We start from the raw sequence: 51,408 nt of genomic DNA on the forward strand, positions 1-51,408 counted from the left end.
AAAATTACAATCAGCACATAAAGTCTCACTACTTGCGGGTTTTCTCGTCGAACGCTTTAACGCTAACGAAGTGCTAGATCAATGGATGAAAGAAGTTCCAATTCCCCATTCTACTTTGCTATTTGGTAAAGGTGCAGTCGATGAAACTCGAGCCAGTTTTACCGGAACATACATCGGTGCGGCTAGCGAACCACAAGTGAAACGATGGATAGAAGATACCGACGTTATAATCAATGTCGGTGTGCTGTTCATTGATACCGCTACAGCGGGATTTAGCCATCAATTACCCGAAAATGGATGCATCAATATCCACCCCCATGAAGCAAGAATTGGGCAACAGGTCTTTACTCAGATCCCAATGCAAGAAGCCATTAAAGCACTCCACCAGCTGAGCTTATCTCTAATAAAACAGTGGCAATTACCCACTATTAATCGCCCAAAACAAGCAAATATTAATGGAAGTAAGCTCACTCAACGCCTTTTCTGGCATCAAATTCAGGATTTCTTACGTCCAGATGATATTGTGATTGTCGAGCAAGGAACGTCTTGTTTTGGTGCCGCGACACTCACTTTGCCGCAAGGTTGTAAATTTATCGTTCAATCCTTGTGGGCTTCAATTGGTTTTTCCTTAGCCGCTACATTTGGCGCTCAAACAGCAGAGCCTGATCGCCGAGTTATCCTTTTAGTCGGTGATGGTGCGGCACAATTTTCAGTTCAAGAATTGGGAACAATGCTACGTGACGGACTAAAACCAATCATATTTTTATTAAATAATGAGGGGTATACCGTTGAACGTGCAATTCATGGCCCCGAGCAACGTTACAATGATATTACCTTGTGGAATTGGACATTATTATTACAAGCTTTAGCGAATGAAAATCCGGCACTGACACGACAAGTAGCTAAGTCAGAACAGTTACAACAAGTGTTGAAAGAAGCCGAAAATTGCAATCAACTTGCCTTTATCGAAGTCATACTACCAAAGATGGATATGCCTGAATTACTAAACTCTATCTCAAGAGCACTTCAAAAAAGTAACGCGGCTTAATAAGCTAAAGTCCTTAAATAGATTGCGACGATTAAAAAGTCGCAATCATCAAAGTCTTTCAAATTACTATATTATTTCAAACTAACATCATTATTCAAAAGATATACCGACATCGTTTCTCGATTTATTGAGTACTTTTGATACCGCTATCGCCAGATCAAGATGTTCATGGCATATTGCAAATTCTTTAGATGCAATTTGATCACGAAAGAATGCAAACTCAAATAACATATGGTTTGTTGATGCATCTTGAGACATCGAAGTTACTTTGCCTTCGATATTCGCTTCAACTGATTGGCAAATACTTGGAGCACCCTCAATGCGAATATAACCGTTAGTGCCCTGAATAATAAAATAACCAGGACTTCCTGAATCTTTTGCGCCTGTACAAACTGCAATTGTCTTATCAAAATGTAATGTTAAAATTCCCGAGGTATCTATGCCGTTATGTCCTTTATTACAAATATAACGACTTTCATCAGGCACTCCCATAAGAGCAAGCAATACATAAATATTATAAAGATTAATATCATACAAAGCTCCACCCGCTTGCTGTGGGTCAAAAGCCGCATGAACGTTACCAAGTAAATAATCATCATACCGGCTTGAATACTGCGAGTAATTACCCTGAATTATCTTTATATCCCCTATTTTACTGATATTTTGCTTAATGAAATTAAATCCAGGAGTATGAATAGCGGTGATCGCTTCAAATAAATACAAGCCTCTTTCATGAGACAGTAAAACTAATTCTTGCAATTGTTCCCACTCAGGTGTGAAAGGCTTTTCACAAATAACATGTTTATCAGCCATTAACGCTTTATGCGTATAACTATAATGCAAGTGATTTGGCAAACCGATATACACTACATCTATTTGTGTATCTTGCAGCAATTTGTCGTAATCGGTATAGAGCTTATTAATTCCAAACTGCTGGCAAATTGATTCGCCCTTTTCAATACTCGATGCACGCACACATAACGCAACAACATCAATCCCTTGTACATGCATTAATGCATCAAGAGCTGACATGATTATTTTTCCTGAACCAATAAGCGCAATTTTCATTTATTTATCCATTTGTAAGGTTAGCGATGACTAATATAACGAATAAAACACAAAGATGTCATTCTTATCCCCAACCTCTCGAAGCACTCGAGTCAGAAGGTTCCAATCTGGTTTACTACGCTTACTAGCTGATATGATAGCGGTACAAGCTGATTTCTAGCCGTTAGACTACGAAAATTGAACTCATCACCCCGAGCAGTATATTGCAGCAATCCACACAGGGTTAAATCTTAACTATGAACCAATGAAATATTGGGTTAATGAAGCCTCGAAAGCGAACTAGATAGCCAGTTTCAAGTGCCCGAATTTCTCACGCTTAGATTTCATCTCTTCTTCAAGACGACGAGGTTCCTGCCCTGTTTCAATCGCCGTAGAGGTTATCACCGCACGAATGAGTTGAGTACGAGTGGGTTTTGTTGCTTGAGTTAATTCACTCTTGTTCATAGTAACCTCGCTTCAAAGTGACGATAGTGCATTTTTTATCATTAATTTATATGGCAAGACAGCTCACATCGTACAAGCTAAATATATTTATATCTCCAAGCTCTAAGGAAATTAAGTATTTGAATTAACCGAGCTGAATACCAATAAATGGGGGCTGGCTAAGCTGCTTGACCGTAAATTACTTCCGATCCTCTTCAAGTACGATAGATTTTATTAGCAGAAACGGATTCGATGAATAATGCCGCAGTGAGTACTGCGACATTATGAGGCTGCTAGTTCTGCCAGTCATTTAAAACAGGAGGGAGGAAAGGAGACTCATGGGATGTATACTCAAACAAGCTGCTCCTTGCATCATTCCAATCCTGAATGATTTCCTCCGAACCATGCATCTTCCTTTATGTGTTTATAATGTGATCATATACCCTTATTCATTCAAACCGCAGGTTCGTTGGCTGCGCTCAGCCTGCAGCTTGAATTACGTTGGGTATATATACCAGATTAAAATATCAATTAAGTAAGGTAACTATTGTATTTTGAATAAATAACTTTTTTAAGATTTTTAGTATTGGAAGACATATTGAGAATAACGCAACATGCAGAAATTGAAAGGGAAATGCGAAATTTTATCGGTGCCGGTTAAATAACCGGCACCAGGGAAATTAACGCCAGCGTTCTGTCGCCCAGGCGACCTGCTGTTGTGCGTCGTGGAAAGTCCAGGCCACGAAGCGACTGATTTTTTGCCCCTGCGCCATTTCAATGGTACGGACTTCGGCCGCACCCACCAGCTTCAACGCGTGATAAATAGAAGGCAAGGTAGTGTTTTTAGAAATCAACGAGGTAAACCACAGGCAGTTTTGCGCCAGGCTAACGCTCTCCTCTACCATTTTACGCACAAAGGCTTCTTCACCGCCTTCACACCATAGCTCTTTATTTTTGCCGCCAAAGTTCTGTACCGGCTTGTCGGCTACCTCGCCTTTACCCAGCTTGTGCAGTTTGCGGCGGGTGCTGGCTTGCGCTTCCTGTTCAGAGCTGTGAAACGGTGGATTACACAATGTGGCATCAAATTTCTCCGCCACGCCGATGATGCCGTTAAAAATAAATTCGGGTTGTTTTTGTAAACGCAGGCGCACGCCGTTTCTCAGTGTCGGATTCATATCCACGATCATTTTGGCCGTATTGAGCGATACCGGATCAATCTCCGAACCAGTAAAACGCCAGCCGTATTCACGCAGGCCAATAATCGGATAAATACAGTTGGCGCCAACACCCACATCAAGGATCGCCACGCCTTTACCGCGAGGGATCTCACCGCCGTTGCTGGTCGCCAGTAGGTCGGCCAGATGGTGTAAATAGTCGGCACGCCCGGGGATCGGCGGGCACAGATAATCGGCGGGAATGTCCCAGTGTTCGATGCCATAAAAATGTTGCAGCAACGCACGGTTGAGCATTTTAACCGCCGCAGGATCGGCAAAATCTACCGAGATGTCGCCCCAAGCGTTCGGCTTGACGAACGGCTCCAGTGCAGGGCAACTGGCGATCAGCGCCGGGAAATCATAGCGTGAGCGATGACGGTTACGCGGGTGCAAGCCGCTTTTCTGCTGCAGGAAGGTTTTCTTTTTTTCCACCGTGAAGGGCTCTCTTAAAGGTATTTCTGACGCGTACGATACCATATACCCTATAGCTTTCAAGTTGCAGCTAACAGCTCGGGATGAAACCGTCTTAAGCCTGCATTCAGAGTTTATGCCGGAATGCCCTGCTCTTTATACCCAACGTCATTCAAGATGCAGGAAGGCGGCAAGGGAAGATAGACAGGGAACATACATCAGTATGTGACCCGACTGGCTGAGTGCTTGAATGAATAAGGATATATACCGTCCGTTTTAAGCAATAAACTGCCTAGATGTAAGATTCAATAAGCTGATTTGACCAAATTGAATACATTAACGCCAAACATGGAACAACTAACACAAAATGTAAATCGTCCAACTAATAATATCTGCACATAATTGGATTATATTCCATTATTAAAGTGTCCTGTTTGATTAAAGCAGAAGGTCAGAACATATCGATTTAGTGATACAAAAGAATTGTTTTAATTCTTGTAGCTTAACTCTTGCTTCACTCAACGATATTTGAGGAAAATTACCGATTTTTATCTGTACAAGTTTATGTGCAACTGGGCTACTATATTGATAAATAAATGTCTTAATACCAGTCGCACCACAAAATACACGTAAACCTGTGTTTTCGCCTGTATCAGTCCTAACATCACAGTTAGGTTTCATCGCTTCAATGCCTTTCGCTGATAAGGGCTTAGATTGTGTTTTTGGGTTCATAGGTATTACCTTGTTTAGCGCTGACTATAAGATAATTAACGATTTTTAGTAAAAAGTGTAGGTTGCTAGTTTTGTTATGCTCATTATACCATGCCACCATCAACAACCTACACTTTAACCTACACTTTTATATGAGATTCTGTGATATTTCATAAGACATCATGTTATTACATGAGACAACAAAGAAACACAGAAGTAAACAAATTCAATAAGTTAAGATAGATAACCTTATGACAGACAACCGGAATTTAGAATCACACACCCCAATGATGCAGCAGTACTTAAAACTAAAAGCACAACATTCAGACATACTACTGTTTTATCGTATGGGTGATTTTTACGAATTATTTTTTGATGATGCTAAAAAAGCATCACAGCTACTTGATATTACGCTAACTAAACGAGGTCAATCAGCAGGCCAACCCATTCCGATGGCGGGGATCCCCTACCATGCAGCTGAAAATTATCTGGCCAAATTAGTCCAACAAGGTGAATCCGTCGCTATCTGTGAACAAATTGGAGATCCTGCCACCAGCAAAGGTCCCGTAGAGCGCCAAGTTGTACGGATCGTCACCCCAGGCACCATTACCGATGAAGCCTTATTAAATGAACGACAAGACAACTTATTAGCAGCGATTTGGCAAGACGCTCAAGGCTATGGATTTGCCACTTTAGACATTACCTCAGGTCGTTTCATTATTAGCGAAATTGCCGATGAAGAAGCATTGCAAGCACAGTTGCAGCGTACCCGCCCCGCTGAACTTCTCTACCCAGAAGACTTTGCGAGTATGCCATTAATAGAGCGCGGCAAAGGGTTGAGACGTCGACCATTATGGGAATATGAGCTCGATACGGCTAAACAACAGCTTGGCTTACAATTTGGCACCAAAGACTTAATTGGTTTTGGTGTAGAAAATGCAAATAGAGCCCTTAGAGCAGCGGGTTGTCTATTACAATACGTCAAAGATACCCAGCGAACTTCACTGCCCCATATTCGTAGCATTATCATGGAAAAACAAAATGATAATGTCATTCTAGATGCGACCACGCGCCGTAATTTAGAATTAACCCAAAATTTGGCGGGAGGAACAGAAAACACCCTCGCGTCAATATTAGACATGTGCGTAACCCCAATGGGTAGCCGCATGTTAAAACGCTGGATCCATACACCGCTGCGTAATACTCAAATACTCAATAACCGCCAACAAGCTATCGGTGCCTTACAAGAACAGGGTTCTGAATTACAACCTTTCTTGCGCCAGATTGGCGACCTAGAGCGCGTTCTTGCACGTCTTGCACTACGTTCCGCTCGTCCTCGTGACCTAACTCGCATGCGTCATGCTTTTCAGCAATATCACGATATTCATCAAATTTTAGGCCAATCGAACAGCACCTACTTACAAGAATTACAAAGCCGAATTGGTCAATTTGATGAACTACAAGCATTACTTGAAAACGCAATTATTGATGCGCCACCGGTATTAATTCGAGACGGCGGTGTCATTGCGCCGGGCTACAACAGTGAGTTAGATGAATGGCGAGCACTGGCTGATGGCGCTACCGATTATCTTGATAAGCTGGAAATTCGTGAAAGAGAAAATTTAGGGATAGACACTTTAAAAGTCGGCTATAACGCCATACATGGCTACTATATTCAAGTCAGCCGAGGACAAAGTCACTTAACACCAATTCACTATGTACGTCGTCAAACATTGAAAAATGCTGAACGCTATATTATTCCTGAATTAAAAGAACATGAAGATAAGGTATTAACCTCAAAAGGAAAAGCATTAGCCATTGAAAAAGCGCTTTATGATGCCCTATTTGATATGCTGCTACCACATTTAGCCGCACTACAAACCAGCGCCGAAGCACTTGCTGAACTTGATGTGCTCGCTAATCTTGCCGAAAGAGCTGAAACGCTCGGTTACGCCTGCCCACAACTCACTGATAAGCCTGGTATTCAAATCACCGAAGGCCGTCATCCGGTGGTTGAACAAGTCCTTAGTGAACCGTTTATTTCTAATCCATTATCTTTATCGCCACAACGCCGCCTTTTGATCATTACAGGACCAAATATGGGGGGTAAAAGTACTTATATGCGTCAAACTGCATTGATTGCGCTATTGGCTTACATTGGTAGTTTTGTGCCAGCAAGCAAAGCTATTATTGGCCCTATTGACCGCATATTTACCCGCGTAGGTGCTTCTGACGATCTTGCCTCTGGGCGCTCAACGTTTATGGTCGAGATGACAGAAACCGCAAATATTTTGCACAATGCCACTGAACACAGTTTGGTATTGATGGATGAAATTGGTCGAGGAACATCAACTTATGATGGCCTATCGCTTGCTTGGGCTTGTGCTGAAAATTTAGTTAATCGTATCAAAGCGATGACTTTATTTGCTACTCACTATTTTGAATTAACCACCTTACCAGAAAAATTGGAAGGCGCTGTCAATATTCACCTCGATGCGATTGAGCACGGCGATACTATTGCCTTTATGCATAATGTCCAAGAAGGCGCAGCAAGTAAAAGCTATGGTTTAGCCGTTGCTTCACTTGCAGGTGTACCAAAAGAAGTCATAAAACGCGCAAAACAAAAACTCAAAGAACTCGAAATTATTTCTAGTAGTGCAAATACAAGCCATGTTGATAGCGCACAATTAAGTTTCTTAACCACCAAAGAAGAAGAGCCGTCTCCGGTAATCACCACTTTAGATGAAATTGATCCCGATAAACTAACACCACGCCAAGCGCTTGATTGGCTCTATCGTTTAAAGGAAATGAATAAGTAATATGGATGAGTACGCTGAATTATTAGCGCCAATCAGGCACTTTTTACACTGTGAAACGCCTGATTCATGGGTGTTTAAAGCTAGCCGTCCCGAAAACTTACCCATTATTTTAAAAGATCATCTTTTATGTGAGCTTAAAGCAGCCCAGAGTGCGATGTTTTTAATTCGTAAATATGCGGTAGATAAAGATAGCGCTGCGGTATTACTTGAATGGTTTAAACCTTATGAATCATTTGCTTATGACAAAATTGGTGACGTTAATACATTAAGAAATAAAAACCAGATCTCAAAACAAATACTCGCAAGAAAGCAGTCGGCCTATAGCCAAGATCTGATTGATAAAATGGTGTTATTAATTAAAGAAGAATTACATCACTTTTACCAAGTGTTGGAGATAATGCATGAACGAAATATTCCCTATGACGGCATAACCGCTGGACGTTATGCTAAAGGGTTATTTAGTCATATTAGTCCTCATGACCCAAGTACATTGGTTGATAAACTAATTATTGGTGCCTATATAGAAGCTCGATCCTGTGAACGATTTGCAAAATTAGCCCCATTTTTAGATGAGAAGCTCGCTGATTTTTACACTTCGTTATTACGCTCAGAAGCACGCCATTACCAAGATTATTTACAATTAGCTCAATTAATTAATAAGCAGGATATTACTGAGCGAGTGCATTATTTCGGAGTTATCGAAGCAGAGTTAATTTCGACACCTGATAGTGACTTTAAATTTCACAGTGGTGTACCTATTGAAATTAATATCGGAAATTAGGCAATAAAATAAGTAAGATAAAGTAATTAAGTAAAAATAAGTCCCCGCAGTTAATATAACAACGGGGACTTTTAATTTCTAAAAAGCATCCTACAAATTGAATAATGATTCCAATGTTAATTCTTCATTATGCAATATGTCTTTCAGACGCCTTAAACCTTCAACCTGAATTTGTCGAACTCTTTCACGAGTGAGCCCAATTTCGCGCCCAACCTCTTCTAAAGTTTCAGCTTCATAACCTAAAAGCCCAAAACGACGTGCTAAAACTTCTCGTTGTTTTGGATTCAGTTCAAATAACCATTTAACAATATTATCTTTTAAATCATTGTCTTGAATTGTATTTTCTGGACCTGAGTCATTTTCATCAGATAAAATCTCAAGCAACGACTTTTCTGAATCCCCTGCAACTGGCGTATCAACCGAGGTGATACGTTCATTCAGACGCAACATACGGCTAACGTCTTCAACAGGTTTATCTAGCTGCTGTGCGATTTCCTCAGGACTCGGTTCATGATCTAACTTTTGAGCTAATTCACGAGCAGTTCGAAGGTAAATATTAAGTTCTTTTACGATATGAATTGGAAGACGAATAGTTCGGGTCTGATTCATGATCGCACGCTCGATGGTTTGACGTATCCACCAAGTTGCATAAGTCGAAAAACGAAATCCCTTTTCTGGATCGAATTTTTCGACAGCACGTATCAACCCAAGATTCCCTTCCTCAATCAAATCAAGTAAGGCAAGTCCTCGGTTATTATAACGACGAGATATTTTTACAACTAAACGAAGATTACTTTCTATCATACGCTGACGTGATGGAATATCACCGCGTAAGGCCCTTCGGGCATAGAAAACTTCTTCCTCAGCTGTCAAGAGCGGAGAGAATCCAATTTCACTGAGATAAATTTGGGTCGCATCCAAAACACGTAAAGTCGTGCTCTGGTGTAAATCCATTTCATCTTCTAGCTCAGAAATCAGATCCTCTTCTTTAAACTGACTCTCGTCAAAAGCATCATCCGCATTACTTTCATCGAGGTCATTGTATAACTCGTTAACTTTCAGTGAACTTTGGCTCATCAGTGACTCCTACCCTAGATAATGCGGACAGAATGTCAAAGCACTCTGCCCAGTTTATCGTTGCGGTAAGTAACGCAACGGGTTTACTGATTTTCCCTTGTAACGAATTTCAAAATGTAATCTGACTGAGCTTGTGCCAGTACTACCCATCGTCGCTATTTTTTGACCCTCAGTAACATCCTGTTGATCGCGCACCAGCAACGTATCGTTATGTGCGTAAGCACTTAAGTAGTCATCGTTATGCTTTATTATTATGAGATTTCCATATCCACGCAGTGCATTACCTGCATAAACGACTTTTCCTGGAGCAGAAGCAAGAACAGCTTGACCACGAGAACCTGCGATATCGACGCCCTTATTCCCGCCTTGTGCATCAGAGAAACCTTCAATCATTTTCCCATCAGCCGGCCAACGCCATTTTATTGACGAATTATTAGTGCTACTTGCTGCTGTTGAAGCAGTAGTCGTCGTGTTATTTGTTGTCGTTGAAACTTGCGTTGCAGGTTTCTTATTATTCGGCAACATTTTACCTGAAGTTTGACCACCACTATTTTCAGGATACTCATTAGTTGTTCGAAGATCAACCGCTTGCTGATGACTATTTGATGAATTTGAGGCGATTTGAGTGTTCGAGTTCACATTTGTGTTACCAATATTGATAACTTGCCCGACATTCAAACTATAAGGCTCTGCAATACCGTTTTTAGATGCTAACTCTCGGAAATCATTACCAGTTATATAAGCGATGTAAAATAAAGTATCACCGCGCTGAACGGTATAGCTATTACCGTTATAACTTCCTTTAGGAATACTGCCATAATCACGGTTATAGACAATGCGTCCATCAGTCGAGGTATTGATTTGGCTTGATGCCCTATTAACTGATTGAGTATTGCTCGACAGATTAGGTCGAGAAGAAGGCATTGCCGTACTCATACCCGTGTTCGACGTCGTATTAACGCTCGTTCTTTGAGCGGTCTGTTGGCTAGATTGCCCGTCATTCACACTCGAAATTGGCGCAGCAGTATGATATGGGGTTGAACACCCAGCTAATAAAACTCCACTAAATGAAAAGATCACTGCCCATCGAGCTCTGCTTATAGGGCTAACAATTTTCATGCATCTTCTCCCAAGAAGAAAAATCTGATGTGACATTTAAGCTCATGTCAGCAGCATAGAGATTCTTAAAATATTTTGCTTATTAAAGCAGAAATACAAAATAATGAACAAGTTAAATATATCAAAAATATAACAATTTGAGATTATGACTCAATAATTTAGCCAAATAGTTCAATTTAAGACAGCTAAAGTAGCATATTTAGACTAGTTTTGCTGCTGATGTGAGTTTGTTTAACTTTTAGGATTACTTTTTTTCGAGTTAAACCTAAAAATACGACAAACCCAAATAATGAGGATACGCTAGATTAAATCGCCAGCGATAAGAGGAACGAAACGTACTTTTTCAATCACATTACTGTGATAATCATTTCCGCGACGTGTAATCAATTTTAAAGCTTGCTCTTTATCGCCTACCGGTAAAACTAAACGACCACCGTCTTTCAGCTGATTTAGCAATAATTTAGGAATTTCATTCGGTGCAGCCGTTACAATAATGGCATCAAAAGGGCCTTTGGATTGCCATCCTTCCCACCCATCACCATGACGAGTCGAAACATTATGCAAATCAAGCTGTTTTAAACGACGCTTAGCCGTCCATTGTAAGCTTTTAACACGCTCAACAGAAAATACATGGTGGGCTAAATGCGCAAGTACGGCGGTTTGATATCCTGACCCAGTCCCAATTTCAAGCACTTGATCATTAGGCATTAATGCAAGTAATGCCGTCATTTTCGCAACAATATAAGGTTGAGAAATAGTTTGCCCATGACCAATAGGTAATGGAATATTATCATAGGCTTTATGAGATAGAGCTTCATCAACAAACCGTTCACGAGGAACTTGTGATATCGCATCTAATAGGCGCTCATCGTGAATTCCCTGTTGGCGCAGTTGTGCCAAAAGATCTTTCATGAGCCCTGTTTTCATTTTACCGTCACTCCTGATTTTCCCAGCCACTCTTCAATTAACGAATGCGCCTTATATGCCGTCAAATCGACTTGCAGTGGTGTGATTGAAACATAACCCTGTTGTACCGCTTCAAAGTCAGTACCCGGCCCTGCATCTCGAATTTCGCCAACAGGCCCCAGCCAATAGAGCATATTACCTTTTGGATCTTCAAGATTATACACTTCTGATGCTGCATGGCGACTACCACAATGCGTCACTTTTATGCCCTTAATCTCGTCATAAGGCACATCAGGTACATTAATATTGAGAATATTGCCTGCACGCAACGGATTTTTCTGCAACATGGCTAAAATATCACAAGTGACTTTAGCGGCAGTTTCATAATGAATTTCACCATCTAACGAAACCGCAATAGAAGGCAATCCTAAATGACGCCCTTCCGTTGCCGCTGCCACCGTTCCCGAGTAAATAACATCATCGCCCAAATTAGGGCCACAGTTAATACCTGAAACCACAATGTCAGGTCGAGGGCGAACCACTTTATTCACACCAATATAAACGCAATCTGTTGGTGTTCCTTCTAAAACAGAAAGATCCCCATTACTTAACGTTTGAATTTTAAGTGGTTTATCTAATGTCAATGCATTAGATGCACCGCTACGATTGCGATCAGGGGCGATCACCTGAACATGATAATGTTGACGTAGCGCCGCCGCTAATGTTTGAATTCCTGGTGCAGTAACACCGTCGTCATTACTCAATAAAATCTTTAGCATCGACATTATCCTTTGATATTTTTGAAGTTTATTTTTGAGTGCAAGGATATTGTCCTGCGTATTGTCCTGAAAACTTTTAGTGACCCATAAAATAGCGCCAAAATTTATCAGCGCCACGTTTATGATATAACACTATTATGTGATTAGGCTAGCTTGCTATGTTAAGTCACCCTACCCTCATTTTTGTGTCACAATTTCGGCACAGCTCGTCACGGTGATTTTCCCTCCGTGCTATACTCCGGCCATTCATTCACCACAGAAAACCATCATGCACAATCTCGCAGAACTATCGAAAGAAGATAAAGACAAAGTAAATGTCTGTTAAAAATAACAAAAACCGACCGAAGTGCATAAGTTAATACAAAATTTATTTTTTATGCGAATCCTCCCCTGTTTACTGCTAATATCGGCATTTGATAACATTAAATATTATATTTCTTTGCAGTGAGGTTTATCTTGAAAAAAAAACACATATTACTAGCTATAGTTCTTATGCTGCTTTCATATTCCCTAGGTTTTATTTCCTATCATTTAAAGCTACCACCATTCGAAACAGTTCTTAATGTAAAAGAACACTTCTCAAAAAATGAAGCAAAAAACCCAGGTGATAACTATATTAAAGAGAAAATGTCTTTTTTTAACAGGTTCAACCCTCAAGGTAAGGTTGCCTTCGTAGGTGATAGTCTCACTAATGGTTCTGAGTGGTATGAAATTTTCAAGAGCGATGACATCGTGAATTTAGGCGTTGGTTGGAATACAATTACAAATATAAGTAAAGATCCAACCTATATTACAAACACTCACGCGAAAACTGTATTTATCATGGGTGGGGTGAATGACTTTAATGTTATGGGCTATGATGTTGCGTCAGTTTTTAACTCATACAAAAAACTGATAACACACCTGAATAATAACAACGTAAAAATTTACATTCAATCAACATTGCTCACTAGAAGGGGTGATGAATTAAATGACAAAATAAAGAAACTAAACTTAGCATTAAGTGAATTCTGCTTTAAAACCATCCAGTGTGAGTTTATAGATATTAATAAAGGCATGGCAATTGATGGCAGTTTGATTGAAAAGTATACTCTAGATGGCATTCACCTCAACGGAGATGGATACTACGCTTGGATTTCTCAGATAAAGGATTATGTCAACAATTCCCTAGAGCATTAAATTTCTATTTTCTTGGGCGACATCATCAGATGTCGCCTTTTCAGCGTCACTCGAGAACAAATTTTTTCCTAATCCCTTTTATTGTTATATATAAATCACTCCCATTAAACTCAATAAATCCATTGAGCGGATTAGCTGTAAGCACACCTTCTCTCAATCTAAGTTGAGCTTCAGTTTCAGTGCTGCCCTGAATATCAACTCTTGCTTTAGGTGCTCTGGCTTCATTGTCAACGCCAAACCCAGTCCTGCTATTTATCCAATTTGGTGCTGTTCCAGCAACAAAAATTTGCCAATTATTTTTACCTTCCTCTGCATTGACTGCTAACTGAATTCCTCTCACACTAAGTGCTATTTGATTATATTCAGTGAAGTTAAATCCAACTATACGAGAAACGCTAGCGTTGTTTGCAGCGCCGCCAGTATTAACATCATATCCAATCAAGTCTGGAACATTGGCTTCTGGTGTGGTTTGTAGCTTTGCTGAAAACGCTTTATATGATTCAAAACAAGCTTTATTAGCTGATCCCTCTGACCGGATGCCTGTCTGCTTACCACCAACAAGCCAGTTACCTTGATACACCAATCCTTCTGTAAAATTAGGAGCCTTCTTTGGATATCCATATATAGCAACACCTGTATGTAACATGCTTGCTTTTGGGCTGTCGGATACCAAAGTGTAATTTGATTTTGCTTTATCTAGCGCATCTATCTTTATAGCGATTTGTGTATTTACTACTGACGTGCCGTCATATTCTTGAATTCTAAGCCCATTTCTTTCGTAAATTATGCCAGTGCCGCTGTAGTTTGGTGCTGAAAGTAGCCCACCATGTAATTTAACACCACCTGAACCTTGATATCTAAAGCGGTCTTGAAATGAAAAATTGTGTCCGTAGAAATTATCTCCGCGATAAATTACAGCGGCATCAAATGTTCCGTAAGTTCCATGGTCTGTAATGTTACTTAACACAGATTCATCTCTAAATCCATGTCTATCAGATTCTCCTTGGATATCCCTTGTCAACAATAGAGTATCCCTCTCGCCACCAACAGCGGGTGAAGGTGGCATTGTTCCTATTCTAAGCTGCCCATTGTCAAAAACATTCAAGTCAAGCGTCTTTACAGCAAGCAGGGAGTAGTCAGTACCCGACACCCTAACCCACGCTCCTTTTTCTATGCCGCCAGTAGATTCAGGTGTTGAGCCTGCTGTAACTTTCTTGGGGAAATTACCTGTCCAGCAATAAGTTTGCTTACCAAATTCATTTTCTAACGTTACTTGCTGATCACTGTTTGTTAATTCTTCGATGAAATTCAATCCACTCTCGAAGCTACCAACAATTCCTGAACCAAGCTCAGTCACCACTTTCTGACTAACCACTTCCGTCGTGGATAAGCCTAATTCATTCTTAACTGATGCCTTGTCGAATTTACTGTTAAGCACTTCGGTGGCGTCACCAATGCCAGTGATGCGCCAAGATTGAGCAATTTCTTCTGGTGTTGCCGTATTAAAGTTGACTAGGTTATCATCGATCAAACTCTGATATTCTGCTGACTCATCATTAGACTGGAGCGTAGCGCCTTTTGGGTAACCACCAATTGATAGAGCAAAATCAGGATCAAACTTGTATCGACCTCCTTTGCTTTGGAACACTAAATTTTCGGATATCTGGTTAAGCACGCCGTTGACATCCCTTCCATCAGGAGGCAACCCTCCTGCATAAACTGGCAGCATAGTTGCTTCTGGAAAGCCAGTTTCCCATGACGCTTTCTCATCTGACATCGAAGTAGATTTAACTTTAGGAATATCATCTTTTATGCCGCTATTGGCAAAGGGAACTGGTATTAGTTTTGGGTTTTGCATAGTCTTTTCCATAAAAAAAGCCAGCTTGTTAGGCTGGCTTGTGGTTTTTTCTTATTTGATTTGAATTTGTTATGCTGCTTTTACTATATATAAAAATGCAATGTTGCGTGGGCGAGTTTCAGTGCCTCCCACCTCTGATGTGAGCCATGTTCCCGCACCGCCATCACTTACAACGCGGGTGTTTGACCCCGTTGCTCCATCATATCCAACTTTTGCTCCATTCAAATGCTGATGCCTCTTGAATTCATCTAGCTGAGGCGATGCTACCAATCTACCTGGGTCTACACCGCGACCTGCGTCAAGCCCTCTAATAAACTCCCCCCTGAGATCGGGGAGTTTCCCTGAAGGATATGCCTTAGCAAGTAACGGGTATGCTGTTTTATTAAATTCCTGCCCATTACAAGAAAAATATCCTTCTGGGGGTGAGCTTTGAGGCCAAGGTATAGGTGACCCTACAGGCACTGAGTAGCTTACTATGGCATCCGTTACTGCCTTCTGTGTCATCACCTTACTGGTTGATTGGCCAGTCGATGAGACTAAAGTTACCGTTCCATTTATGGATGTAGTGGCCTGTTTTGGAAGAGATGATGTGACAGCATCCTGACTCATCACCCCTGTTTTAGAATTACCTGTAGTTTGAAGTACGGCTTTCTTATCTAATTTACTGCTAATATCAGTAGCCAATGACGTAGTGCTTATTAATTTCCATGAGTCATTTATTTGTGCTGATGATGCAGTATTAAAATTAACTTTGTTGCCATCAATCAGGCTTTGATAGTCTTTTGTTTCGTCGTCAGATTGAAGTATTGCCCCTTTTTGATAGCCGCCAATTTCTTCAGCATAACTTTCTGAAAACTTAATTCTCCCACCTTTAGCGAAGTGAACTAACATCTCGGATATCTGATTAAATATCCCGTTAAAGTCTAGCCCTCTTGGTGGCAATCCTCCTGCTGATTCAGGTAGCATAGTTGCAGGAGGGAAGCCTAAATCCCAAGTGGCCTTTTGAGTCGGCATTGTAGGATCTCGGGTTACGGGTATTTCGTCCTTTTGTCCATCGGCTGCGAATGGAACAACGATTAATTTAGGGTTGATCATTGGGTGTCACCTTTAAATGGAGCTTGGTTAAATGGCTGATAACCTGAGCCATAGAAACCGAAGAAATCACCTAAGTTTTGTTCCTGAATAGAAATACCTACGCCAGATGGTCTAGGCAGTATGTTTTGATGATAAATAAGATTTTTATCTATCTCAGAAAGTCTGTTTTCAAAAACATAAGTCGCTGCCATATGACCAGTAATTAGGTAATAAGCGCGTGTAGATTTGAAGGCTACTTTCAGGAATGCGTTAATGTTTGGTGCGGTTGCGTAGAGAATATTTGAATAGGCTTTAGTTAATATGGCATTTCTGAATGTTGTATCATCCATCTGAAATGTTGATTCACCTTCTCCACCTCCGTAAAAGGGGGCTTGGTTAAAAGGTAAATATTTATCTGTTTCGCTAAAACCAAAGTAATTCTCGTTAGGGTTAGGAATTGATAGCGCACGATTAACGCCAACTATTCTCGACCATATATCAAGCCCGAACCCTTGCGCTGTTTGAATATTAAATACCATTCGATAGAACTGATTGATGTCCTCTCGGGGGTCTATAGTCTCGTTACATTGGCTTAATATTTCGGTGATAATGGGAGAGTTGGCATATTCGCTAAGGTAGGTTTGCTCTACTTTTTCCATCACTCTATCCTTATGTCATCTTCAGCCAGTACCGGGTATTCATCTATACCAAAATCAAGATAGGTAACTGGTGCGCCTGAGTCTCTCGACACCATAATATCTATCATTCTGTTAGCGCTTATCCCTGACACTGAACAAACATAATCACTTGCTATCAAACGCTTGGCTATCTGGCCTTTACCACGCCCTGAAGTGAACTCATTCAAAATAGCTTTTTTAATCGCCTCTTTCTCTTGTGAGGTGACTTTAGTTGCATCCTGATAAGTTACGATAAATTGAACCGGTATAGGCGTCGGCCTGATGAATTTAATTTCATACGATGGCGGTAAATATGGAAAATTAACCGTGTCCTGATAAGTAACCGTGGTGTTGCCAACAAATGAGCATCCAGTACCCGCTTTGATTAATATCTGCTTGGCAATTTCGTTATCATCACCACCAACAACTGAGACAGCGATTGAGTTTCTAATTAGCGCGTAATTCGTCACGCCTACTGTTATTGTGTTATCGCTTGGGTTATCAACTACGTAGCAATCAATAACATCTTTGATGTTGTTTACAGCCCCATAAGTTGCATCGTTGGTATTTTTCGCATTCTTAGCAACCGACTGCTCACGCCTTAATTCAAACTCTTGGCGTGATTCTGCATTTCTGCCAATTACCGCCGCAGTGTTATTTGTCACGCTATCAAGTCCACTTATATTTCTAACGATTCGGTTAATCGTATTGGGCTGCGCTGAAATCATCCCTGCCGTATTGCAGCTTGCGTTAACTGTGGCTAAGCCATCAGCACCTATTCTGGATTCACCTGTCGTTGACCAGTAAAGGCCAGCTTCGTCCAATATTTGAAAGCCTGTGGGTATAGTCACACCTGATAGGCCATTAAATGTTAATTCTGCAACTGATTTTGTCGCCTGTTTGCGCTGTAAGAAATACAGATAGCCAATGGCATCCTGCATTTGTCCGTCAGCGTATCGCGGGTCGAATTGATTAAATAGCTCAATTAGCTGGTTACGCTCATCGGTAATGATTGCGGCTAATGTGGTGACTAACTGACCTTGCGGCGTGTCCATTGACACATTCAACTTCTCACCGAAAGCACCTTTCATTAGTGACCATAGACCATCAATAACCTCTTGCGTGGTCGGTGCAATAATACCTTGTTGCGTTATTTCTAACTTGGGGATCATAATCCTATTACTCCTTCTCGGCCTGTTTGGTCAGTGAAGATTAATTGCCCCCTGACAACGCGATCATTTGCTGTGCTTAATATCGCTCTTGCTGTTACCACGCCATCAACCGACATTGCAGCATCTTCTAAATACTGGCGATAAAGCGAGAGTGAATATCTGTTCTTGCCTAAAATATCCTCAAGGTACGGAATGCCTTCACCTTGCGAGAAATACATATCTTTCAAAAACACCCGGCACTTATTCGCAACAGATTGGGCTATGGCGTACTGGTCTGAGGCAATAGCAATATTCCCCGACACATCTAGGGTTAAATCCCATGTGTCAGGTAATAGAAACAATGTTTTCATTTTTACACCTGCTGATTAGGTACTGTAGTTTCTGCGTACTCGCCTTGTGCGGTGTGAGTGTGATAGTTGTAGGTTTCGCGCATGCTAGCCATGGTTTGTGTATTTCCACCGCCAGTATTATCAGTGATATCACTAGCCGCCTGAACTGTGCTCGTGGTCTCTACTGGTGCATCCAGTACTACCTTTGAGCCCTTCATGTTGATTTCACCTGTGGCCATAATATTTATTCCACTATCGAGAAAGTGAATGTATTGCGATGGTGTTCCGTTCAGTATGCCGCCAATGTATAAACTATCCGCTATGTCATACTGACGTTTAGTGTCTGGCGTGGCGTCTTTTTTGGTGCGCTTAATCTTTGAAATATCACGCGAGGCGACAAGACAAATACCAATATCACCAACTTTAGGGTCGAGAATTACCGCATTGCTGCCGCCCTGATAGCGAAAATAAGGCACGTTAAACACCGTAGCATTATCAAAGGCATTACCAGCACCATCCACCTGAAGAACCATCGGAACAATATCAACAAAACCAACAGGATTAACGCCACCGCCTTTAACTTTCATTATTCGGCAAATGGTAACTGTACCCACTCGACCGATTAGGCTGTTAATGATGAACTCTTGCGTTCTGGCTCCCCCGCAAATATCTTCGGGGTAATAAGGTAGTTCAGAGTTATTTTGCGACATAAGTATTTTTATCCGTTGTTTTTTGGGCTAGAACCTCCATAAACCATCGTCCTGATTCGGTTTCAGTTTCTAGAATTGTTCTTATTCCAAACGTGAACCACTCGCCATTAACCAACTCAATGCTGCTGTCCTGTATTCTCACCTTTCCCCCAAATACAATCAGAGGGTTATAAAGGCATCGAAAGCTAACCCCTTGAGGATTTGGCACTGGATAACTTATTAGGCCAGTTGAGGGGCTAATAACGGCTATTTTTACGTTACGAGGCGACCCTTTCGGCGCGATGGCCACACTGTTTGCACCTAAATAAAGATTGTTATTTGTGTTGTCACAAAGCCATCTGATACGGTCAATATCAGAACCCGTTAAGTAAGGGTTTTCTATCACTGAATTAACATTGTTGTTTTCAAATGAGAACCCTATCCTCTGGCATATTCTGCCAATAAGGTCAGATACTTGATATTGCCCTTCAAAGCTTTCAGCTTGTGATGGATTTTTTGATTCAAAGGCTGCCAATTGAGACTCTATTGTTACTGACACGTTAGGGGCTTCAGAGTAATCAGGTAGCGCATAAATAATCCCCCCCTTAAACACTTGAGAGAAATCACCACCATCTTCTGCAGCTTCTAAAGTTACAGTATTAAGTAGCGTGCTAACATCTCGCCATCGTAGAAAAATAAGCTTATTCATAGTCTCTTGCGGTAGACCATAGATTTTTATTCTTGCGTGCGGGGTAACTGAACCATTCCCCGCTATAACTTCAGCGCTTATACGCAAACCAACTGTTGATAATTTATTTTTATTGTCTGATGTGAAAACTTCATTTTTGTTGCCGAGTTTTAAAGTGAGTCTTAGTGACTTTCGATTAAATGCCATCAGCCCATATCAACCTATATCTAGAGCCCAAACCAGTGTATTCAGGGTCTGTATTGCCTTGCTGGTCTGCGAAAATTAGCCACTGGCAGATATACGTCATATTTCGGCATATCCGATTGCAAACCACGTTTTCATTATTTTTCTTCACCGTTGCGTAGAGTTTATTTAGCCGAGAATTGAGTTCGACTTCATACTCGTCAGTGCCGTTAGTAAAAGAGAATGCTTGATTAGGAATTGGCGATAGTGGAATTTCGGTGATCATTGTTGCCCGCCTATCATTTGGTTTACTGACATATCAATGCCGTCTATCGCCTCAGATGCGGCGCCATAAACATTTTTCATTCCATTAGCCAAAGCATCAACCGCACCGCCTAGCTTACTGAGAAAACTACCATCACCTGAGAAAGCATCTTTAACATCAGACATTGTTTCGCCTAGCGTCTCACCCACCTTACCGAATCCAGTACCCTGAGTTTTATTACCCGCATCTTTAACGCGTGAATCATCAGGGTTAGTAACCTCTTCCTCGTCGTACTGAACCGACACCTCGCGTATTTCCTCAAGATGTACGTTCACCTTAATCAAGGTTGCTCCGTCTCTAGCCTCACGAGCAAAATCAAAGCCGACAATATTTGCGCTTTTATAAACATACTCAGGCGTGATGATGTAAAACTTGAGCGTGCTTTTGGCTAATATTTCTAGCTGAGCCAAGAACGCCCCGCGCTCTAATGTGCCGCCACTACTTTTGCTTAATTGCACAGTGGCCTTGTATGGGTCTGCCACTTTGTTGTAACTGGTAAAAGAACCTTTCTCTATCGGCGCATTCACTACACGGCTCTGATTTTGGTATTGCAGGGATAGAACGTTATCAGCAAGCAATAGCGGAACGCCGAACTCGTTAAATATCCCCCAATAGTTACCGAATAAAGTATTGATTAACGCGCCACCGCCTAAACTAATTCCCGCGTTAATAGCTGCGTCAGGGATCCCCTTCCAGTTTGGTATATCTGGCATTCCGAACATACTTACCTCTAAAATAAAAAGCCTCACAAAGGAGGCTTGTATTTTTAATTGAGCGTAGGAACTAGTTGATAAACACTGTTAGCAATCGAATCCATTGCATCACCACTAACTCCTGATATCGTGCTAGCTGTAGTCATTACATTTATATCACCTACGCTAATATCGGTTTTGTTATTAACAGTTTGAGGCTGTGACTGTAGTTTTTTAGTTTGCCCTAAAAAGTTATCAGCCAAACCACCAACTCCTGAAGATATAGGCTTAGATAAAGAAGCCATTATACTTTTGGAATTATTAATCGCATTTACTGTTGGATCACCAGTTCCATTGATAGCAGCCGTAATCAATGAGTCTGAATATGGCAATGGCTTTTCTATTTCAACCTTGCTCATGGAATGCATGAGTGCCTTCATAACCTCAGGGTCTCTCAGGTCTAAAGTTTGACTAGGTGAAACACCAAGCTCATCAGCCACTCTCTTTATGTAACCGCTAGTATTGTTATTGTCAGAGGATGGAGCCCAAGTTTTAATTATATCCTCCACCGTTTGAAGCTTCTTCCCTGTGGTTTTCCCATCGTAATATCTTAAAAGCTGGTTAACCGTTGCTGATAGTCCATCATAAGGGGTGTTGAACTTTGCAAACCTAGCGCCTTTGCCATCTTCTAACACTGAATTTCTTTGGCCTACATAATTCATGTTAAGCGGGTTGTTATTCCTTTCCCCTCTACTATTTCCTACTGCTGGTTGCGATTCACCACTATTAAGGAATGGTTTTGATAGATTTGAAATAACATTTTTAACCCCATCCTTACCAAGGCTTAGCACCCCAGCGCCAGCAACAAACCCATCACCCACTTTAGCAGCGGCAACAATTTTGTCCTCAACGGTCGCATTCGGATCATTAAACTTATGCACCGCAGCAACAACTAAAGAGGCTTTTTCTCCTGCTTTACTCATCACATCACCGAAGTGCTCAGCGGCATCATCGATATAGGACTTAATGATAGGGATAGCGGCAGCGAAGCCAGCAATTAACAGAGCAGGCCAACCAAGCAAGCCAGCAAAAGCAAGTCCGATTCGACCGACACCAAGCACGATACCAGTAACCCATTTACCACCGAACCACGTAGCGAAAGCAGCCAAGGCCAATTTCCAACTACTCAGGTTTCCGTCTTGGTCAGTAAACCATTTGCCGATAGTGGTGTCTTGGAACCACTCTTTAAACGCTTTGAGCTTTTCGAGAACAAAGGTGATTGATTTATCCCACTCTGACCAATCGAACAGGGATTTTTCGCCTTTCTTCCATTTATCGTAATCGTCATAAAGCGCAGCAATCGCACCACCAAGAAGTAACAGTAGGCCAACGCCACCAAACAACGGTGCAAACATGCCCATGAATGCTGCGCCAGCTTTCAGAGCTAGAGGAATGAGCGTAACGCCTATCACTGTTCCTATGGCCTTAAACACAAAGACAGCCGTGTCTCGGTTCCTGTTCAGGTAATTCAAGAAGCCCGATATAGTCTCAGAGAATTTAAGCGCATACGGCATCAGGTAGTTTGCAAGTAAGGTTTTTAACCCTTCCCATTGGCGACTGACTAAAGCGTTCTGCTTGTTTAACTGGCGGCTTATTTCTAACTCTTGCTCGGATGAGACGACGATATCTTTTTGCAGTGCGAGATATTCTTCAACCTCGCGGCGACCCTGTAACAGCATGTTAATCGTGCCGTCATCAAAGCCCATATTCTTAGCAAAATTATAAGCTTGAGGTCGTGACATCTTCGATAAACTATCGGACACGTCCAGCAAGATATCATCAAGGTTTCGGAGTTCACCATTGGATTTAATCACGCCAACATTCAGCGCATTAAAGTAAGGAAACACCGAAGTATCACCCATCGTCACCATGTCCCACAGCGATTTGCTCAGGCCAGATAAACTCGCCGCCATGCCATCAGCACTACCGCCAGACATTTCCGCAGCACCTTGCCAGCGTTTAACGGCTGTCGCGCTCATTCCTAAGTTTTTACTGAGGAAGTTTAACTGGTCATTAGCCTTTGCTGTGTCGTCAATAAGCTTTTGCATTCCAGTAGAAACCAGAATGGCACTGAATAATCCAGCTAGTGCCTTAACGCCATTGTTAATTGACTTGGTGAACTTGTCGGATTCTGCGGTAGCTTTCTTGGCGCTATCAGCGAGGTCTTTATTGGCCTTGGTTGCATCATTTGCATCACGCTTGAAGTCGCCGCCATCCAACTTTAGCGATACGAGAAGGGTATCAATTAGAGTTGCCATCGGTTAACTCACTCATCAGTTGCTTGTTGTACGCCTCGACTTGATGAATTTCTAGCAAGTTAAGCGCGTCCTCTAGGCTGTAAATCGTTGAAAGCTCGTGCAGTGTTGCATACTTGGCAGTAATCACCTGATACACAACACTGGACACATTCAAAGTTTCAGCCATCACGCCATCACGCAGCGGTAGACCAGCCTTTAACTTTTCGAGTCTAAGCCACCGCCTTGTACTAAAAAATCAAGGTGAATAGCTAATGCCTCCTTGCGAAGCGTGAATAAGGTTGTTAACTCGGTGACGTCGGAATCAAGCAGTAATGAGCGAGCGTTACCGCCTGACGGGATCACTTGAACGCAATCAAGTAATTCATTCAACAATGGGATGCCAACATCAGTATCGATGCCAGCCAGCGCCTTGAGTGCGACATTTGCCATGCCTAAACCACCCATATTTGGATTGATACCTTCGAGGTCTACGCCACCTTTAGCAACTGCAAACAATGCGCGCATCGACCAGTTATCCAATTTAACAATAGGCATTTCAGAGATTAGAAACGTTTTACCTGCATCACGACCTTTTGGGATAGTGATGGTTTTTGATTTCAGTGACATTAGATTTCCTCAGCGCCGTTAAATACCATGTTGAAGTTGTAGCTTGTTCCATCCAGCAGTTTTTTACCGCTTGCACCGCCAGTCATGGAGGTTAAGCCACCCGTTGCGCTGTAACGTTTTCCGATTGACGGAATTTCAACAATAACGTCAATAAAGCGCGCCTCCATGTTGCTATTAAAGTCTTTACGGATAGTCTCCATTACCTGAGTCGATATACTGTTGGCCTCAAGGTAAAGCGTCCACTGAGTTTCGTGAGGTGTGTAACCGATGGACTGCTTACCATCAACACCCATACGAGTTTCGCCGATATTAGCCTCGCCAAAGTTCCAAGCGTTATCAGTCTGGAATCCTTGAATCTGCACATATTCGTCGTAAACGCCTTTGCAGCGCAGCATCAGCACAGAGTTAGCCGATGTTAATGTTCTTGGGTTATGTCCCATTGGCATGATTAATTACCTCTTACTGAACGTTAATGGATGGGAGCACAACCTTCTGAACGCTACCGCCGTCCACGTACCATAATTTGAGTGGCATAGAGCCACGATTGCCGCGAGTCTGCGCTGTGGTATCACCAATCATTAAGCACCAACCTTCAGTTTTTAATTGAGCGGCAGCATCAAAACCAGCCTCTAAGTTGATTTGCTTTTTCTGTTGCTCAGATAGCGTCACACCGCGCTGAATTGCGCCATAGTTAAGCATCTGGTTGATTGGGTCTTGAATAGCCGAGCGGTGAATTGCCTTACCTTGCTCGTTATATGGGATGTTTTTAAAGCTCGTTAACATCGTCATTAACGCTAATTGCAACTGACTATTTAGATATACTTGGTTAATGTAGCTATCAACCCATTTGTATTTGCCAGAAATAGAGCCTTGGTTGGCAAAAATAAAGCGGTCATTTGCTGTGCCATATGCGCCGTAGAAGTTGAAACCTAAGCCAATCAAACTATCTGCCAGTGTCTTATCGGTCACCGATGGCACTAAGCCTTCTTGCTTACGGAAAGCAAAGTTTGTACGGCCGTTTAATTCATCAAAATTCAAGGCGGCAGGATAACCACAAGCAAATGCGCCGTGAGTATAATCGCCATACATCAACAAAGTACCCGCCACATCAGCCTCAAAGATACCGCTTGATAATGCTTCTAGCTGGCCTGTTGAATTGTCTTTCTGATAGATAACATGCATAAAGCGGCTATCTTGCACATTCACCCATTGGGAGATTGCAAGGCGATCATCTACGCTAAAGTCACCCAAGGTCATAATTGACACAAAGTTTCGGGTTTCTTGCGTAATGCGAGGCATTAACTCTTGGATGGTGTCAGCGTTCACGCCATTGTTTTTCTGTGCGCCATCTTCTTCAGTCAGCCCCATAAAGGCAGCTAAGTTACCCGAAGCGAACCCGATAGAGCCCACAGCGCCCTGAGTGATACCAGAGACAACAAACGTTCGTGATGTACTGTCATAGGTGCAGGTGCCACCTGATGCCATGCTGGTTGTTACAGCCTCCGCTAGAGCCGAGTAACTCGTTACTGAACCTTCAACCGCTACAGGTACAGAGTTACCATCAATCTCAATAACAAAACCATCTGGCAGATTGGAAAAATCCGAAGCGGTTCTAACTGGCACTTGAGCACCAACTAATTTAGCTGGTTGAGCCGTGGAGACATACGATGCGATAAAAAGCGCATCAGGCCGAGCTGTGGAGTTATCGAAGCCTTTGAAGTAGACCTGAGCCGCACGATACTCATCAGAATCAATGCCGAAAGTTTCCGCTACAGATTCAGGTGACCCAAATGATTTAACGCCTAGCATCGTTGCTGCCTGTTTTTTGGTGATAAATACCGCATTCAGTGATAGCGGATTTCCACCCGTGCCGACAACGCCCGGCAAAATACTAACGATATCGCTAGCAGGGATAGAGTTCATAAATATTTACCTTAAATATTAGTTGTTTCGATAGAGATAGAATCAACGCTATCAACCTGATAGCTCGTTTCGGGGTTGTACTGAAGCTTAATGTCCAGCATCATCCGGTTTTCGTACTGATTGGATTCATTAACGAGGATGTTTTTTCTAGGTTCGCCACAATAAAGTGGCTGGCACTTCTTGAGTTTTGCTGTTGTGTAGCTTGACCGCCATAAATTGGCCACCACGCGAGCGCGTGAATTAGCCTCTGACCCATAAAAATCTAATTGAAAGGTTGCTTCTACTGAGTTCTGAGCGGTGATTTCTGAAGTATCACCATCCCAATAATTGGCCGTGTAGTCGATGTTACGCTCAAATAACATATGCATAACAATACAGTCTTTCGGTAATGCCACATTATTCTGATACCCCACCACAACAGGACACTCGAATAACTCAATCAAGTACGGTCTCAGTTCAGAAAATATATCGCGCTCTGTGACGCTTATTGTTGCCGCCATAAAAGCACCTTAACCCATGACGGGTACGATTCTATGACCTTAGTAACCAGCCACTCAGACACCCCAGACTCGCCATAAGCAACAAAGCTAATCTTATCTGCGCCTTGCTGACTTACTCTGCGGATAGCCTCAATCTGCCCTCTTGCGTAGCCGTAAATAAATTCCCCTTGCTGGTTGATAACGCCTAAATGCTCAAGGTCTTGAGTACTCAGGCTTTGCAATTGCATAGAGATTTCATATTCGGAATACTTAGGGGTTTGATACCCTGCATCGTCAATGTCAAAGCCTTCATTAGCCAAGAGGGTTGCTGGTAAGTTTTTGTTAACCACCTGAATGGCAGCGTTGGCGATAGCTCTAACCTTAATCATTTATCACCTCGTAGTTGACAGAACCAATCATCACGCGGGTATCAACAAGTGGCTTAGTGGATGAGTTAGGCATAACCTTTCGCTCTCTCCTCCTTCTTATCGTTTCTTGCGATAAAGGAGGCTCTACTAAGGTGGCTATGGATTCTTGAACATCGCCCTGAACTACCGCGCCAACTGCCTCAAGTACAGCTCTAGCATCTAAACCGTTACCAATTCCTCTTGATATCGCATCAACCCACTCTTCGCTGTGCTCATTTATTGCGTTACGGAAAAACTGTCTAGGGGGCTGGTTATTTTCTGGTACGCCATACTCATTTTTGTAGGCAACCTCTGCCACGCTAGTTCCGTCCGGATAGGTTTCGCCATTAATAAATCCAACCCTAACCTCAGTAGCGTTCAACCTTTCAGCTAATCCGTTGAGGTATTTTTCTAGACCGTTAGCCATAAATGCTCCCCGGGTAATAGTTAGCCATTCGATAAACTTTTGTGGCTTGCCAGTAATCCATTCCGTAAGGGCTTAGCGTGTACCATGCATTTCTAAACTCAATTGAGCCAAGTTCAGAAGATACAGACACGCTTCCCTCACTGGCAGACGACACTCGCCCAACCATTCCAGATCCACCTTTACCGTCTTTATCGCCATATCGTATGTACGCCAAGTGAGCCATAAGCAAATAGAGCAAACGCTCACGCTTATCAGCCTGAATGACTAATGAGAATTCGGTGTTATCGAGGTAATCGGTGGCTTGATCGAAAAGGTAAGGTAATAAATCGTCTGCTATATTGGAAAACTCGGGGAACATGGCGCGGAACGTAGACTCTTTCAGTTCCACAATTGCCATGATTAATCCTCGGTTAGTGGCTCCACCCCGGCAGTTTTGGTGCTGGCTTGCTCTAAACCTGTTTTTTGCTTAGCGCGTTCTTTCGAGGCATCTTCCGCAGATTTATAATCCGTTACAGCAAATACAATGCCATTCCGGATAAGCTTCTGGTCTTTGAACGCCTTTTCAAATGCTTCCCAAGCATCAGCAGGAACATCACGAGTAATACCAAAGCCATTCAGTAGCATAGATGAGTTTGCACCAGCTAATGCGATTGGTTTACCTTCGTGCTGTAAAGTAAGGCCATTTGGAAGCTTGCACCCGATAACATATGTTGAAACCTTAGCCATTTTATACCCCTAACATTTGTGCAAATAAGAATGGCTGAGTAATAACAGCGCCATAAGTTGTACCAGAGTGCTTTTGCTTCCAGCTCGAAGACATTGTGATAACTGGATGAGCGCGTAACTTCTCGCTATATGCACAGTAACCTGCCTCTTGACCTTGCGCTGCTTCAACGAACATCTGGATCAACTCGCCAGCATCGGTGTCATACTGTGGGGCTACTTCGATACGAATGTTAGTAAACGTATCTTTAACCATTTTCTCTACAGAGTTACCGAAAATCTCATTCGATTTTTTGAACCAAACGGAAGTGTTAGGGCTCATACTAATCACTAGCGGAGAGGCCATATCAACGCCATCACCAACTGCGCCGTTTGTACGTGCGACTAAATCAGCATATAAAGCCAGAATATCGTTATAGATATCGATAACTTGCTTGTCTTTCCACTGAATCGCACCGCCAACAGTGGCAGGAGTGATAGGAGCTGGTAGCTCTGGGTCATTAAGAATGCCGTAGTTCAGTAAACCCTCTACACCGTAAAAATAAAACTTGTTCTGCGCTTGGTTCATCGTCCAAGCTGCTGCTCGCTGTTTCTCTGCAACATAAGGAAGCATAGCCAAGCCGTAACGCTCTTGTTCCAACTCGCCATAAGTGACCATTGTTTGATAGCGGTACACCTGACGATTTTCCCATGCGTTTGTAACTTGGTTAGCACCCTGTTCGCTATAGTCATCGTATGCGACCACATCACCAGATTGCTCAACGCGTTGGATCATCATGGTATCTTGCGCCCATGAGCCTTTTTTCTTCTCGCCTAAAATGTCAGTCGCTTTTTGCTTAGCAAAGATAGTGCGGACAATTTCAGGATCAATGAAAGTTGAAACAATGGCAGGAATACCGCCATTCGCAGCCATTGATGGCTGGACATCAGCATCCATTGCGAACTTAGTTACTGAAGGCGGCAAATAGAAACCACGCTCGGCGGCTTCTTTCTTAAATGCTGAAAAGTCAGCCTGTGTTAATTGTGGCATTATGCTTTGCTCCATGTAGAAATTACGAATAAATCACCAACAGCGGCATCACTTGCTACATACCACTCGGTTTCGACCGCATCAGCAACAGTTGCGCCAGCGTCACCAGTTTTAATTGTGCCGTCTGCTAATACCGCAAACACTTTCTGACCAACAACCGCAGCCGTTGCAGACTTAGCCCAAAAATCACCACCAACAATTGGAGATGCTTCGCGACCTTTTGGAATTAGCAAACTACTGCTTTGAAGGTAATCAATCGTTGCGTTAGCGTTGTTATACACAAATCCAACTGGCTTACCTGTGCCTGTGTTATTTAGTTTTTTCGGATCTGTCGCATCACGCCACGCGAAACGACACATATTCAGGCCATTATCACCAGCGAAGAAAGCACCCGCACCGCCTGCCGCGGCAATGATTGGGCTATTAGATGCAGGCTGACCTTCCTGACCTACGCCAGAGTAAAGACGTACACTTGATTGAAACGCCATAATTATTTATCTCCATCAAAGAAGCTGAGAACATTTTTACGAGAAGATGCCGCGATCGGCGCGGAATCCTGCGCCATTGTTGGCACTTTAGAGTAAGCGTTAAAAACTGAACGCAGGCCAGCAGCAGGAATTGATGAGTAATCTTCACAGCCCATTTGTTTTAAAGCTGTCCGATAAACATCTTCTGCACTATCGCAAGCCAACTCACCAACAACTGGGCGAACATCACGCTCAGCTTGACGCAATTCGATAAACTTACGCTCAGCAGCATTAATAGCTGCATCCATAGCCATTTTGTTATCTTTGGCTTTTTTGTCGCCATCTTCATCGTCAGTAGTTTTTTTAGACTTATCGTCTTTATCATCGTCGTTGTCATCTGCTTTGCGGTCTTTTTCACGGTCTTTATTTTCCCGCGCTTCACGCTCTTTGAGTTCTTTTTCTTCACGCTTTAAACGCTCAGCTTCAGACTCGTTATCTTTTTCTGCCTGTGTAGCGTCATCTTTGATAACGGCGTCCACTTTCTTTTCCACTTCATCCGGCTTTTCATCATTAGCCAAATAAGGCTTGATAATTGCCATTACTTTTTCAGTAAGTTTTGACATCAGTTTGATTCCTATAGGTTTTGAGTCATATACAAATACGTCGGAGCCAGCCCGACCACTAGGCACGATTGCCACATGGTTACAAACGATGTCACGCATTACGCCATCGTAAGTTTCTCCCTCATACTCACCAGCCGTCATATCCAGTTTGTAACGATAAGATGAGGAAATTTCTTTTTGCTTCTCAGTTTCTACGCCGAGAATTGAGTCGATATCCCATAGCACTAGGGAGTTTTTCAGGTAAGTGCCATCAAACTCCGAACGCTCACCAGTAGAGCCCACAATTGACTCTTTTGGCGGATCAATCACTGTTACGCCAATATGCTTGTTAAGCACTGGTTTATTGTTAAATGTGCTGACAGCTTTCTTGAGCTCTTCTGGGTCACGCAGCAGTCGATAGGCTTTATTTGGGTCTAAACCTAACGCCTCGGAGTCGGGTATTTCCTTGCCGTAGTAGATACAAACGTTAGCCTTGCTGATTGGGGTTAATGCTACGTGCATCATCCCGTCCTCGTCGTAAGTCCTAACGCTTGCTTTATCAAAGGCAAATTTCACATCTTTCATGGTTTACCTTCGTTGTTAAATTTAAAGACATTTAAATCCAGTAATAACAAACTTAATCCAACCAGCATCACTTACGAGTTTTCTGAGTAGCTTTAATCCATCTTGAGAGAATAAAACTTCAGGGCAAAAATAATCTTCACTCATAGCCTGAAAGTCCGCTTGCTCTATATTCCCTTCACGACTTACCCCTACAATACTTATAACTAAGTGTCTGCACTTACTCATAGAGTTTCTTTCACCCATAAAAAAAGACCACCGAAGTGATCTGTTATTAGAACGGCAACACTGGTCGCCATACGCAACCACAATTAGGCAATTGACCGGGCATAATATATTCACCGTCAATCAAGCAGCCTTCAGATAGCTTAAATCGCTTTCTTTCTCGACCAGCCTTAACGTGACTATGACGTGGTTTATTACCTCCACCACTATGCACCCACTCAGCTTCAACGATACCAGCCGCCTGTTGTCTTGCTGCCGATAGTGCGCTTGTTGCCTTGCGAGTCTGGTCACGAGCGATAAATTCAGCCCTGCGCCTTGTGATACCGTGACGCTTGCCAAAATTACGCTCAATTTCATCAGCGAGCATTTTTCTATCTCCGCCACGAGCAACGGCGCGATATACCATCCCTTCTACTTCGGTAAAGTATTTCTCAGGGATAGACCGGATGAGTGAAACGTTCTCAGCAATAATGGCCTCACGTTTTTCTAACATTGCAGGAGTCCATTGCATCCTGATAGTCATAGATTCACGCCTAGCAGCAGCCAGTAAACCTCTATCGACTGAGCTTTGTGTTTTGTCTACCATTTCATCAGACCAGGATGTCGCTTTGTTAATGAAGTCCCTAACCCATTTACCGCTGAGCACGTCAAGCAGTTTGCGTATCATCTCCACAGGATTAGCGTCCATCGCCAAATTAGCATCTTGAGCGAGAGGGTTATCACGAATAGCGTTTACTATTTCACGCCTCACCTCATCGTTCATTTCTCTAATTTCAGCGAGTAATAGCTTTTGATACCACTTGATGTTGCCAGCGTTATAGTTGGTCGGTTTCAGTCTCGTCGTTTTCCGGCTCATAATCACCATCCAAGTTTTCAAAGCCAGCGTCTTTAATGCCCTTTAACGCATCCCTAGCTTCTTCAGAACTAACCAATTGACTATCAGCGGCAACCGCTACAGCATCAACACGTATCTTGATAATTTCAGCGCGTTCTTTCTCACTAACCTCATCAAGCGGATTAAACTCAAAGTAAATATCCTCTTTGATTTTTCCAAACTCAGAAAGCTGGATAATCTTGAAGATATTCTCTAAGGGCCTCCTTAGGTTGCCGTCCTGATACCCTGACACGGTTTCGTGCCACGTATCCAACTCAGAATCACCCGAAGCGTTTAAACCTGCCGGAGCGTTTCCTAGGAGCTTTAAGTTAGTTATGCGTGACGGAATACAAAGCTGGTCTTGATAGTTAGATAGCAAGTTGGACAATTCACTTAGCGAGGTTTGCATGTGAAGTAAATCTTCCTGCGTATCTATCGCCCAAATGCCAAAGTTATCCTGATATTGCGTGAATAGCTTAATCCGCTTATCGAATTCACCCGGCATCTGCAACCGCGCGTCCATATCAGTTTTAAGTGCTCTCATTCTCAATGTACGAAGTATTTTAATTACGTTCTTCTTAGCATCGCGCCAATCAACAACGTAATCCTCCATTAGTTGAGTGAGCGATAGCCCACCGAAGTTATAGGACGGCTTGAGAATATCTGGAACCGGACGGCTCACAATGTCATTAAATCGTGACTCGTGAACCGTTTTACCCATCACGAACCATGCGCTAGGTTTGTAAAAGTTTTCCGCTAGAGGCCACTGAGTGTTGTACATCGCAGGATAAATCCAAGTTGGGTCAACAACTCTAAGCCCTTTTAGTGATCCTTTAGGTATTTTACGCGGGTCGAGGAATAATGACTTCTCTAACTCATCATCTGTCATTGCGCCAGTATCGATGTAGATATGCGCCACACCATATTGAGAGTCCTGTCTAACTGCTTCATGAATCAATCGCTTTACATCATATTTAATTAGCGACTGTTCCATTAGTTCGATATCAGGGTCGCCCTCTTTCCGACTTCTGACTTCAATCCAATTTCGCGTCATCTCGTCAGCAAACACGCTGTGCATGTTTGAGTATTCAACTTGCTGAGACATTGCAGCTAATTGGGGGTAGCCACGGAAGCCTGAGTATTCATCGCCAATAGACATAGTATTAAGCATGTCGTATGGCGTAGCGTCCATAGCAAAGGCGGCTTCCTGTTTAGCTTCAGGAACAACGCCCGGTAACGGCTCGTACCGCTTAAATTTATCAACGCTATTAACCTCTTGCTTGATTGAAGCCTTCTCTAAATCAACATCTTTAATCCTGACCGGTTGCTTTCCGACAGGCTGTTGTGTTTTTTTACTCTTGCTCATCGGAGTATCTCGTCTGGTATGTTAAACAGAAGGCCAGCATTAACTTTCATCTCAGTGATGGCATCCATCATTGGATCTAACTGGTCATCATGTGTATTGAACTCAGGGTTTATTGATTCCATCTCTACAAGGAAATCACTAACAAATGGCTTATCAGATGGGAGCTTTATATACCCCGACTCAATAAAACCTTGCGTATCCATCAGTCGAGTGTATTTATCTTTATCGCGCTGAATTGCCTTTACGGGACACAGCGCATCTTTCCGGATACTTTGAATTAAACCCGTACCAGATGCCTTATCTTCTATTGCCATATGCCTTAATGGACCATTCTTTAAATGCTTACATGAATTCCAAAAGGCGACAGCTCTGCGCTTTAACTCGTCGGCTTCCCACTTACCGCGAATCATATCAATGAGATACATATAACCATCAACGCCAAGCCCCCAATGCTCAAACACTGAGAAGTCGTTGACCTCTTTGGTTTTTTGCGCGGTATCGCCATAAACGCCACGCCATTTAAGCGGAGGGAGTTCTTTATATTCACCGAACCATTCAGATTTAATTAATCCGCCACCTTTGGCTGTGGGTCTTTGTTGGTAAAGAGCATTCCATACTAGAGATCCGCGCTGCTTTGCTTTATCGACAAATGATTGAGGCATACGCTCAGGAAATAGAATTTCGCCGGGCTTTCTAAGGCTGTATTTCTTACCATTGAGTTCGTGAACTTCGTGTTTCTCAGCCTCCATAGGGAAGCTAACAACTCGCCATTGCTCTCCGCCCTCGTCAGCTTTTTTAAGTAATTGCCCTGCTAAGTCGTCTTTATGCCAACGAGTAAGGATAATAATTATCCCGTTTATCTTTGGATCGGCACGAGTAAAAAATGTAGTGTCGTACCAGTCAATGACTGATTCTTGATAAGTTGGAGAGGATGCTGTTTTATAGTCTTTTGCAGGGTCATCGATAATGCCAATGTTCATTCCCTGACCAGTTATACCGCCATTAACGCCAGCTGCTCGATACGAGCCGCCTTGTATAGCTCCTTTAGAGTTTATTATCTCCCATAGCTCAGCGGTACGTATCGCCCCACCTGCTCCAGCTCGACTTAAAGTTAGGTTTGTTTCTGGGAATATTTCACCGAACCTAGGGGATGTTATTATCCTCTGCGTATCACGCGACATACGATTTGCCAAGTCAGAGGAGTAAGAACAGGCTATGACATTCCAACTAGGATGTTTACCCAGCACATAGGCAGGAAAACGCCTTGATGCCGCCTCGCTTTTGCCTGAACGCGGAGGAGCAAATATCATCAGTCGAGGCATTAAACCAGCCTCAGCATCTTTTAAGAATTGCTCTAACTCAGCAAAAAGAAGCTCATTGAACCATCCTGTTTCATAAATAGGGTTTGTATATAACGTGAAGTCTAAAAGGTTATCTCTAGCTCTCTCAATTTGCCTTTGCTTGAACGCCTCAAGAGTCTGTAAGTTTCTCGTCGAGCTGCGACCTGTTTCTACCATGCCCCAACTCCTTTAACCTATCCTCTAATTCTTCGTTGGTTATATCTGCGTACTGGATAGCTCCGCCATCCTTGCCCGTTAATTCAGTGGTGATCTTGTCACCGTATTTCTTAGGGCTCATTCTTGACAGAGCCCACTTTCTTGTATCTATCCTAAGCTTAGCCTTGGATATCGCCGCAGGTTCTTCCGCGACATCATCAGCAATATCAAATAGCTCTTCAAAAACAGCATCAGCCCTAGACTCCATTGCTTTCGCGTACTGGTCACGAAAGTCTGTATTTTCTCGCAACCACCGCATAATTTTTGTTTTATTTGGCATGCCTTTTTTTTTGCATACCGAACGCAAACTTTCACCATCAGCGATAAGAGCGCATATATCGTCCGCCACCTCTGGTAAGTAATCAGAAGGGCGACCCATTTTTGTTTTAGTCGCCATGACATACCCTCATAGTTAATTAAAAAGCCAACTCGAAAGCGGGCTTTGTGATTAATTACTTAGTTGCTTTTGCTTCAGGAAACAGGATCAACGCTTCCTTTACCTTCTGGATAACAACTTCAACCTGACCAATTACCGTCCCGCCAGTTGTGCCTTTGCTCCATAAGCGCTTAAATAAATCAAACTTCAGTTCGTCATCAGCGACATAATCAACGGCTTTTTGCGCGGCTGCTGTGTCATAGCCAGTTAATGCGAATAGTTCTGCTCTAATGTATTGAGCTCTGGTTAATGCTTCACTCATTTAATTTTCCTTATCTGTGTAAGTTATTCGCAGCTTAGCGATACACTGCTAAGCCACTTCCAGTCTATTCCTAGCAGTCAAGATGAAATCACCCCCTTATATGGCGGAATTGCATCCATTAAAAAGCCCCGCTATTGCGAGGCTCGTTGTTGTTCAATTTCCCGTATTGCTTTCTTGTCCAAGTTGCACGCCTTAATTACCGACATCAACTCAATGTTGTATTCAGCTATATCTCCCCACGTCATTTTGTCGGGGATATCTGGTATCGGGCAGTCAGCGATTAAACTTGCAGGGATAGGAATGTGAGGTGCTAATACATATTCAGTCTTTGTATTGCCGCATCCGGTTAATAAGGCCATCAGGAGCAGCAACGGGAGCGCAATCATTATCCACAAGAATAGTTTTGACGTCTTTCTTGGTTGTCTGTGCGTCCAGTGTGTTTTGTTGTTTAGCATCTATGGTTGCTCCAGAGATACGGTCAAAGATAGATATTGAGGTGTAGGCGTTATCAGATATAAGAGATTGCTGCGCTAGTGACTTGGTTAACTCAGCGTTAGAATTTTCCAAATCGCCAATGCGCGACAGTTGCCAGCTATTAAGCCCAATCATCAGAAGAATACAAACGAGATAAACACCCGAAACCTTCCAAATCATAACAAGCTCCACGCCTTTTCGAACGTAGCCTCATCATATGGTTGTGAGCCGTTTTCATGACGAATGATTGCTTTGGCCAGTTTGATTGCGGTTGCCTTATCGTCAAGGCTAACAATATCAGTAGGCGATACGCCCAACTCTTTAGCCACGCCATTAATATATGCACCTGTGTTGTTTTCATTTGCTGGAGCCCAGCGGTTAATTAAGCCTGATACGGTTTTTAATCCGTACTTGCGCTGATACGTCCGAAGTAAAGTAATTAATGCACGAATGCCATAAGCGACACTTTCGAACCGACAGAAACGAGATTCAATACTAGGGTCGTGTGGTAATTGACCCTTCCAGTTATTGGCTTTGTTATAATCAATATTGCCTGGGTTGTTATTGCGAATTCCGCGGGACAATTTACTCATCAGATACTCCAATCTTATTTGCCGTCGCTTTACGCAATAGACGACCAATGAAATCAACGCCGAGATACCCAACAAATACACTCAGCAAATAAACCAGCTCAGTATTCATCCCGAATAGGTTAAGAATATCTTTAGCGAACCAAGCAAAGACTGAGCACATAACGGCATCGATAGATGTTTTTCTCCATCCTCCGCCATTATATTTTCCACGCAACATAGCCATACCTCCGGCTAGTAACGCCCCCATTCCTTGTTCTTTTACTGAGATAATCCAACCAAGTATGTGGTCTAGCCATTCAGGAGTGTTATTCATCTTATTCATATCTCACCCCCATAGGAGGAATTTAGTTAATAGATAGCCGCGCACAATCTCTATGCGTCAATTAAGTGTGTGTGATTAGAATTCTGTGGCGGCGTATACGAAAAAAGGCCGCACTAGGCGACCTCTGAAATGTGAACTATCCGGAAATTCCGGAGGGTTGGAATTGTCGCCATGGGGATTCCCATAACGGAACAATATCAATATGTTAGAAACAACAAAGCCCCACAGGAGTGAGGCTCTATTTTCTTTTGCTTTGGATAATGAAATGCAAAATTCCCATCATTAGAATCATGATAGTCCACTACCGCCATTCATGCAATGAATATTTCCATGAAATTGTTGGTTTATAGTAATACTTTCTCTTTTTGTGACAATTGATAGTGCTTTTTCAGCGTTTTCTTGTTCCTTGAAGCATTCCTGAATTAACATTTCATAGAATGGCTTAATATTTCTACGCCATGACGTTTCAGGTAAATCAAATACCTTGTCGCAGATTTCACGCCTTACATCTTCCGCTGGTAATCGTGAATACCCACGCCCTGTGCATTTACAGCATGTTTTATAAACTGGAATGCCTTGTTTCTCGGTTTCCTTTTTATCCAGCACCTCGCCACGCCCATTACACCTGCACGAATGACTAACCTCACCTTTACCATTGCAGGTTTTGCAAATGACCTTAACGCAGTCACGAATAGCTCTATGCTCCATGTGCTCGTAAGGCTTTACTTTAACGCCAAGCTTTCTATTGAAATTAAGTATTTCTCTTGCTGCAAAATGCATGTGCTGCTTTGTTGTAAACACCTCCGCTTCAATAAACCCTCCATCACAATCAGGGCAAGCCTTTTTACTGGCTGCGCTTCTCGCATAGTCCTGAAATGCATAATTTGCGAGTATTTGCAGAACTGATGACCTATCATCTTCATTAAGCTTTTGGAGTGCGCTGTATTTATGCGCCTGAGTTAGTGCGTAGTGATAGAGACTTTCCACCGCTTCATCTGGCTTATTGATTCCGTGTTTCGCCAAAAACAATTCAATACCCATTCTCGCCTTAGAGGTCGCCAAACCAAGCGAGGCCATTACATCGGTAATTGAAAATGAATCAGTAGCTGTTGCGGCTGGAGAGTCACTAAATGTTGGGCTTTTAGGTGAAAAATACTTGGGTAAATCTGCGAGTCTCATTTAATCACCTTAGCGCCCTTGTGCTTCGTCATTAGCCGCCCATTAATAACAACATGATTTTCTGCTTTAACATCATGAACGTACTTTCTGACTGTATTTCGAGTGGTATTTATTAACCTTCCAATCTCAGTCATGTTTCCGTAGTGCTTAATGAGAAGTTCTGGAATAGTTGTGATTTCAGCCTGCATCTTTCAGCTCCCATATTGTGATGTCCAAGGATCCGCCTTTAATTTTCTCGCCGCGCCTTATTCGGAAATCATCTATCTGCTCGTCGTCACCCCAAAAATTAGCGTGAGTGAGGGAATCGAAAACAGCTTTAGGCAAGTTATCGAGGTCTCTTTTACGTTTATCTGGGGGGTTTGCGGTGATGACTATTTTGATGCGGGAAGTGGTTTTGATATCTAGGTTTTGCTGTTCTATGTAATCTGTTATTTGCTGCCGGTAGTTTGTGCCTTTAGGTGATATGTAGTGTCGGCCTCTGCAATGTCGCCAATACGTATTATTGCTCGGTGGCCACGGTAGTTTAAGGTGATATTCTTTCATGCCTTTATTTTCCCCTCGCTAAGCAATACAGATTGAGTTCGCATTACTCCCTCTAAATGACATTGCCTTGCGTATTCAGCGTCCGTGATTCGCGTCCTGCGGTCTATTTCGTCATGGCACCCACTGCACGCCCAAGCTATAAATAAATCGCTAGGCTTGCATCCTGTGCCGCATAATCCAGCCATTCGATAATGAGCGCCCACTACGGTTTCAGAATTACCATTGCAGACTCCTGGTATTCTGACTTGGCACTCTCTGCCTTTTGCTTCTTTACGTAAGTTAGCCATATATAAACCCCATAGCTAAAGTAACAATCGAAAAGAATAGAATTACGTGTCTGACTCGTATCTTGGATGGTTTATCTAACCCTAAATATCGTTTTACCCATTCAGGGTTTTCTTTGAGTGCCTTTGTTAACCGCTCTTTATTCATTTAATGTACTCCCACTCAATGCCTTCATTAGCTAAATCATCTAGCCAATAGACTCGTCCGTTGTGGTTAACAATAAAATAATCACCACCTTCACCTTGAATTTCATATGGTGTACGAACTCGCCAATCAGGCTCGGTAGTATTTTTGGTAATAATGAGCTTCACTTTCTCGCCCTCCGCTTCTTGGCTGCTCGGTTTATCTTTGCGTGACCTGTGATGCGCTTAGTTGATGTGGGGTAGCTGTAAGTATGGCGCTCATCTTCCATAACCCACGGGATAAATGGCTCTGGATTTGAGGTCAACGATAACCCTAACTTAGCGCCTAACCCTGCTATCGCTATTTGTAATCTATTCATCTCTCTTGCTGCTCCTTGAGTTTCATGTATTCGCTGTCGTTTGGGATGATGATTGGAATGCCTTTTTCAATGCACCATTCTTCGTGTTTCTCCATCATGTAGAGCATCCGTGCTTTATCCATCTTGCGGGTTTTCTCACGCTCTCCGTTTTCATCACGACCTAGCCAGTGACCAACAAAATACTCATGAGTTTCTTCGTTAGTGATTGGCTTTGATAGAACAACCTCACCAGCGCCATTTTTAATATCAATGACAACGCCACGCGCACGCAGCCAATCGCCTGTGGTTTCTATCCACATACGCCATGTTTTGTTCATTGGTATTGTTCTGAGTTCACGCCATTCGGTGATTTTGATTCGGTAACGTTTACCGGTTTCTGTTACTTCTGAGAGGGTTTTGAAAATGCCTTTGAGATTGGATTTATGGAGACAGATGTCATCAGTCAATTAGCCTCCTATGCTTTCTTGCCTCGGTTAACGAACCAATTTACAGCATCAACAATTTGCTCATCTTCGTACCAATTTTCAATCCATCTGGTTTCGTATTTGTCTTTGAAAATAGTAGGACCGCAATACGGATGCCATGACATGTAAATATATCGAGCGTCATTTAATCTGAGTCGATACATTCGATAGCGGCTGATATGTATGATTCCATCACTCACTGTTAGCTCTCCTGTTCCACGCTGCTATGGCCTCATCCCTTGGTCTCGGTGCTGATTGAATTCGACACTTGCGACACTTAATTGTGATGTAGATATGACCGTCAATTTTCGTCTCGCCATTACAAAACGGGCATTTCTTGAGTTCGTTCATGTTATTTTCCCTATTAACCAATCGCAGTCATGAATAACCTTTCTATCAATTAGTTTCCAATGAAAACCCGCACCAGTTAATTTGAATGCACCATCGTATTTCTCAATCAGTGATGCCAGTTCCTCTGCGTAATTTTCGTTAGGGTCTAGATTGTCACCTTCGGAGCCATAGAACGACCAACCACCCATTGCACATACAAATGCTTTTGCTGGATTATTGTTGGATTTTAAGATGTCAGTGACTTTCGCGTTTATTTTCATCCATACTATTTTTTCTGCTCGCGATAGGAGTGTATCAACCTTATTTGTTGCTATGCTCATCATTCACCCTCTGGCATTGGTATGCTGTCTAAGTACATCCAGTGAGTTACGTTGAACTTTGATACCCAGTGGCTTTCGTCATTGAACGGGAAAAATCGATATGACTCAGCGCAATCGACGATATCCAGATAGTAAATATTCTTTATCAACTTCCCGTTAGCTATAATTAGAAGTCGCTTGTTCAAATCAGGTATTTCCTCTGAAAACTTAACCCAATTAGTTCCCTGCATTCTGAGCTCCTTTGATATCCATGTTCTCTTCATCAAATCTCTTCTTGAAGAATGCATTGTTAATATTGGTTATTTTTTTAAACGCTTTTCCTCTTGGAGTAAGTTTTTTATAGCTTTTACGGTATTCTGAAACAAAATGTTCAACAGTAGATTTCCCGTTCATTAGTCTTCGGTTTGCCATTCTTAGAGCTTGTAATCGGTACGCAATATTCAATTCGATTAGATTAGTTCCCTGCATACTATTCCTCCGGCATTGGCTCAAATGATTGGATATCGAAATCCCAATAAGGCGCAATTTCACATCGACCATAGCTATCATATTCACCGTTATCTCTCGTTACACTGATTTGATAATTTCCATGCCCAGTAAACATTTCATACTCGTCGGCATCTTTTAGTAGCTGAGTTTCAATGTCCTGCAACACATTTATTGGTGCAGGCCCTTTGAGAAAAATCACACAAATGTCATCTCCTTTACCCATGTAAATAACTTCTAACTTAATGCCGTCTTTTTGATTAGTTCCCTGCATTAGATGCCCCCCGTTGGCTTGAATTGATGTAAAACTGAATACGTTCAAGATTCAGTAATTTATTCATCACTCGCTCACAGCGATAATTTTTGTACAATTTACGATTATAATTAACCTTGCCCTTTCCGCTTTTTATGTACCGCTGCCTATCGCTCATTCTTTCGTCTGCATAAATCCACATTAAATCTTTAATGCTTGTTCCTTTAGTCATAAAATTCAGCCTCTCCACAAAGTGTTAGCAATTTCATGAATGTTTTTCCTCGCGGATACAGCTTCTGTTTTTGCAAATGAACTTCAAAAAAGTAACTGTCTATCGATTTCCATCCTTCGCACGCCATTCTTCTGTTTGCTAAGATTGATGCGTGATCATCGTAAGCCCAATTCAAGTCTGTTAACGTTGTTCCTTTCATCACTCAACTCCTCACGATTCCCACTCATAGCCGACTTTAATTGCCTTGGCTTGCTCAAGAGTATTTGTCATCACTTTCGTGTTAGAAGTATTACCCCAGCAATCACACTCGACTGGCGTTAGGTAATATTCATTTTCTGTTCCATCATCGCTTTTGTAGGTATGGCGAACCGGATCACCTAAAACCTTGGTGACGGTATGTGTTAATAGATTCATCTAGAAGTCCTTATGATTTGGTGTGTTAGGCTGCTTAGTTGTTGATTTTGCTATAATCAATCAAGTTATCAATAACGTCATCACGTTCTGGTAGGTACTCCATGTTTTCGCTATTTCGCAACCAGTGCCATATAGCTTTGGCCTCTTCTCGGTCTATCGGTCGAATAACCTGTAACTGAGTTTCAAGCCAACGCTCACGGAAATATACATAATCCGCTTGCTCTCCTGCGTATTGATATCCCATCTCCTTTTCAGCGGAACTTCTCATCTGGTAAAGCCAGTTCCAGTAGTCCATTTCCCTAACGACATCAGTTAATGTTTCAGGGTTAGGAAGCACGTCAACAAAGCCCTTTGCTTTATCTTCTTTTTCCTTTTCAATATCGCCGCCGCCTTTTCTATAGCCTTGCTTAATTTCCTTTTTAGTCCAGCCGTAGAATGGATCATCAATGTAGTTTGGCGATGATTTGATTAGTTTTTCAGCCTCAACATCTTCAAAGGCATTGTCGTAATTTCCAAAAACTCCCCTTACTTGCTTAGCCTTCTCGATAGCTTCCCTTGCCTTTTTGATTTTGTCCTTAGGGTTATCAATCCCCATGATCCCAAACACCACCTGAAAAGGATGAGCACCCGCCTGATATAAATATTCCTCATATACCTTTTGAGCTTCTTTCGGGGTGATCGTTATTTTTTCCAAGGCTTTTTCAGCTTTAGGTAAGTGAGCTGGTTCATTTAACCCAATAACACGCATTACCCATAGGTAGGCATCCACCTGCTTGTTGCCTGTGATTTTTTCCTGTTTTGGTAATGGCTTGATGGTTGCTAGTTCAGTTGAGTGAGATGGTTTTGGAATGGTAAATAATTGTTCATGCGTTAGTTTCATTTAAATTCCTTTGGTTACTTAACTTGGCTACGGTAACTTTCCCACCCGAAATTAATCGTTGTCGGGCTACCCATTCTTAAACGGTCAATAACGCGCTCACCCAGCACCTTTGAAAGCTCTGCAAACGCTAGGTTAGTCAGCACCCCAACTGGCTTTTTGTTTGCTAATCGACGGTCTACAACTTGGAAGATAATTAAATCCTCGTTGAGGTTTCCTCGCTGCACGCCAACGTCATCAAGCACCAGTAAATCAACTTCGCACAGGTCATCGATTAGTTTCGATTCTGAGGTCTTAGCGTCCTTCTGGTAGGTTTCGCGTACTCGCATCATTAGGTCTGGCAGTGTAGCGATTAGAATGCTCTTACCGTGCTGTATGAGGTGGTTCCCGATTGCTGCTGCTAAGTGATTCTTTCCGGTTCCTGCATTGCCGCTGAAAATGAACCCGCCAAAGTTTTTGCCAAAGTTCTCTGCATAATTTTTGGCTTTGCGTAATGCGGTTTGCTGCTCAGGCGTGGTGGTTTGGTAGTTATCGAATGTGCAATCTAGGTGAAGCGGGTTAATTCCAGAGCGACCCATGATTTTATTCAGTCGAGTAACGCGATTTGCATCCGTGATCCGCTTTGAATCAATTTCACCCTGCTCTCGTTGCCATGCCATGAGTTCTTCAGGTGTTTCAAACTTTGGCTTGATGTGTTCTGGCATCAGTTTTCTAAACCGAGCCAGTGCTTGCATTCCTGTGCTCATCAGAAGTTCTCCGGTATGAATTCTTGGGTTCGACTAGGTTGGGTAATGCGGTTGGCTTGCTGGTATGGTGTCTTTGGCTTAAACAATCCCTGCCATCCATTGGTAATCGATTTATTGATTATTTCTTCAGGTGAAAAGCCTAGCTCATAGCACTCAGTGAGTAATTTTATTTGCCCGCTAAATGTCTGTTTGGTTTTAATCTGTTTTTTAATTTCCTTCCGGTACTCAACCCAATTTCTCCAAGTCTCAGAATTTAGCCATTCAGGTATTGCCTCAGCCAATGGGTCGAACCCCTGTTTTTTAGGCTCAGATTTTTGCTTAGGGGATATAGGGGTATTAATAGTTTCTTTTTTCTTTAAAGTATTTCTTTTGTGTGTCTCCAATCTAGAGACTTCATCTGTCTCTAAGTTAGAGACATTTTTAGTCTTCAAGTTAGAGACACTGTCTCTAGATTGATTTTTCCACGCTGAAACCTCTTTGTTGACTCCAATTTTATTATCCTCAAGAATGATGTAATTCATTGAAATCAATTCTTTCTTTGCCTTGTTAACGTTCTGTCTTGATAGCCCAGATACCTCCGCAAGTTGAGAGTCTGCTATTCGGTCATTCTTCTTACCAAAACCATAAGTTTTACGAATTAACGCTAACATGACTCTAAATTGCCTTGCCGTAAGGTTGCAGCACGACAGCGATTCAAGTAACTCATTGGCAAGCTTTGTATAGCCATCTTCCAACTCTGCCATTCTTGGTTGCTCCGGCTTAATATATCTTTCCTCCGGAGCACCTCTGGAGAATTGATAAATATTGTTTTCTGCCGTATTCATGATGCCTTCTCCTGATTCTTTTCAGATAAGAATGTTCGGTACTCTTCCATGATCACCCCTGCTTCCCCATGAAGCTCTAAACTTGCATCTAATACAGCTTGGATAAAACGCCGTGCCTTCACTGCACTGAATTGAGGTAAGGCATCACTACGTGTTAGTTTCTTTTTGCCAGCTGCTTTGGCTTTGCTCATTTGCTCAGAGGCTACAGTTGAAGCTTGATTGCCATGTTCTTTCGATAAGGCCACAGCGGTTGTTGCTGAGACCTCACCAGAGCGAACCATATCAATAAGCTCGTCACCGCAGGCTAGTAGCTGCAAGTGGTGATCAACGTCTTTAACTGAGCGCTTAACTTTCTTTGCAACCTCTGACGACTCCCAACCTTGGTTAATTAAGCGTTGATATGCTGCCGCCCTTTCGAGCGGAGTTAATGGCTTACCTTGTGAGCTGGTGATCATGAATGCGATTCTGTCAGCATCAGAGCCGACAAAATCTTTACACTCAATGCGGGGGATTTCAGTACCCGATTCGATGGCCTTCAATGCACCATAATAGCGATGGTGACCGTCAATAATCTTGATACCATTTTCAGTGACTTGAACAGCTAAAGGCGGGATATATTCACCAGCAATAAACGCATCACGAAACTCAATCACATGTTCCTGATCGATTTCTCTAACGTTATAGCCTTCTTCCACATATAGCTCAGCAACTGGCACTAAATAGGTTTTCTTAACCGTTGTTTCCGTACCGTTCTTACTTTTAGATTTGTAATGCAATGATAAAGAGCTCATAATTACTCCATTGATTTGCTGTATCAAAAAAGGGAAACCATAAATTCCCTTGTTATAAACACTGGTTATTGATACAGTTGTTTTGATAGTTAGATGTCTAGTTTGATCTGAGCCTCATCTGTTCCAGCAGTTGGGGCTTTTCTTTTAATCTTTCCTTTCCCTTCCAGAACCTGAATTAACCTTTCTGCATAGTCACCTTCAATCACTACTCTTCTAGACTTCTCAGGCATTGATACAGCCTCAGCAGGTAGCCCGTAATGAGCTATTGCCTTACAAGCTAGTTTGAATATCCGATTCTTTTCTCGGCTTGATGCTGTTGGATGTATTCCCATTTCACTAGCGAACGTTTTATTCCCTTCGTCTAGCATTCTCTTAAAAAAGTAACTTTCGAGAATTTCAGGCTTACATGTGATGTTTATAGTTTTTGCGTAGTCCATTTGTTAAATTCCTTTTGACGTAGTTAGTCCGTTGCTCACGATCCTGTGAGTTAAGTTTTCTCCCGTTTGCAAGGAGAGCGGATGAAATGTTAAAGAGCTAATGAATTAAACGTTATCACCAAATAATTCATGTAAATCAGGGCGCAGTTGCTTAGCTTTGATAGTTCCGTTGGTAGCTAGCTCAATGCGTTTTGCGCTAATGGCAGATGGTTTTTTCTTTCCATGTAACCAGTCCCAGACTGAAGGTTGTTTTACGTTACATATGTCAGCCAATTTTTGTTGGCTTCCAACCATGCCAATAGCCTTATCAATTAATTTATTTCTCATAAAATAACCTCGGCTGTTGGAATATAGACAATAATAGCTAAGGATATTTTAAAAGTAAATAGCTTTAGCTGTTTGTTGCTATATATCCGAGGCTATATAATTTAAGTATGAAAAATACAACGTTTACTGAACGGCTAAACTTAGCCATGAAAATGAGGGGCTTCACTCAAGCAGAACTTGGGGAAGCAGTTGGTATGGCGCAACCTAGCGTATGGAAGCTAACATCTGGTAAAGCTCAGAGTTCGAGAAAAGCTGTAGAAATAGCAAAAGCGCTGAGAATTGACCCTGTATGGCTCACTACAGGCGAAGGAGTGCAGCCTGACTTTATTTCAGGTGACAATGTAAAAATAAAAGATGGCACACCTATTGATTCAATAAAATCAAGGGAAGTTGATGTATGGGATAGCAAAACACCATTAGGGGATGATGAGGTGGAAGTGCCTTATTACAAAAGTATAGAGCTTGCCGCAGGTAATGGAAGTAATGGCGGTGATGACAATAATGGCTATAAGCTCAGATTCTCTAAATCAACTTTAAGACGATACAATATATCAGCAAAAGATGTTGCTTCATTTCCTGTTCATGGTGATAGCATGTCTCCTGTTATACCAAATGGATCAACTGTTTTTGTTAACCAAGCAGATCACCGCATAGTTGATGGCGGAATCTATTTTATAGAGCAAGATGGCTTACTTAGAATAAAAATGCTGTACCGTCAGCCGGGCAAGTTAATTATCAAAAGCTATAACACTGTCGATTTTCCAGACGAAGAAGCAGATCCTCATGATGTTAAAATCATAGGACGCATATTTAATTGGTCTGTTATGGCTTATTAAAATAAAAGGTTACAATAAACCCTCTAACTTGAGGGTTTAACTTCTATTATTTAATACTCCGAACCACCTCTGCCGCATCACGCAAAGCGCCTTTATGTAGCGTGTTAGTAACTTCCTTCCTATATCGCTCCAGCTCATCAATAATCATTTCTTTGGTTATAGTGTCGGTATTTTCCAGTAGTCTGAATACTGCACAACCGACCTCTGTCACTGTCTGGCCTATTTTTTCTTCATTTAAGATCATAAATCCCCCCGTTTAGTTTTAAATTTCGACAATCTATCCCGATATTTGTTCATTTCGTGTTGTTTTTATCACATTAATAATATTTTTTTAAAATAAATACCTTTCAAAAACAACTAAATATAACTTTACCTATAATTTATATATCCAAAGCTATTTACAAGGATAATATCTTTGGCTATATTTATATCCATCGAAGGCAAGCAACATGAAATACAGTCTTCTGGCTCTTTAATAATTTAGCTTCCTCCTTGCAAACGGGAGGCCAAAGTGAAGTTAGCTTTGGGATTGGTCATCGCTCCGCTAAGCGTAAATGGTAGATGAGTGCGCTACCACCAATCACCAAAGTTAACTAACTGAGGATTTTACTATGAACTCAAGACAGCGTTACAAATTACGCAGGAAAGATAAGCGCATGGAACAGCGCAAAGAAGAATCACGGAAGGTTAATTCATTCGATGTTATGGCGCAGATAATCGTTGAGTTGAAGAGGGTCAAATCAGCACCAGACACACACAAGCAACCACGGCTACGCAAGCCGATTATGAGTGATGGAAGTGTTACGGCACGAGGGTGATATGGAAAAAGTAAAATATTGCAGCAAATGCGACAAGATAAAGGAAGTTGGTCTATTTCATAAAAATAAGTCAAATCATGATGGCTTAGCAGATCACTGCAAAGAATGCGTAAAGAAGGCATATCAGGATAGACATCGCAGACGTAAGGAAGAAAAAAATAAACCATATCCAGTTGAAGGTTATGCGAATTTAAAAGACACAGCAGACTTCTTAGGTTTATCAGATGTTTCAGTAAGAAGGATGCGAAAGCGAGACGAGCTACCTAAAGCTGTGATTTTCTTCGGCGGCAAAGTCATGTTTGATGCAAGGGAAATACGTGAGTGGGCAAAAAGCAAGACTATCAAGTAATAGCAATTATAAAAAGTTAACTAATTACAGTCCATCAAGGTGGGCTGTGGTGAGATAACTTTTTGACAGCACGACAATAAACATAGGCGTTAAATCGGTCACGTCTTTACGAAAAGAACCGTTTGAATCGGAGGATTTATGTAGTGATTAAATTTAACTTATCTAAATAAATTAAATATGCAGGTGCCATGGTCTGTGAGACCCGCAGCCTAGAGCGATATCTAGGCAACTAACCAGAGCTTATTCTATGGGCTGTGGTGAGTTGATTAATAGGAGTATCAGCATGTATCGGATTATATACAGAAACGACCCCAGTCGAGTTTTATTGCTTGGGGCAACTAGTGTCGCAGAGTGTGAGCAATTTATATCACAAAGAAAACTAAAAGCATGTGACTACTTAATTCAAAAAGTACGCACCCCAAATGACGGTCGGGTTAACGGCCTTGGGCGGCACGTTGATTAATAGATAGGAGATAGAGATGGAAATCGAAGTAAATACAAAGGCGAAAGTTGACATTAAGACGCTAAGAACCTGCATTAAAGTTTCTGACAGTTTTAACTGTGACATTCTTGATGCTAACGGGAATAAAGTAGAAAACTATAGCTACTATGTTCCTAACTTTTTCCCCGGTGACCACTACGGTGATTATCTGATGCTGGATATCGACATTGAAACAGGAAAGATAACGAACTGGAAAAAGCCAACGCCTGAAGAATTACAGGAAATGCTTTATCCAGAAGATTACTAGCATCGTGTTTAGTTAATAACGGAGGGAGTATGACAATAACACTGAAAGTATATAAAAACTCGCCAGAGCACGGTGAGTACATGAATGCAAGATTCCCGAAGGATAGACGCCACCATTCTTGTTCAAATGAAACCTTCGAATATGAAGGTCACCGCTGGAAATACCAAGTAACCAGCTTTGATGATAACGGAGACTATGATTTGCTGTGGCGTCCAGATGGCAAGGAGCCTGAGTTAATGGCGAGTGATGCGACATTGCGAGACAAGTTCGCTATGGCAGCACTTCCTATAGCATGGAAAGCAAAAGAGGATGGTTATTATGAAGGCGACGACGAAGATGTTGCGGCATGCGCCTACCAAATGGCAGATGCAATGTTAAAGGCTAGGGGGTGATATGAAATTTAAGCACACGCCAGCGCCGTGGCTAACGGATAGGAATAATACCCATACTGGGCAAATCGCTACAGTTCATGGGTGCGAAAATAACAGCTGGGTTGAAATCTGGTCTACTAATTGGCCTGAAAGTGAATCTGTACAAGAAGCCAACGCCAATCTAATTGCAGCAGCACCAGAGTTATTAGAGGCATTGATTGAAATGCAACGCAATGGTCGCAAGCAAGGCTGGAATGACAGCTACGAATCATCAATGGAAAAAGCTCGCATAGCAATCGCAAAAGCCCTCGGTCAGCAGTAACCCACCACTTAATCATTCATATCGCTATTAATAGTGAGGAATACGCACATAAGGAATTAATTATGAGTAACTTCGGATATTGCGAAGGAGACACCTGTTTGCGTGATGGGTGCCAAGGAACCATAGAGCAGCATCCAGTTAATAATTGCTCTTGTCATTTAAGTGCCCCTTGCGGCGCATGTACAGAGCCCAGCGGATACTGCGAAACGTGCGGGTGGGAAGAGTCAGAAGACGAAATCATTAATGACTATTCCGTCAGTGCAAGCAAAGCTACGGAAATTTATCGCCCAAGGGAACGCAGAAAACTAGACCCGACAAAGCTGGATTACCACAGCGAAACGCACTCGGGTTGTTCAATGATTAAAGAAGGTGTTTATCCAGAAGGGATGGATATAGAAGAAGTTAGGAAATCGGTCATTGGCACGTTTGGCGGTAGATTTGAACACTTCGGAAATGGAATATTTAAATATATAGCCTACACGGATTAAGTAACACCCACCGCACCAACACCAGAACTAATGCATAAACATAATAATAGAAACCGCCTTCCCCACTCCTTCAGCTAACGTAAAAGGATGCGTAGGGAATAATTGTTCGAGAAGTTGAATCGCAATAAATGAAGCTTCCATAAATAACACCTTATAAACAAATCAGAATTTAATCATTTAAACAGAACAAGCAATCGCTATCAATCGATACGTGAGGACTAATCATGCATACAAATCAGAAATATAACCGTGCAATGCGAGATGGATTCATGGTTAAGCCAAGCAAGCCGCAAGCCATTCGAGCATCAAGAATTAGTAAGCGTAAAACAGCAGATGACGAGCCAAGCTGGAAACTCTATTTCGCTGTAATCGTTGTGATGTTCTTTGTTGCTCTTCCCTTATTCGCGAGGTGACTTATGTCAGTAAATATCCTAACCGATGGCTACAAGCCCGCAGTGAGCTTTTATAAAAACCTTTCGATAACTATGGAAAGCTACGAACTAAAGTCATTAACAGGTGACACTAACGCGATATTTGGGGCAATGGAAAGCCCTCTTGAAGGTGCCGTTGAGTTTGCAGCTAGTAAGGGAACACTAGATGAACTCATTCAAATGGCAATCGAGAAGAAAGGCAAGGACGCAGCATGAGAATTTCAGAATATGAAAATTTCGTCACCATTCCAGACCGTGAGCACCTAGCAAATCAGGATGATGAGCTAACTACCGAAATGGCTCTGGCTATATGGGATTCTGTAACGAATGCGTCACCAACAATAATTCAGTCACTAACTGAATCTCAACTTGCAGGCATTTGGGATGGAGCCTTTAACGCCGCAAAAAACATAAGAAATGAAATACGGAGGCAATAATGGAAGCTCAAAAAACCCATTATAGAAAAGCGTTTGATTCCCCTTATTTAAGCAGTGCTGACATCGTTGATAGAGTTGATTTAACGATAGTTCGCGTTGTTTTGGAAGGTGATAAAACTAAAAAAACAAAAGATTTATTTAATACCGCTTATTTTGCAGAGAAAGAACTTAGACCAGGCGAAGCATTAAAGCCAATGATACTTAATGCCACAAACTCAAAAATGCTTCGTCGCCTAACTGGATCACCATTCATTGAAGATTGGTGTAATCAGCGCGTCACTGTTTATGTTGATACTAACGTAAAGTTTGGTCGTGAAGTTATGGAGGGGTTAAGGATATCTCCTAACGCACCTAAAGTCTTAGTTCAGGAACTAACACCGAACATGGAAAAGGCTTGGAATAGCGCTAAAGAAGCATACAAGAGAGATGGACATCTGAATGCTGTTACTGCCCGTTTAAGCATATCGCCCGAAAACGAGAAAAAACTAATTTCGGAGTGTAATGATGAAGCCAATATTTCATGATGTTGAACAAAACTCTGATGATTGGGAATCGTTACGGGTAGGAAAAGTAACATCCTCAAACGCTCCGCTATTCATGGCTAATTTTGGCAAGGCATTTGGAGACCCTGCAAAAAAATATGCTCTACAAATAGCGCTGGAAAGGATAACTGGCGCTAAAG

Annotated in this window: 76 protein-coding genes and 1 pseudogene (2 of these 77 running past the window's edge); 16 read left to right on the forward strand and 61 right to left on the reverse strand. The window is 42.1% G+C overall.

The window, feature by feature from the left end; translation table 11 throughout:
• Positions 1-1,048 carry the 3' portion of an alpha-keto acid decarboxylase family protein gene (locus AAZR93_RS14140; RefSeq protein ID WP_434720166.1) on the forward strand. The gene continues 611 nt to the left of window position 1, outside the view, so only the last 1,048 of its 1,659 coding nucleotides appear in the window; the start codon falls outside the window, past its left edge; the stop codon is at positions 1,046-1,048.
• Positions 1,049-1,138: 90 nt separating this feature from the next.
• Here AAZR93_RS14140 and AAZR93_RS14145 read toward each other — a convergent pair whose 3' ends face one another.
• Positions 1,139-2,116, reverse strand: coding sequence for a Gfo/Idh/MocA family protein (locus tag AAZR93_RS14145; protein ID WP_434720167.1), 978 nt, complete (start codon positions 2,114-2,116; stop codon positions 1,139-1,141).
• Positions 2,117-2,228: 112 nt separating this feature from the next.
• On the opposite strand from AAZR93_RS14145, the pseudogene AAZR93_RS14150 reads away from it, so the two are divergent.
• Positions 2,229-2,399: pseudogene (locus AAZR93_RS14150) on the forward strand (cell filamentation protein Fic); the annotation flags it as partial.
• On the opposite strand, the gene AAZR93_RS14155 reads toward AAZR93_RS14150, so the two are convergent.
• The 3 genes from AAZR93_RS14155 to AAZR93_RS14165 form a co-directional block, all read right to left on the reverse strand.
• The gene (locus AAZR93_RS14155; RefSeq protein ID WP_434720168.1) at positions 2,396-2,560 is read right to left on the reverse strand and encodes a hypothetical protein; all 165 of its coding nucleotides are present in this window, start codon (positions 2,558-2,560) and stop codon (positions 2,396-2,398) included. The pseudogene AAZR93_RS14150 and the gene AAZR93_RS14155 overlap by 4 nt on opposite strands.
• A 659-nt stretch (positions 2,561-3,219) precedes the next feature.
• Positions 3,220-4,185 (reverse strand): 23S rRNA (adenine(1618)-N(6))-methyltransferase RlmF, encoded by a 966-nt coding sequence (rlmF, locus tag AAZR93_RS14160; RefSeq protein ID WP_434720169.1) that lies wholly within the window; start codon positions 4,183-4,185, stop codon positions 3,220-3,222.
• A gap of 417 nt (positions 4,186-4,602) precedes the next feature.
• Entirely contained in the window at positions 4,603-4,896 is a 294-nt protein-coding gene (locus tag AAZR93_RS14165; RefSeq protein WP_434720170.1) for an Arm DNA-binding domain-containing protein, read from the reverse strand.
• Between the two features lie 230 nt (positions 4,897-5,126).
• Between AAZR93_RS14165 and mutS the strand changes: the two genes are divergently transcribed.
• Entirely contained in the window at positions 5,127-7,694 is a 2,568-nt protein-coding gene (gene mutS / locus AAZR93_RS14170; protein WP_434720171.1) for a DNA mismatch repair protein MutS, read from the forward strand.
• A 1-nt stretch (position 7,695) separates the two neighbouring features.
• Entirely contained in the window at positions 7,696-8,475 is a 780-nt protein-coding gene (gene miaE, locus AAZR93_RS14175) for a tRNA isopentenyl-2-thiomethyl-A-37 hydroxylase MiaE (protein WP_434720172.1), read from the forward strand.
• Positions 8,476-8,565: 90 nt separating this feature from the next.
• On the opposite strand, the gene rpoS is transcribed toward miaE, so the two are convergent.
• From rpoS to surE, 4 genes are all read right to left on the reverse strand, one after another.
• On the reverse strand, positions 8,566-9,552 hold the full coding sequence (rpoS, locus tag AAZR93_RS14180) for an RNA polymerase sigma factor RpoS (RefSeq protein ID WP_294351350.1): 987 nt from the start codon (positions 9,550-9,552) through the stop codon (positions 8,566-8,568).
• A gap of 54 nt (positions 9,553-9,606) precedes the next feature.
• Entirely contained in the window at positions 9,607-10,671 is a 1,065-nt protein-coding gene (gene nlpD, locus AAZR93_RS14185) for a murein hydrolase activator NlpD (protein WP_294110185.1), read from the reverse strand.
• Positions 10,672-10,971: 300 nt separating this feature from the next.
• Positions 10,972-11,598, reverse strand: coding sequence for a protein-L-isoaspartate(D-aspartate) O-methyltransferase (locus tag AAZR93_RS14190; protein ID WP_294110187.1), 627 nt, complete (start codon positions 11,596-11,598; stop codon positions 10,972-10,974).
• Positions 11,595-12,356, reverse strand: a complete 762-nt coding sequence (gene surE / locus AAZR93_RS14195) for a 5'/3'-nucleotidase SurE (RefSeq protein WP_434720173.1) — start codon at positions 12,354-12,356, stop codon at positions 11,595-11,597. The genes AAZR93_RS14190 and surE overlap by 4 nt, the downstream gene beginning before the upstream one ends.
• Before the next feature lie 456 nt (positions 12,357-12,812).
• On the opposite strand from surE, the gene AAZR93_RS14200 reads away from it, so the two are divergent.
• A complete protein-coding gene (locus tag AAZR93_RS14200) occupies positions 12,813-13,535 on the forward strand; it encodes a GDSL-type esterase/lipase family protein (RefSeq protein WP_434720174.1) in 723 nt (240 codons plus the stop codon).
• A gap of 46 nt (positions 13,536-13,581) precedes the next feature.
• Here AAZR93_RS14200 and AAZR93_RS14205 read toward each other — a convergent pair whose 3' ends face one another.
• The 52 genes from AAZR93_RS14205 to AAZR93_RS14460 form a co-directional block, all read right to left on the reverse strand.
• Positions 13,582-15,393, reverse strand: a complete 1,812-nt coding sequence (locus tag AAZR93_RS14205) for a hypothetical protein (RefSeq protein ID WP_434720175.1) — start codon at positions 15,391-15,393, stop codon at positions 13,582-13,584.
• A 69-nt stretch (positions 15,394-15,462) separates the two neighbouring features.
• Positions 15,463-16,488 carry a phage tail protein gene (locus AAZR93_RS14210; RefSeq protein WP_434720176.1) on the reverse strand — a complete coding sequence of 342 codons (1,026 nt, stop codon included), beginning with the start codon at positions 16,486-16,488 and terminating at the stop codon, positions 15,463-15,465.
• Entirely contained in the window at positions 16,485-17,126 is a 642-nt protein-coding gene (locus tag AAZR93_RS14215; protein ID WP_434720177.1) for a DUF2612 domain-containing protein, read from the reverse strand. Before AAZR93_RS14215 ends, AAZR93_RS14210 begins: the two co-directional genes overlap by 4 nt.
• Positions 17,126-18,316: a baseplate J/gp47 family protein gene (locus AAZR93_RS14220; protein ID WP_434720178.1), complete on the reverse strand. Its 1,191-nt coding sequence runs from the start codon at positions 18,314-18,316 to the stop codon at positions 17,126-17,128. The genes AAZR93_RS14215 and AAZR93_RS14220 overlap by 1 nt, the downstream gene beginning before the upstream one ends.
• The gene (locus tag AAZR93_RS14225; RefSeq protein WP_008915962.1) at positions 18,313-18,666 is read right to left on the reverse strand and encodes a hypothetical protein; all 354 of its coding nucleotides are present in this window, start codon (positions 18,664-18,666) and stop codon (positions 18,313-18,315) included. Before AAZR93_RS14225 ends, AAZR93_RS14220 begins: the two co-directional genes overlap by 4 nt.
• Positions 18,667-18,668: 2 nt before the next feature.
• Entirely contained in the window at positions 18,669-19,355 is a 687-nt protein-coding gene (locus tag AAZR93_RS14230; RefSeq protein WP_434720179.1) for a phage baseplate protein, read from the reverse strand.
• Positions 19,342-20,229: a baseplate hub protein gene (locus AAZR93_RS14235; protein ID WP_434720180.1), complete on the reverse strand. Its 888-nt coding sequence runs from the start codon at positions 20,227-20,229 to the stop codon at positions 19,342-19,344. The genes AAZR93_RS14230 and AAZR93_RS14235 overlap by 14 nt, the downstream gene beginning before the upstream one ends.
• Entirely contained in the window at positions 20,219-20,491 is a 273-nt protein-coding gene (locus AAZR93_RS14240; RefSeq protein ID WP_434720181.1) for a hypothetical protein, read from the reverse strand. Before AAZR93_RS14240 ends, AAZR93_RS14235 begins: the two co-directional genes overlap by 11 nt.
• Complete coding sequence (locus tag AAZR93_RS14245) at positions 20,488-21,243, reverse strand: phage baseplate protein (RefSeq protein ID WP_434720182.1); 756 nt, start codon at positions 21,241-21,243, stop codon at positions 20,488-20,490. The genes AAZR93_RS14240 and AAZR93_RS14245 overlap by 4 nt, the downstream gene beginning before the upstream one ends.
• A gap of 53 nt (positions 21,244-21,296) precedes the next feature.
• A complete protein-coding gene (locus AAZR93_RS14250) occupies positions 21,297-23,540 on the reverse strand; it encodes a hypothetical protein (RefSeq protein WP_434720183.1) in 2,244 nt (747 codons plus the stop codon).
• 195 nt (positions 23,541-23,735) lie between these two features.
• Positions 23,736-24,146 carry a hypothetical protein gene (locus AAZR93_RS14255; RefSeq protein WP_434720184.1) on the reverse strand — a complete coding sequence of 137 codons (411 nt, stop codon included), beginning with the start codon at positions 24,144-24,146 and terminating at the stop codon, positions 23,736-23,738.
• Positions 24,146-24,592, reverse strand: a complete 447-nt coding sequence (locus tag AAZR93_RS14260; protein ID WP_434720185.1) for a phage tail fiber protein — start codon at positions 24,590-24,592, stop codon at positions 24,146-24,148. The genes AAZR93_RS14255 and AAZR93_RS14260 overlap by 1 nt, the downstream gene beginning before the upstream one ends.
• 13 nt (positions 24,593-24,605) lie before the next feature.
• Positions 24,606-26,069, reverse strand: a complete 1,464-nt coding sequence (locus AAZR93_RS14265) for a DUF3383 domain-containing protein (RefSeq protein ID WP_434720186.1) — start codon at positions 26,067-26,069, stop codon at positions 24,606-24,608.
• An 11-nt stretch (positions 26,070-26,080) separates the two neighbouring features.
• Complete coding sequence (locus AAZR93_RS14270) at positions 26,081-26,569, reverse strand: phage neck terminator protein (RefSeq protein WP_434720187.1); 489 nt, start codon at positions 26,567-26,569, stop codon at positions 26,081-26,083.
• Entirely contained in the window at positions 26,554-26,937 is a 384-nt protein-coding gene (locus AAZR93_RS14275) for a hypothetical protein (RefSeq protein ID WP_434720188.1), read from the reverse strand. The genes AAZR93_RS14270 and AAZR93_RS14275 overlap by 16 nt, the downstream gene beginning before the upstream one ends.
• Positions 26,930-27,274, reverse strand: a complete 345-nt coding sequence (locus AAZR93_RS14280; RefSeq protein WP_434720189.1) for a hypothetical protein — start codon at positions 27,272-27,274, stop codon at positions 26,930-26,932. The genes AAZR93_RS14275 and AAZR93_RS14280 overlap by 8 nt, the downstream gene beginning before the upstream one ends.
• Before the next feature lie 100 nt (positions 27,275-27,374).
• A complete protein-coding gene (locus AAZR93_RS14285; protein WP_434720190.1) occupies positions 27,375-27,779 on the reverse strand; it encodes a DUF4054 domain-containing protein in 405 nt (134 codons plus the stop codon).
• Positions 27,780-27,781: 2 nt separating this feature from the next.
• The gene (locus tag AAZR93_RS14290; protein WP_434720191.1) at positions 27,782-28,108 is read right to left on the reverse strand and encodes a hypothetical protein; all 327 of its coding nucleotides are present in this window, start codon (positions 28,106-28,108) and stop codon (positions 27,782-27,784) included.
• A gap of 1 nt (position 28,109) precedes the next feature.
• Complete coding sequence (locus AAZR93_RS14295) at positions 28,110-29,135, reverse strand: hypothetical protein (RefSeq protein WP_434720192.1); 1,026 nt, start codon at positions 29,133-29,135, stop codon at positions 28,110-28,112.
• Positions 29,135-29,623, reverse strand: a complete 489-nt coding sequence (locus tag AAZR93_RS14300; RefSeq protein WP_434720193.1) for a structural cement protein Gp24 — start codon at positions 29,621-29,623, stop codon at positions 29,135-29,137. Before AAZR93_RS14300 ends, AAZR93_RS14295 begins: the two co-directional genes overlap by 1 nt.
• Positions 29,624-29,625: 2 nt before the next feature.
• Positions 29,626-30,789 (reverse strand): DUF2213 domain-containing protein, encoded by a 1,164-nt coding sequence (locus tag AAZR93_RS14305; protein ID WP_434720194.1) that lies wholly within the window; start codon positions 30,787-30,789, stop codon positions 29,626-29,628.
• Positions 30,790-30,810: 21 nt separating this feature from the next.
• On the reverse strand, positions 30,811-31,014 hold the full coding sequence (locus AAZR93_RS14310; RefSeq protein ID WP_434720195.1) for a hypothetical protein: 204 nt from the start codon (positions 31,012-31,014) through the stop codon (positions 30,811-30,813).
• 46 nt (positions 31,015-31,060) lie between these two features.
• The gene (locus tag AAZR93_RS14315) at positions 31,061-31,867 is read right to left on the reverse strand and encodes a phage head morphogenesis protein (protein WP_434720196.1); all 807 of its coding nucleotides are present in this window, start codon (positions 31,865-31,867) and stop codon (positions 31,061-31,063) included.
• Positions 31,827-33,251, reverse strand: a complete 1,425-nt coding sequence (locus AAZR93_RS14320) for an anti-CBASS protein Acb1 family protein (RefSeq protein ID WP_434720197.1) — start codon at positions 33,249-33,251, stop codon at positions 31,827-31,829. Before AAZR93_RS14320 ends, AAZR93_RS14315 begins: the two co-directional genes overlap by 41 nt.
• Positions 33,248-34,768 (reverse strand): phage terminase large subunit, encoded by a 1,521-nt coding sequence (terL, locus tag AAZR93_RS14325; protein WP_434720198.1) that lies wholly within the window; start codon positions 34,766-34,768, stop codon positions 33,248-33,250. Before terL ends, AAZR93_RS14320 begins: the two co-directional genes overlap by 4 nt.
• On the reverse strand, positions 34,722-35,204 hold the full coding sequence (locus AAZR93_RS14330) for a ubiquitin carboxyl-hydrolase (RefSeq protein WP_434720199.1): 483 nt from the start codon (positions 35,202-35,204) through the stop codon (positions 34,722-34,724). Before AAZR93_RS14330 ends, terL begins: the two co-directional genes overlap by 47 nt.
• 55 nt (positions 35,205-35,259) lie before the next feature.
• Entirely contained in the window at positions 35,260-35,505 is a 246-nt protein-coding gene (locus AAZR93_RS14335) for a DUF2560 family protein (protein WP_434720200.1), read from the reverse strand.
• A gap of 131 nt (positions 35,506-35,636) precedes the next feature.
• Positions 35,637-35,891: an Rz1-like lysis system protein LysC gene (gene lysC / locus AAZR93_RS14340; RefSeq protein ID WP_434720248.1), complete on the reverse strand. Its 255-nt coding sequence runs from the start codon at positions 35,889-35,891 to the stop codon at positions 35,637-35,639.
• Positions 35,827-36,159, reverse strand: a complete 333-nt coding sequence (locus AAZR93_RS14345; RefSeq protein ID WP_434720249.1) for a hypothetical protein — start codon at positions 36,157-36,159, stop codon at positions 35,827-35,829. The genes lysC and AAZR93_RS14345 overlap by 65 nt, the downstream gene beginning before the upstream one ends.
• Positions 36,156-36,572: a structural protein gene (locus tag AAZR93_RS14350; RefSeq protein ID WP_434720201.1), complete on the reverse strand. Its 417-nt coding sequence runs from the start codon at positions 36,570-36,572 to the stop codon at positions 36,156-36,158. Before AAZR93_RS14350 ends, AAZR93_RS14345 begins: the two co-directional genes overlap by 4 nt.
• On the reverse strand, positions 36,565-36,894 hold the full coding sequence (locus AAZR93_RS14355) for a phage holin, lambda family (RefSeq protein ID WP_434720202.1): 330 nt from the start codon (positions 36,892-36,894) through the stop codon (positions 36,565-36,567). Before AAZR93_RS14355 ends, AAZR93_RS14350 begins: the two co-directional genes overlap by 8 nt.
• Before the next feature lie 288 nt (positions 36,895-37,182).
• A complete protein-coding gene (locus tag AAZR93_RS14360; protein WP_434720203.1) occupies positions 37,183-38,073 on the reverse strand; it encodes an antitermination protein in 891 nt (296 codons plus the stop codon).
• Positions 38,070-38,261, reverse strand: coding sequence for a protein ninH (locus tag AAZR93_RS14365; protein ID WP_166696319.1), 192 nt, complete (start codon positions 38,259-38,261; stop codon positions 38,070-38,072). Before AAZR93_RS14365 ends, AAZR93_RS14360 begins: the two co-directional genes overlap by 4 nt.
• Complete coding sequence (locus AAZR93_RS14370; protein ID WP_137022021.1) at positions 38,251-38,616, reverse strand: RusA family crossover junction endodeoxyribonuclease; 366 nt, start codon at positions 38,614-38,616, stop codon at positions 38,251-38,253. The genes AAZR93_RS14365 and AAZR93_RS14370 overlap by 11 nt, the downstream gene beginning before the upstream one ends.
• Positions 38,613-38,903, reverse strand: a complete 291-nt coding sequence (locus tag AAZR93_RS14375; RefSeq protein ID WP_434720204.1) for a DUF1364 domain-containing protein — start codon at positions 38,901-38,903, stop codon at positions 38,613-38,615. Before AAZR93_RS14375 ends, AAZR93_RS14370 begins: the two co-directional genes overlap by 4 nt.
• Positions 38,904-39,044: 141 nt before the next feature.
• The gene (locus tag AAZR93_RS14380) at positions 39,045-39,212 is read right to left on the reverse strand and encodes a hypothetical protein (RefSeq protein ID WP_164717584.1); all 168 of its coding nucleotides are present in this window, start codon (positions 39,210-39,212) and stop codon (positions 39,045-39,047) included.
• Positions 39,209-39,403, reverse strand: coding sequence for a hypothetical protein (locus tag AAZR93_RS14385; protein ID WP_434720205.1), 195 nt, complete (start codon positions 39,401-39,403; stop codon positions 39,209-39,211). The genes AAZR93_RS14380 and AAZR93_RS14385 overlap by 4 nt, the downstream gene beginning before the upstream one ends.
• Entirely contained in the window at positions 39,400-39,849 is a 450-nt protein-coding gene (locus AAZR93_RS14390; protein ID WP_272684488.1) for a hypothetical protein, read from the reverse strand. The genes AAZR93_RS14385 and AAZR93_RS14390 overlap by 4 nt, the downstream gene beginning before the upstream one ends.
• 210 nt (positions 39,850-40,059) lie before the next feature.
• On the reverse strand, positions 40,060-40,218 hold the full coding sequence (locus AAZR93_RS14395) for a Lar family restriction alleviation protein (protein WP_434720206.1): 159 nt from the start codon (positions 40,216-40,218) through the stop codon (positions 40,060-40,062).
• On the reverse strand, positions 40,215-40,538 hold the full coding sequence (locus AAZR93_RS14400; RefSeq protein ID WP_434720207.1) for a hypothetical protein: 324 nt from the start codon (positions 40,536-40,538) through the stop codon (positions 40,215-40,217). Before AAZR93_RS14400 ends, AAZR93_RS14395 begins: the two co-directional genes overlap by 4 nt.
• Entirely contained in the window at positions 40,538-40,825 is a 288-nt protein-coding gene (locus tag AAZR93_RS14405; RefSeq protein WP_434720208.1) for a DUF551 domain-containing protein, read from the reverse strand. The genes AAZR93_RS14400 and AAZR93_RS14405 overlap by 1 nt, the downstream gene beginning before the upstream one ends.
• Entirely contained in the window at positions 40,755-41,006 is a 252-nt protein-coding gene (locus tag AAZR93_RS14410) for a hypothetical protein (protein ID WP_434720250.1), read from the reverse strand. Before AAZR93_RS14410 ends, AAZR93_RS14405 begins: the two co-directional genes overlap by 71 nt.
• Position 41,007: 1 nt before the next feature.
• The gene (locus AAZR93_RS14415) at positions 41,008-41,298 is read right to left on the reverse strand and encodes a hypothetical protein (RefSeq protein WP_434720209.1); all 291 of its coding nucleotides are present in this window, start codon (positions 41,296-41,298) and stop codon (positions 41,008-41,010) included.
• Positions 41,285-41,509, reverse strand: coding sequence for a MarR family transcriptional regulator (locus AAZR93_RS14420; protein ID WP_434720210.1), 225 nt, complete (start codon positions 41,507-41,509; stop codon positions 41,285-41,287). The genes AAZR93_RS14415 and AAZR93_RS14420 overlap by 14 nt, the downstream gene beginning before the upstream one ends.
• Complete coding sequence (locus AAZR93_RS14425) at positions 41,502-41,708, reverse strand: hypothetical protein (RefSeq protein WP_434720211.1); 207 nt, start codon at positions 41,706-41,708, stop codon at positions 41,502-41,504. The genes AAZR93_RS14420 and AAZR93_RS14425 overlap by 8 nt, the downstream gene beginning before the upstream one ends.
• Positions 41,709-41,719: 11 nt before the next feature.
• A complete protein-coding gene (locus AAZR93_RS14430) occupies positions 41,720-41,923 on the reverse strand; it encodes a hypothetical protein (RefSeq protein ID WP_434720212.1) in 204 nt (67 codons plus the stop codon).
• A 34-nt stretch (positions 41,924-41,957) separates the two neighbouring features.
• Positions 41,958-42,803: a helix-turn-helix domain-containing protein gene (locus AAZR93_RS14435; RefSeq protein ID WP_434720213.1), complete on the reverse strand. Its 846-nt coding sequence runs from the start codon at positions 42,801-42,803 to the stop codon at positions 41,958-41,960.
• Between the two features lie 14 nt (positions 42,804-42,817).
• Complete coding sequence (locus AAZR93_RS14440) at positions 42,818-43,546, reverse strand: ATP-binding protein (RefSeq protein ID WP_241542631.1); 729 nt, start codon at positions 43,544-43,546, stop codon at positions 42,818-42,820.
• Complete coding sequence (locus AAZR93_RS14445; protein WP_434720214.1) at positions 43,546-44,370, reverse strand: replication protein; 825 nt, start codon at positions 44,368-44,370, stop codon at positions 43,546-43,548. Before AAZR93_RS14445 ends, AAZR93_RS14440 begins: the two co-directional genes overlap by 1 nt.
• On the reverse strand, positions 44,367-45,161 hold the full coding sequence (locus AAZR93_RS14450) for a ParB/RepB/Spo0J family partition protein (RefSeq protein ID WP_434720215.1): 795 nt from the start codon (positions 45,159-45,161) through the stop codon (positions 44,367-44,369). Before AAZR93_RS14450 ends, AAZR93_RS14445 begins: the two co-directional genes overlap by 4 nt.
• 89 nt (positions 45,162-45,250) lie before the next feature.
• Complete coding sequence (locus AAZR93_RS14455) at positions 45,251-45,598, reverse strand: hypothetical protein (RefSeq protein WP_434720216.1); 348 nt, start codon at positions 45,596-45,598, stop codon at positions 45,251-45,253.
• A 105-nt stretch (positions 45,599-45,703) separates the two neighbouring features.
• Entirely contained in the window at positions 45,704-45,925 is a 222-nt protein-coding gene (locus AAZR93_RS14460; RefSeq protein ID WP_434720217.1) for a transcriptional regulator, read from the reverse strand.
• Positions 45,926-46,071: 146 nt separating this feature from the next.
• On the opposite strand from AAZR93_RS14460, the gene AAZR93_RS14465 reads away from it, so the two are divergent.
• Positions 46,072-46,761, forward strand: a complete 690-nt coding sequence (locus AAZR93_RS14465) for an XRE family transcriptional regulator (RefSeq protein ID WP_434720218.1) — start codon at positions 46,072-46,074, stop codon at positions 46,759-46,761.
• A 46-nt stretch (positions 46,762-46,807) separates the two neighbouring features.
• Here the strand turns inward: AAZR93_RS14465 and AAZR93_RS14470 are convergent, their stop codons facing one another.
• Positions 46,808-47,005, reverse strand: coding sequence for a hypothetical protein (locus AAZR93_RS14470; RefSeq protein WP_434720219.1), 198 nt, complete (start codon positions 47,003-47,005; stop codon positions 46,808-46,810).
• A gap of 575 nt (positions 47,006-47,580) precedes the next feature.
• On the opposite strand from AAZR93_RS14470, the gene AAZR93_RS14475 reads away from it, so the two are divergent.
• The 10 genes from AAZR93_RS14475 to AAZR93_RS14520 all read left to right on the forward strand — a co-directional run.
• Positions 47,581-47,928: a helix-turn-helix transcriptional regulator gene (locus AAZR93_RS14475; RefSeq protein ID WP_434720220.1), complete on the forward strand. Its 348-nt coding sequence runs from the start codon at positions 47,581-47,583 to the stop codon at positions 47,926-47,928.
• Positions 47,929-48,407: 479 nt separating this feature from the next.
• Complete coding sequence (locus tag AAZR93_RS14480; RefSeq protein ID WP_434720221.1) at positions 48,408-48,677, forward strand: hypothetical protein; 270 nt, start codon at positions 48,408-48,410, stop codon at positions 48,675-48,677.
• Between the two features lie 29 nt (positions 48,678-48,706).
• On the forward strand, positions 48,707-49,069 hold the full coding sequence (locus tag AAZR93_RS14485) for a hypothetical protein (RefSeq protein ID WP_434720222.1): 363 nt from the start codon (positions 48,707-48,709) through the stop codon (positions 49,067-49,069).
• 1 nt (position 49,070) lies between these two features.
• On the forward strand, positions 49,071-49,370 hold the full coding sequence (locus AAZR93_RS14490) for a hypothetical protein (protein WP_294104711.1): 300 nt from the start codon (positions 49,071-49,073) through the stop codon (positions 49,368-49,370).
• Between the two features lie 62 nt (positions 49,371-49,432).
• A complete protein-coding gene (locus AAZR93_RS14495) occupies positions 49,433-49,858 on the forward strand; it encodes a hypothetical protein (RefSeq protein WP_434720223.1) in 426 nt (141 codons plus the stop codon).
• Positions 49,859-50,082: 224 nt separating this feature from the next.
• On the forward strand, positions 50,083-50,271 hold the full coding sequence (locus AAZR93_RS14500) for a hypothetical protein (RefSeq protein ID WP_265495086.1): 189 nt from the start codon (positions 50,083-50,085) through the stop codon (positions 50,269-50,271).
• Between the two features lie 3 nt (positions 50,272-50,274).
• Positions 50,275-50,505 (forward strand): hypothetical protein, encoded by a 231-nt coding sequence (locus AAZR93_RS14505; protein WP_434720224.1) that lies wholly within the window; start codon positions 50,275-50,277, stop codon positions 50,503-50,505.
• Entirely contained in the window at positions 50,502-50,726 is a 225-nt protein-coding gene (locus AAZR93_RS14510; protein WP_434720225.1) for a hypothetical protein, read from the forward strand. Before AAZR93_RS14505 ends, AAZR93_RS14510 begins: the two co-directional genes overlap by 4 nt.
• Entirely contained in the window at positions 50,726-51,250 is a 525-nt protein-coding gene (locus tag AAZR93_RS14515; RefSeq protein WP_434719506.1) for a hypothetical protein, read from the forward strand. The genes AAZR93_RS14510 and AAZR93_RS14515 overlap by 1 nt, the downstream gene beginning before the upstream one ends.
• Positions 51,228-51,408, forward strand: the beginning of a protein-coding gene (locus AAZR93_RS14520) for a YqaJ viral recombinase family protein (protein WP_434720226.1). It continues 452 nt past the right edge of the window; the window shows 181 of its 633 coding nt (coding positions 1-181); its start codon is at positions 51,228-51,230; its stop codon lies beyond the right edge, outside the window. The genes AAZR93_RS14515 and AAZR93_RS14520 overlap by 23 nt, the downstream gene beginning before the upstream one ends.

The sequence above is a fragment of the Providencia sp. Je.9.19 genome (assembly GCF_051129765.1).
Lineage (GTDB): Bacteria > Pseudomonadota > Gammaproteobacteria > Enterobacterales > Enterobacteriaceae > Providencia.

Excerpts from the sequence above, each read along its gene's own strand:
- AAZR93_RS14370 (WP_137022021.1), bottom strand. The coding sequence starts at position 38,616 with ATGAAAGAATATCACCTTAAACTACCGTGGCCACCGAGCAATAATACG.
- AAZR93_RS14275 (WP_434720188.1), bottom strand. The coding sequence starts at position 26,937 with ATGATTAAGGTTAGAGCTATCGCCAACGCTGCCATTCAGGTGGTTAAC.
- AAZR93_RS14295 (WP_434720192.1), bottom strand. The coding sequence starts at position 29,135 with ATGCCACAATTAACACAGGCTGACTTTTCAGCATTTAAGAAAGAAGCC.
- AAZR93_RS14495 (WP_434720223.1), top strand. The coding sequence starts at position 49,433 with ATGAGTAACTTCGGATATTGCGAAGGAGACACCTGTTTGCGTGATGGG.
- AAZR93_RS14260 (WP_434720185.1), bottom strand. The coding sequence starts at position 24,592 with ATGCCAATGGGACATAACCCAAGAACATTAACATCGGCTAACTCTGTG.
- AAZR93_RS14265 (WP_434720186.1), bottom strand. The coding sequence starts at position 26,069 with ATGAACTCTATCCCTGCTAGCGATATCGTTAGTATTTTGCCGGGCGTT.
- AAZR93_RS14515 (WP_434719506.1), top strand. The coding sequence starts at position 50,726 with ATGGAAGCTCAAAAAACCCATTATAGAAAAGCGTTTGATTCCCCTTAT.
- terL (WP_434720198.1), bottom strand. The coding sequence starts at position 34,768 with ATGGTAGAAACAGGTCGCAGCTCGACGAGAAACTTACAGACTCTTGAG.
- AAZR93_RS14385 (WP_434720205.1), bottom strand. The coding sequence starts at position 39,403 with ATGAATAGATTACAAATAGCGATAGCAGGGTTAGGCGCTAAGTTAGGG.
- AAZR93_RS14240 (WP_434720181.1), bottom strand. The coding sequence starts at position 20,491 with ATGATCACCGAAATTCCACTATCGCCAATTCCTAATCAAGCATTCTCT.
- AAZR93_RS14230 (WP_434720179.1), bottom strand. The coding sequence starts at position 19,355 with ATGTCGCAAAATAACTCTGAACTACCTTATTACCCCGAAGATATTTGC.
- AAZR93_RS14465 (WP_434720218.1), top strand. The coding sequence starts at position 46,072 with ATGAAAATGAGGGGCTTCACTCAAGCAGAACTTGGGGAAGCAGTTGGT.
- AAZR93_RS14470 (WP_434720219.1), bottom strand. The coding sequence starts at position 47,005 with ATGATCTTAAATGAAGAAAAAATAGGCCAGACAGTGACAGAGGTCGGT.
- AAZR93_RS14145 (WP_434720167.1), bottom strand. The coding sequence starts at position 2,116 with ATGAAAATTGCGCTTATTGGTTCAGGAAAAATAATCATGTCAGCTCTT.
- nlpD (WP_294110185.1), bottom strand. The coding sequence starts at position 10,671 with ATGAAAATTGTTAGCCCTATAAGCAGAGCTCGATGGGCAGTGATCTTT.
- lysC (WP_434720248.1), bottom strand. The coding sequence starts at position 35,891 with ATGATTGCGCTCCCGTTGCTGCTCCTGATGGCCTTATTAACCGGATGC.
- AAZR93_RS14420 (WP_434720210.1), bottom strand. The coding sequence starts at position 41,509 with ATGACTAAAGGAACAAGCATTAAAGATTTAATGTGGATTTATGCAGAC.
- AAZR93_RS14445 (WP_434720214.1), bottom strand. The coding sequence starts at position 44,370 with ATGAATACGGCAGAAAACAATATTTATCAATTCTCCAGAGGTGCTCCG.
- AAZR93_RS14435 (WP_434720213.1), bottom strand. The coding sequence starts at position 42,803 with ATGAAACTAACGCATGAACAATTATTTACCATTCCAAAACCATCTCAC.
- AAZR93_RS14245 (WP_434720182.1), bottom strand. The coding sequence starts at position 21,243 with ATGCCAGATATACCAAACTGGAAGGGGATCCCTGACGCAGCTATTAAC.
- AAZR93_RS14270 (WP_434720187.1), bottom strand. The coding sequence starts at position 26,569 with ATGGCGGCAACAATAAGCGTCACAGAGCGCGATATATTTTCTGAACTG.
- AAZR93_RS14395 (WP_434720206.1), bottom strand. The coding sequence starts at position 40,218 with ATGAACGAACTCAAGAAATGCCCGTTTTGTAATGGCGAGACGAAAATT.
- AAZR93_RS14250 (WP_434720183.1), bottom strand. The coding sequence starts at position 23,540 with ATGGCAACTCTAATTGATACCCTTCTCGTATCGCTAAAGTTGGATGGC.
- AAZR93_RS14165 (WP_434720170.1), bottom strand. The coding sequence starts at position 4,896 with ATGAACCCAAAAACACAATCTAAGCCCTTATCAGCGAAAGGCATTGAA.
- AAZR93_RS14405 (WP_434720208.1), bottom strand. The coding sequence starts at position 40,825 with ATGCATTCTTCAAGAAGAGATTTGATGAAGAGAACATGGATATCAAAG.
- mutS (WP_434720171.1), top strand. The coding sequence starts at position 5,127 with ATGACAGACAACCGGAATTTAGAATCACACACCCCAATGATGCAGCAG.
- AAZR93_RS14155 (WP_434720168.1), bottom strand. The coding sequence starts at position 2,560 with ATGAACAAGAGTGAATTAACTCAAGCAACAAAACCCACTCGTACTCAA.
- AAZR93_RS14350 (WP_434720201.1), bottom strand. The coding sequence starts at position 36,572 with ATGAGTAAATTGTCCCGCGGAATTCGCAATAACAACCCAGGCAATATT.
- AAZR93_RS14305 (WP_434720194.1), bottom strand. The coding sequence starts at position 30,789 with ATGAAAGATGTGAAATTTGCCTTTGATAAAGCAAGCGTTAGGACTTAC.
- AAZR93_RS14365 (WP_166696319.1), bottom strand. The coding sequence starts at position 38,261 with ATGCAGGCTGAAATCACAACTATTCCAGAACTTCTCATTAAGCACTAC.
- AAZR93_RS14330 (WP_434720199.1), bottom strand. The coding sequence starts at position 35,204 with ATGGCGACTAAAACAAAAATGGGTCGCCCTTCTGATTACTTACCAGAG.
- AAZR93_RS14480 (WP_434720221.1), top strand. The coding sequence starts at position 48,408 with ATGGAAATCGAAGTAAATACAAAGGCGAAAGTTGACATTAAGACGCTA.
- AAZR93_RS14440 (WP_241542631.1), bottom strand. The coding sequence starts at position 43,546 with ATGAGCACAGGAATGCAAGCACTGGCTCGGTTTAGAAAACTGATGCCA.
- surE (WP_434720173.1), bottom strand. The coding sequence starts at position 12,356 with ATGCTAAAGATTTTATTGAGTAATGACGACGGTGTTACTGCACCAGGA.
- AAZR93_RS14315 (WP_434720196.1), bottom strand. The coding sequence starts at position 31,867 with ATGAGCCGGAAAACGACGAGACTGAAACCGACCAACTATAACGCTGGC.
- AAZR93_RS14360 (WP_434720203.1), bottom strand. The coding sequence starts at position 38,073 with ATGAGACTCGCAGATTTACCCAAGTATTTTTCACCTAAAAGCCCAACA.
- AAZR93_RS14235 (WP_434720180.1), bottom strand. The coding sequence starts at position 20,229 with ATGGCATTTAATCGAAAGTCACTAAGACTCACTTTAAAACTCGGCAAC.
- AAZR93_RS14425 (WP_434720211.1), bottom strand. The coding sequence starts at position 41,708 with ATGAAAGGAACAACGTTAACAGACTTGAATTGGGCTTACGATGATCAC.
- AAZR93_RS14255 (WP_434720184.1), bottom strand. The coding sequence starts at position 24,146 with ATGTCACTGAAATCAAAAACCATCACTATCCCAAAAGGTCGTGATGCA.
- rpoS (WP_294351350.1), bottom strand. The coding sequence starts at position 9,552 with ATGAGCCAAAGTTCACTGAAAGTTAACGAGTTATACAATGACCTCGAT.
- AAZR93_RS14290 (WP_434720191.1), bottom strand. The coding sequence starts at position 28,108 with ATGGCTAAGGTTTCAACATATGTTATCGGGTGCAAGCTTCCAAATGGC.
- AAZR93_RS14510 (WP_434720225.1), top strand. The coding sequence starts at position 50,502 with ATGAGAATTTCAGAATATGAAAATTTCGTCACCATTCCAGACCGTGAG.
- miaE (WP_434720172.1), top strand. The coding sequence starts at position 7,696 with ATGGATGAGTACGCTGAATTATTAGCGCCAATCAGGCACTTTTTACAC.
- AAZR93_RS14455 (WP_434720216.1), bottom strand. The coding sequence starts at position 45,598 with ATGGACTACGCAAAAACTATAAACATCACATGTAAGCCTGAAATTCTC.
- AAZR93_RS14485 (WP_434720222.1), top strand. The coding sequence starts at position 48,707 with ATGACAATAACACTGAAAGTATATAAAAACTCGCCAGAGCACGGTGAG.
- AAZR93_RS14460 (WP_434720217.1), bottom strand. The coding sequence starts at position 45,925 with ATGAGAAATAAATTAATTGATAAGGCTATTGGCATGGTTGGAAGCCAA.
- AAZR93_RS14355 (WP_434720202.1), bottom strand. The coding sequence starts at position 36,894 with ATGAATAAGATGAATAACACTCCTGAATGGCTAGACCACATACTTGGT.
- AAZR93_RS14205 (WP_434720175.1), bottom strand. The coding sequence starts at position 15,393 with ATGCAAAACCCAAAACTAATACCAGTTCCCTTTGCCAATAGCGGCATA.
- AAZR93_RS14190 (WP_294110187.1), bottom strand. The coding sequence starts at position 11,598 with ATGAAAACAGGGCTCATGAAAGATCTTTTGGCACAACTGCGCCAACAG.
- AAZR93_RS14310 (WP_434720195.1), bottom strand. The coding sequence starts at position 31,014 with ATGAGTAAGTGCAGACACTTAGTTATAAGTATTGTAGGGGTAAGTCGT.
- AAZR93_RS14430 (WP_434720212.1), bottom strand. The coding sequence starts at position 41,923 with ATGAATCTATTAACACATACCGTCACCAAGGTTTTAGGTGATCCGGTT.
- AAZR93_RS14220 (WP_434720178.1), bottom strand. The coding sequence starts at position 18,316 with ATGATCCCCAAGTTAGAAATAACGCAACAAGGTATTATTGCACCGACC.
- AAZR93_RS14415 (WP_434720209.1), bottom strand. The coding sequence starts at position 41,298 with ATGCAGGGAACTAATCAAAAAGACGGCATTAAGTTAGAAGTTATTTAC.
- AAZR93_RS14400 (WP_434720207.1), bottom strand. The coding sequence starts at position 40,538 with ATGAGCATAGCAACAAATAAGGTTGATACACTCCTATCGCGAGCAGAA.
- AAZR93_RS14225 (WP_008915962.1), bottom strand. The coding sequence starts at position 18,666 with ATGAAAACATTGTTTCTATTACCTGACACATGGGATTTAACCCTAGAT.
- AAZR93_RS14410 (WP_434720250.1), bottom strand. The coding sequence starts at position 41,006 with ATGCAGGGAACTAATCTAATCGAATTGAATATTGCGTACCGATTACAA.
- AAZR93_RS14490 (WP_294104711.1), top strand. The coding sequence starts at position 49,071 with ATGAAATTTAAGCACACGCCAGCGCCGTGGCTAACGGATAGGAATAAT.
- AAZR93_RS14215 (WP_434720177.1), bottom strand. The coding sequence starts at position 17,126 with ATGGAAAAAGTAGAGCAAACCTACCTTAGCGAATATGCCAACTCTCCC.
- AAZR93_RS14345 (WP_434720249.1), bottom strand. The coding sequence starts at position 36,159 with ATGATTTGGAAGGTTTCGGGTGTTTATCTCGTTTGTATTCTTCTGATG.
- AAZR93_RS14210 (WP_434720176.1), bottom strand. The coding sequence starts at position 16,488 with ATGATCAACCCTAAATTAATCGTTGTTCCATTCGCAGCCGATGGACAA.
- AAZR93_RS14505 (WP_434720224.1), top strand. The coding sequence starts at position 50,275 with ATGTCAGTAAATATCCTAACCGATGGCTACAAGCCCGCAGTGAGCTTT.
- AAZR93_RS14375 (WP_434720204.1), bottom strand. The coding sequence starts at position 38,903 with ATGGCTAACTTACGTAAAGAAGCAAAAGGCAGAGAGTGCCAAGTCAGA.
- AAZR93_RS14475 (WP_434720220.1), top strand. The coding sequence starts at position 47,581 with ATGGAAAAAGTAAAATATTGCAGCAAATGCGACAAGATAAAGGAAGTT.
- AAZR93_RS14320 (WP_434720197.1), bottom strand. The coding sequence starts at position 33,251 with ATGAGCAAGAGTAAAAAAACACAACAGCCTGTCGGAAAGCAACCGGTC.
- AAZR93_RS14500 (WP_265495086.1), top strand. The coding sequence starts at position 50,083 with ATGCATACAAATCAGAAATATAACCGTGCAATGCGAGATGGATTCATG.
- AAZR93_RS14450 (WP_434720215.1), bottom strand. The coding sequence starts at position 45,161 with ATGAGCTCTTTATCATTGCATTACAAATCTAAAAGTAAGAACGGTACG.
- AAZR93_RS14300 (WP_434720193.1), bottom strand. The coding sequence starts at position 29,623 with ATGGCGTTTCAATCAAGTGTACGTCTTTACTCTGGCGTAGGTCAGGAA.
- AAZR93_RS14285 (WP_434720190.1), bottom strand. The coding sequence starts at position 27,779 with ATGGCAATTGTGGAACTGAAAGAGTCTACGTTCCGCGCCATGTTCCCC.
- AAZR93_RS14335 (WP_434720200.1), bottom strand. The coding sequence starts at position 35,505 with ATGAGTGAAGCATTAACCAGAGCTCAATACATTAGAGCAGAACTATTC.